The organism is Methanosarcina sp. UBA411 (assembly GCF_002495725.1).
Lineage (GTDB): Archaea > Halobacteriota > Methanosarcinia > Methanosarcinales > Methanosarcinaceae > Methanosarcina.
This window is the reverse complement of record NZ_DAGK01000034.1, coordinates 1-57,671: the sequence shown is the minus strand read 5'-3', so window position 1 is coordinate 57,671 and position 57,671 is coordinate 1. Positions and strand designations below refer to the sequence as shown.

Annotated in this window: 54 protein-coding genes and 4 pseudogenes (1 of these 58 running past the window's edge); 27 read left to right on the top strand and 31 right to left on the bottom strand. The window is 39.3% G+C overall.

Features of this window, described 5'->3' with window-relative positions; genetic code table 11:
• On the top strand, positions 1–1,095 hold the 3' portion of the coding sequence (locus tag BP861_RS13550; RefSeq protein ID WP_349681027.1) for an SUMF1/EgtB/PvdO family nonheme iron enzyme. Its footprint begins 756 nt before the window's first position; 1,095 of the gene's 1,851 nt are visible here — the last part of the coding sequence; its start codon lies off the left edge, out of view; it ends in the stop codon at positions 1,093–1,095.
• A gap of 194 nt (positions 1,096–1,289) precedes the next feature.
• Here the strand turns inward: BP861_RS13550 and BP861_RS13545 are convergent, their stop codons facing one another.
• The 11 genes from BP861_RS13545 to BP861_RS13495 all read right to left on the bottom strand — a co-directional run bounded on the left by BP861_RS13545 (position 1,290) and on the right by BP861_RS13495 (position 11,470).
• The gene (locus tag BP861_RS13545) at positions 1,290–2,282 is read right to left on the bottom strand and encodes a radical SAM protein (RefSeq protein WP_292376402.1); all 993 of its coding nucleotides are present in this window, start codon (positions 2,280–2,282) and stop codon (positions 1,290–1,292) included.
• 282 nt (positions 2,283–2,564) lie between these two features.
• Positions 2,565–3,251, bottom strand: coding sequence for a hypothetical protein (locus tag BP861_RS13540; protein WP_292376400.1), 687 nt, complete (start codon positions 3,249–3,251; stop codon positions 2,565–2,567).
• A 707-nt stretch (positions 3,252–3,958) separates the two neighbouring features.
• Entirely contained in the window at positions 3,959–4,273 is a 315-nt protein-coding gene (rpl12p, locus tag BP861_RS13535; protein ID WP_292376787.1) for a 50S ribosomal protein P1, read from the bottom strand.
• Between the two features lie 36 nt (positions 4,274–4,309).
• Positions 4,310–5,344 carry a 50S ribosomal protein L10 gene (locus BP861_RS13530; protein WP_292376398.1) on the bottom strand — a complete coding sequence of 345 codons (1,035 nt, stop codon included), beginning with the start codon at positions 5,342–5,344 and terminating at the stop codon, positions 4,310–4,312.
• Positions 5,345–5,986 carry a 50S ribosomal protein L1 gene (locus tag BP861_RS13525; RefSeq protein ID WP_292376396.1) on the bottom strand — a complete coding sequence of 214 codons (642 nt, stop codon included), beginning with the start codon at positions 5,984–5,986 and terminating at the stop codon, positions 5,345–5,347. It lies immediately after the preceding gene.
• Between the two features lie 243 nt (positions 5,987–6,229).
• Entirely contained in the window at positions 6,230–6,715 is a 486-nt protein-coding gene (locus BP861_RS13520; protein WP_292376394.1) for a 50S ribosomal protein L11, read from the bottom strand.
• A 120-nt stretch (positions 6,716–6,835) separates the two neighbouring features.
• On the bottom strand, positions 6,836–7,294 hold the full coding sequence (locus BP861_RS13515) for a transcription elongation factor Spt5 (protein WP_292376393.1): 459 nt from the start codon (positions 7,292–7,294) through the stop codon (positions 6,836–6,838).
• Positions 7,291–7,506 (bottom strand): protein translocase SEC61 complex subunit gamma, encoded by a 216-nt coding sequence (locus tag BP861_RS13510; protein ID WP_292376391.1) that lies wholly within the window; start codon positions 7,504–7,506, stop codon positions 7,291–7,293. Before BP861_RS13510 ends, BP861_RS13515 begins: the two co-directional genes overlap by 4 nt.
• 416 nt (positions 7,507–7,922) lie before the next feature.
• The gene (gene ftsZ / locus BP861_RS13505; RefSeq protein ID WP_292376389.1) at positions 7,923–9,050 is read right to left on the bottom strand and encodes a cell division protein FtsZ; all 1,128 of its coding nucleotides are present in this window, start codon (positions 9,048–9,050) and stop codon (positions 7,923–7,925) included.
• 349 nt (positions 9,051–9,399) lie between these two features.
• Positions 9,400–9,984 carry a DUF99 family protein gene (locus BP861_RS13500; protein WP_292376387.1) on the bottom strand — a complete coding sequence of 195 codons (585 nt, stop codon included), beginning with the start codon at positions 9,982–9,984 and terminating at the stop codon, positions 9,400–9,402.
• Between the two features lie 190 nt (positions 9,985–10,174).
• Positions 10,175–11,470, bottom strand: a complete 1,296-nt coding sequence (locus BP861_RS13495; protein WP_292376385.1) for a proteasome-activating nucleotidase — start codon at positions 11,468–11,470, stop codon at positions 10,175–10,177.
• Positions 11,471–11,527: 57 nt separating this feature from the next.
• Between BP861_RS13495 and BP861_RS13490 the strand changes: the two genes are divergently transcribed.
• Positions 11,528–12,013 (top strand): multiprotein bridging factor aMBF1, encoded by a 486-nt coding sequence (locus tag BP861_RS13490; RefSeq protein WP_292376383.1) that lies wholly within the window; start codon positions 11,528–11,530, stop codon positions 12,011–12,013.
• A gap of 327 nt (positions 12,014–12,340) precedes the next feature.
• On the opposite strand, the gene BP861_RS13485 is transcribed toward BP861_RS13490, so the two are convergent.
• Entirely contained in the window at positions 12,341–13,183 is an 843-nt protein-coding gene (locus tag BP861_RS13485; RefSeq protein WP_292376381.1) for a TatD family hydrolase, read from the bottom strand.
• A gap of 385 nt (positions 13,184–13,568) precedes the next feature.
• Between BP861_RS13485 and BP861_RS13480 the strand changes: the two genes are divergently transcribed.
• Complete coding sequence (locus BP861_RS13480; protein WP_292376379.1) at positions 13,569–14,597, top strand: isocitrate/isopropylmalate dehydrogenase family protein; 1,029 nt, start codon at positions 13,569–13,571, stop codon at positions 14,595–14,597.
• A gap of 24 nt (positions 14,598–14,621) precedes the next feature.
• On the opposite strand, the gene BP861_RS13475 is transcribed toward BP861_RS13480, so the two are convergent.
• Complete coding sequence (locus BP861_RS13475; RefSeq protein ID WP_292376786.1) at positions 14,622–15,950, bottom strand: homocitrate synthase/isopropylmalate synthase family protein; 1,329 nt, start codon at positions 15,948–15,950, stop codon at positions 14,622–14,624.
• Positions 15,951–16,711: 761 nt separating this feature from the next.
• On the opposite strand from BP861_RS13475, the gene cbiT reads away from it, so the two are divergent.
• From cbiT to BP861_RS13430, 9 genes are all read left to right on the top strand, one after another.
• Positions 16,712–17,266 (top strand): precorrin-6Y C5,15-methyltransferase (decarboxylating) subunit CbiT, encoded by a 555-nt coding sequence (gene cbiT, locus BP861_RS13470; protein WP_292376377.1) that lies wholly within the window; start codon positions 16,712–16,714, stop codon positions 17,264–17,266.
• A 60-nt stretch (positions 17,267–17,326) separates the two neighbouring features.
• Positions 17,327–17,935 (top strand): cobalt-factor II C(20)-methyltransferase, encoded by a 609-nt coding sequence (locus BP861_RS13465; RefSeq protein ID WP_292376376.1) that lies wholly within the window; start codon positions 17,327–17,329, stop codon positions 17,933–17,935.
• A 74-nt stretch (positions 17,936–18,009) separates the two neighbouring features.
• The gene (locus BP861_RS13460) at positions 18,010–18,738 is read left to right on the top strand and encodes a cobalt-precorrin-4/precorrin-4 C(11)-methyltransferase (RefSeq protein WP_292376374.1); all 729 of its coding nucleotides are present in this window, start codon (positions 18,010–18,012) and stop codon (positions 18,736–18,738) included.
• Between the two features lie 47 nt (positions 18,739–18,785).
• Positions 18,786–19,280 (top strand): cobalamin biosynthesis protein CbiG, encoded by a 495-nt coding sequence (locus BP861_RS13455; RefSeq protein ID WP_292376372.1) that lies wholly within the window; start codon positions 18,786–18,788, stop codon positions 19,278–19,280.
• A gap of 78 nt (positions 19,281–19,358) precedes the next feature.
• Positions 19,359–19,712 carry a cobalamin biosynthesis protein gene (locus BP861_RS13450; RefSeq protein ID WP_292376369.1) on the top strand — a complete coding sequence of 118 codons (354 nt, stop codon included), beginning with the start codon at positions 19,359–19,361 and terminating at the stop codon, positions 19,710–19,712.
• Complete coding sequence (gene cobJ / locus BP861_RS13445) at positions 19,681–20,481, top strand: precorrin-3B C(17)-methyltransferase (RefSeq protein WP_292376368.1); 801 nt, start codon at positions 19,681–19,683, stop codon at positions 20,479–20,481. The genes BP861_RS13450 and cobJ overlap by 32 nt, the downstream gene beginning before the upstream one ends.
• Positions 20,471–21,196, top strand: a complete 726-nt coding sequence (locus BP861_RS13440; RefSeq protein ID WP_292376366.1) for a precorrin-8X methylmutase — start codon at positions 20,471–20,473, stop codon at positions 21,194–21,196. The genes cobJ and BP861_RS13440 overlap by 11 nt, the downstream gene beginning before the upstream one ends.
• Before the next feature lie 291 nt (positions 21,197–21,487).
• The gene (locus tag BP861_RS13435) at positions 21,488–22,060 is read left to right on the top strand and encodes a hypothetical protein (protein WP_292376364.1); all 573 of its coding nucleotides are present in this window, start codon (positions 21,488–21,490) and stop codon (positions 22,058–22,060) included.
• 707 nt (positions 22,061–22,767) lie between these two features.
• Complete coding sequence (locus BP861_RS13430; RefSeq protein ID WP_292376362.1) at positions 22,768–23,385, top strand: methyltransferase family protein; 618 nt, start codon at positions 22,768–22,770, stop codon at positions 23,383–23,385.
• A 91-nt stretch (positions 23,386–23,476) separates the two neighbouring features.
• Here BP861_RS13430 and BP861_RS13425 read toward each other — a convergent pair whose 3' ends face one another.
• From BP861_RS13425 to BP861_RS13410, 4 genes are all read right to left on the bottom strand, one after another.
• Positions 23,477–24,127 (bottom strand): cytochrome c biogenesis CcdA family protein, encoded by a 651-nt coding sequence (locus BP861_RS13425; RefSeq protein WP_292376360.1) that lies wholly within the window; start codon positions 24,125–24,127, stop codon positions 23,477–23,479.
• A gap of 118 nt (positions 24,128–24,245) precedes the next feature.
• Positions 24,246–24,815, bottom strand: coding sequence for a thioredoxin domain-containing protein (locus BP861_RS13420; RefSeq protein ID WP_292376358.1), 570 nt, complete (start codon positions 24,813–24,815; stop codon positions 24,246–24,248).
• 449 nt (positions 24,816–25,264) lie between these two features.
• Positions 25,265–26,107 carry an Mrp/NBP35 family ATP-binding protein gene (locus BP861_RS13415; protein ID WP_292376356.1) on the bottom strand — a complete coding sequence of 281 codons (843 nt, stop codon included), beginning with the start codon at positions 26,105–26,107 and terminating at the stop codon, positions 25,265–25,267.
• A 55-nt stretch (positions 26,108–26,162) separates the two neighbouring features.
• Positions 26,163–26,501, bottom strand: coding sequence for a DUF134 domain-containing protein (locus BP861_RS13410; RefSeq protein ID WP_292376354.1), 339 nt, complete (start codon positions 26,499–26,501; stop codon positions 26,163–26,165).
• Positions 26,502–26,738: 237 nt separating this feature from the next.
• On the opposite strand from BP861_RS13410, the gene BP861_RS13405 reads away from it, so the two are divergent.
• Positions 26,739–27,272, top strand: coding sequence for a DUF1847 domain-containing protein (locus BP861_RS13405; RefSeq protein ID WP_292376352.1), 534 nt, complete (start codon positions 26,739–26,741; stop codon positions 27,270–27,272).
• A gap of 38 nt (positions 27,273–27,310) precedes the next feature.
• Positions 27,311–27,760 (top strand): DUF1284 domain-containing protein, encoded by a 450-nt coding sequence (locus BP861_RS13400; RefSeq protein WP_292376350.1) that lies wholly within the window; start codon positions 27,311–27,313, stop codon positions 27,758–27,760.
• 117 nt (positions 27,761–27,877) lie between these two features.
• Here BP861_RS13400 and hdrB read toward each other — a convergent pair whose 3' ends face one another.
• The 4 genes from hdrB to BP861_RS13380 form a co-directional block, all read right to left on the bottom strand.
• Positions 27,878–28,780, bottom strand: coding sequence for a CoB--CoM heterodisulfide reductase subunit B (gene hdrB / locus BP861_RS13395; RefSeq protein WP_292376348.1), 903 nt, complete (start codon positions 28,778–28,780; stop codon positions 27,878–27,880).
• A gap of 11 nt (positions 28,781–28,791) precedes the next feature.
• On the bottom strand, positions 28,792–29,277 hold the full coding sequence (gene hdrC, locus BP861_RS13390) for a CoB--CoM heterodisulfide reductase subunit C (RefSeq protein ID WP_292376345.1): 486 nt from the start codon (positions 29,275–29,277) through the stop codon (positions 28,792–28,794).
• A 493-nt stretch (positions 29,278–29,770) separates the two neighbouring features.
• Positions 29,771–30,478, bottom strand: coding sequence for an NADPH-dependent F420 reductase (gene npdG / locus BP861_RS13385; protein ID WP_292376344.1), 708 nt, complete (start codon positions 30,476–30,478; stop codon positions 29,771–29,773).
• Between the two features lie 313 nt (positions 30,479–30,791).
• Positions 30,792–31,331: a DUF2284 domain-containing protein gene (locus BP861_RS13380; RefSeq protein ID WP_292376342.1), complete on the bottom strand. Its 540-nt coding sequence runs from the start codon at positions 31,329–31,331 to the stop codon at positions 30,792–30,794.
• A 389-nt stretch (positions 31,332–31,720) separates the two neighbouring features.
• Here BP861_RS13380 and BP861_RS13375 point away from each other — a divergent pair, with 389 nt between their 5' ends.
• Positions 31,721–32,083 (top strand): aminopeptidase P family N-terminal domain-containing protein, encoded by a 363-nt coding sequence (locus tag BP861_RS13375; protein ID WP_292376339.1) that lies wholly within the window; start codon positions 31,721–31,723, stop codon positions 32,081–32,083.
• 6 nt (positions 32,084–32,089) lie between these two features.
• Positions 32,090–32,851: pseudogene (locus tag BP861_RS13370) on the top strand (M24 family metallopeptidase).
• Between the two features lie 179 nt (positions 32,852–33,030).
• On the opposite strand, the gene BP861_RS13365 reads toward BP861_RS13370, so the two are convergent.
• Entirely contained in the window at positions 33,031–33,780 is a 750-nt protein-coding gene (locus BP861_RS13365) for a winged helix-turn-helix transcriptional regulator (RefSeq protein WP_292376338.1), read from the bottom strand.
• A 246-nt stretch (positions 33,781–34,026) separates the two neighbouring features.
• A complete protein-coding gene (locus BP861_RS13360; protein ID WP_292376336.1) occupies positions 34,027–35,787 on the bottom strand; it encodes a M28 family metallopeptidase in 1,761 nt (586 codons plus the stop codon).
• 333 nt (positions 35,788–36,120) lie between these two features.
• On the opposite strand from BP861_RS13360, the gene BP861_RS13355 reads away from it, so the two are divergent.
• The 4 genes and pseudogenes from BP861_RS13355 (at position 36,121) to BP861_RS13345 (ending at position 39,538) form a co-directional block, all read left to right on the top strand.
• Positions 36,121–37,335: a C39 family peptidase gene (locus tag BP861_RS13355; RefSeq protein ID WP_292376334.1), complete on the top strand. Its 1,215-nt coding sequence runs from the start codon at positions 36,121–36,123 to the stop codon at positions 37,333–37,335.
• Positions 37,336–37,365: 30 nt separating this feature from the next.
• Positions 37,366–37,989, top strand: a pseudogene (locus BP861_RS16065) (UPF0228 family protein); the annotation flags it as partial.
• Between the two features lie 69 nt (positions 37,990–38,058).
• Positions 38,059–38,436 (top strand): UPF0228 family protein, encoded by a 378-nt coding sequence (locus BP861_RS16060; RefSeq protein WP_349681030.1) that lies wholly within the window; start codon positions 38,059–38,061, stop codon positions 38,434–38,436.
• Between the two features lie 295 nt (positions 38,437–38,731).
• Positions 38,732–39,538 carry a M24 family metallopeptidase gene (locus tag BP861_RS13345; RefSeq protein ID WP_349681029.1) on the top strand — a complete coding sequence of 269 codons (807 nt, stop codon included), beginning with the start codon at positions 38,732–38,734 and terminating at the stop codon, positions 39,536–39,538.
• Between the two features lie 241 nt (positions 39,539–39,779).
• Here BP861_RS13345 and BP861_RS13340 read toward each other — a convergent pair whose 3' ends face one another.
• Positions 39,780–40,481, bottom strand: coding sequence for a winged helix-turn-helix transcriptional regulator (locus BP861_RS13340; RefSeq protein WP_292376330.1), 702 nt, complete (start codon positions 40,479–40,481; stop codon positions 39,780–39,782).
• A 63-nt stretch (positions 40,482–40,544) separates the two neighbouring features.
• Positions 40,545–41,033 (bottom strand): peptidase domain-containing protein, encoded by a 489-nt coding sequence (locus BP861_RS13335; protein WP_292376328.1) that lies wholly within the window; start codon positions 41,031–41,033, stop codon positions 40,545–40,547.
• 300 nt (positions 41,034–41,333) lie between these two features.
• Here BP861_RS13335 and BP861_RS13330 point away from each other — a divergent pair, with 300 nt between their 5' ends.
• On the top strand, positions 41,334–42,113 hold the full coding sequence (locus tag BP861_RS13330) for a hypothetical protein (RefSeq protein ID WP_292376326.1): 780 nt from the start codon (positions 41,334–41,336) through the stop codon (positions 42,111–42,113).
• A 564-nt stretch (positions 42,114–42,677) separates the two neighbouring features.
• On the opposite strand, the gene BP861_RS13325 is transcribed toward BP861_RS13330, so the two are convergent.
• The 5 genes from BP861_RS13325 to glnA all read right to left on the bottom strand — a co-directional run bounded on the left by BP861_RS13325 (position 42,678) and on the right by glnA (position 49,144).
• Positions 42,678–43,712, bottom strand: coding sequence for a Coenzyme F420 hydrogenase/dehydrogenase, beta subunit C-terminal domain (locus BP861_RS13325; RefSeq protein WP_292376323.1), 1,035 nt, complete (start codon positions 43,710–43,712; stop codon positions 42,678–42,680).
• A 6-nt stretch (positions 43,713–43,718) separates the two neighbouring features.
• Positions 43,719–44,462, bottom strand: a complete 744-nt coding sequence (locus BP861_RS13320) for a hypothetical protein (protein WP_292376322.1) — start codon at positions 44,460–44,462, stop codon at positions 43,719–43,721.
• Positions 44,463–44,467: 5 nt separating this feature from the next.
• Positions 44,468–45,979, bottom strand: a complete 1,512-nt coding sequence (locus tag BP861_RS13315; RefSeq protein WP_292376320.1) for a glutamate synthase-related protein — start codon at positions 45,977–45,979, stop codon at positions 44,468–44,470.
• Positions 45,976–47,028: a class II glutamine amidotransferase gene (locus BP861_RS13310; protein WP_292376319.1), complete on the bottom strand. Its 1,053-nt coding sequence runs from the start codon at positions 47,026–47,028 to the stop codon at positions 45,976–45,978. The genes BP861_RS13315 and BP861_RS13310 overlap by 4 nt, the downstream gene beginning before the upstream one ends.
• 772 nt (positions 47,029–47,800) lie before the next feature.
• The gene (gene glnA, locus BP861_RS13305; protein ID WP_292376317.1) at positions 47,801–49,144 is read right to left on the bottom strand and encodes a type I glutamate--ammonia ligase; all 1,344 of its coding nucleotides are present in this window, start codon (positions 49,142–49,144) and stop codon (positions 47,801–47,803) included.
• Between the two features lie 490 nt (positions 49,145–49,634).
• On the opposite strand from glnA, the pseudogene BP861_RS13300 reads away from it, so the two are divergent.
• Positions 49,635–49,883 (top strand): annotated as a pseudogene (locus tag BP861_RS13300) (TspO/MBR family protein); the annotation flags it as partial.
• Between the two features lie 38 nt (positions 49,884–49,921).
• Entirely contained in the window at positions 49,922–50,005 is an 84-nt protein-coding gene (locus BP861_RS13295) for a hypothetical protein (RefSeq protein WP_292376784.1), read from the top strand.
• Positions 50,006–50,223: 218 nt separating this feature from the next.
• Here BP861_RS13295 and BP861_RS13290 read toward each other — a convergent pair whose 3' ends face one another.
• Positions 50,224–50,433, bottom strand: coding sequence for a DUF1059 domain-containing protein (locus BP861_RS13290; protein ID WP_292376315.1), 210 nt, complete (start codon positions 50,431–50,433; stop codon positions 50,224–50,226).
• Between the two features lie 834 nt (positions 50,434–51,267).
• Here BP861_RS13290 and BP861_RS13285 point away from each other — a divergent pair.
• The 4 genes and pseudogenes from BP861_RS13285 to BP861_RS13270 all read left to right on the top strand — a co-directional run.
• Complete coding sequence (locus tag BP861_RS13285; RefSeq protein WP_292376314.1) at positions 51,268–52,257, top strand: ATP-binding cassette domain-containing protein; 990 nt, start codon at positions 51,268–51,270, stop codon at positions 52,255–52,257.
• Positions 52,254–53,087 (top strand): ABC transporter permease, encoded by an 834-nt coding sequence (locus tag BP861_RS13280; RefSeq protein ID WP_292376312.1) that lies wholly within the window; start codon positions 52,254–52,256, stop codon positions 53,085–53,087. Before BP861_RS13285 ends, BP861_RS13280 begins: the two co-directional genes overlap by 4 nt.
• Positions 53,088–56,704: 3,617 nt before the next feature.
• Entirely contained in the window at positions 56,705–57,271 is a 567-nt protein-coding gene (locus BP861_RS13275) for an ATP-binding cassette domain-containing protein (RefSeq protein ID WP_292376310.1), read from the top strand.
• A 152-nt stretch (positions 57,272–57,423) separates the two neighbouring features.
• Positions 57,424–57,671: pseudogene (locus BP861_RS13270) on the top strand (hypothetical protein); the annotation flags it as partial.

The following is a 57,671-nucleotide window of genomic DNA, read 5'->3' as shown; positions in this document are numbered from 1 at the left end:
CAAAGAACTATAGGAAAAAGAATTGGTCTCTTTTCTTATGATGAGAGTACAGATCCCAAATATATGTGGAATTGTAAAAAAGTTGCTAAATTTGTGGCAATAAGCATAAATTGGCCTTCTCTGATTTCTGATCTGGGTACAAATATAACGCTTCTTGAACAGTTACAGAAATGTGCTTTGAAGCCGAAAAAAGAACTCAAAAATTCGGAAGGAGAAAACGAGACGATTGAAGAATACAAAAACTTGGAAAGATGGACTAAAGACGAAAAGTTGATGAAGCTATTGAGGCACGGCTGTGTGGAAGGAGGGACTATATCTAAAGAGGAAGCCGAATATACCCTTTCAGGCCTTAATTTCAGCAAATTATTGGAGATTTCGCCTGAAGTTACATCTTCTATTTCTTTGCATGACGTTATGATGAATATGGAATTTGCCTTGATCCCCGCGGGAGAATTTATGATGGGCTCTCCTGACGATGAGGTTGATATATATCATACCGAATGTCCTCAACATAAAGTAACGATTAAAAATCCTTTCTATCTTGGTAAATATCCTATTACTCAGAAGGAGTGGATTGCTGTAATGGGTAATAATCCTTCCAGTTTCAAAGGTGATGACCTACCTGTAGAATCTGTTTCCTGGGACGATGTTCAGGAGTTCATCAAAAAACTGAATAAAATGGAGGGCACTGATAAGTACTGCCTTCCCTCCGAAGCTGAGTGGGAGTATGCGTGTCGTGCCGGAACAACTACGAGATATTCTTTTGACGATGAGTCAAAGCTTAATGAATATGCATGGTATGGTAATAATTCCGGTTCTGAAACTCATCCAGTTGGCAAGAAAGTCCCTAACTCCTGGGGCTTGTATGATATGCATGGGAATGTCTGGGAATGGGTTGAGGACAAATGGCATGAAGGTTACAATGATGCTCCTATTGACGGTAGTGCTTGGGAAGATGAGAATAGCTCTGATCATGTGCTCCGGGGCGGTGGCTGGTACGGCGGTGCCCGTTACTGCCGGTCGGCGAGCCGCGACGGGCTCGGCGCCGGCTACCACTCCGACTTTGTTGGCTTCCGCCTTTTGAAGAAATTGTAACCACTTTTTACTTTACCACTTTACACTGTTGTAGGAGTAGGTAATTCTTCGGCGAAGCCGCCGGGCTTGAGGCGATAGGCACTCTAAACTAAAAATAGTTTCTCTTGGTCCTGAATCAGCCCTCTTGAGCGAACGAAGTGAGCGAAAAGGGCACCGTCCTCCCGAGACGGGACTCGGGTGACGAAACTCGGGGTTTACATCCACTCGTAATGCATCAGAACTTCGGGATTAAAGCTCTGCATTAAACTGTTTTCCGTATATCCAAAAAAGAGACATCCCTGACAATTTTTGACAATTTCCTTCCTATGTTCTTCCGAGTTTTCCCAGACGCTCTGAAAGCCGTCCCAGATAACGTTTCCAAGGGGTTCATTCTGCACACGACAGGTTTCAAGGGTGCCGTCATGCGTCACATTCATAATAATCCCGCTGGCTCTGCACCTGTAGTCCATTTCCTCATCCCTGACCATTTTGAGGTACGTTATTGAATTAATTATCGGGTATCGTTGCTTCTTAAGCTCGATTATTCGGTCAACGGTATTGCGGAATTTTTCCATATCACGGATTCCGATTTCGTTCCAGATCTCCTCACTGATTCCTGGAAACTCGTGGACAGGCTCGAAGGAAACCTTTACACGTAGTTTTTTTGCAAGCAAAATAAGGGTCTCGATATCATCCAGGTTTTTCCCTGTAAGTACGCAGTTCATCAGGATTGGGTTCTTCTTTTTCTGGAGTTTTCTAACCTCTATAGCTCTTTTTAAACCCTTCAGCAGGGTTTCGAAGTCCATCTTGCGGATTTCTTTATAACTCTCTACCCCGTCCACGGAAACTGAAAGATAGTCCACATCTCTTAGTTCTTCTGCCCTCTCGTAGAGCAGTTTTCCATTTGTGACCATAGAAGTGATTAGTCCGATTTTTTTGGCATGTGCCATAATCTGGGGCAGATCTTTCCGAAGGAGTGGCTCTACGGTCCAGGCATTATAAACTCCGATTCCGAATTCTCTCGCATCATCTAATAATTTGAAAATCTCTTCTCTAGTTGGTTCTTCTCCGGTTTTCTTCCAGTACTCACAGAATTTGCAGCGCATATTGCAGCGGGCATTTACACCGTGGGAGAGAACAAAAGGACGCTTTCTTACTCGGATCTGCCAGAGCGCTCTCGAAGCCAGGATGGGGTCAAATCGGGACATAGAAATCTCTTATCTATTTTTTTGCAGAAGACTGCTTATTATTCATTATCTTTTCTATTATAACCTTTTTTTGGAGAGATAGTTTGTAACACATTTTTTCAACTCCATTTAGCTTACTGACTTATGAGCCAAAGCTCGCGGATAATTTGTAAACCATTTAATACCTAGAGAGTGATCAGATATGATATCAAAGTAAGCTAAGTCAAAGTTATTTGCCAAGAATCGTGTGAAAAATTCCTTGTAAATAAATAGAAACTGCGTTAATTGCTAATCTATTCATAACTAATTTTGAGTGGGCTTAACAGTTACCGGACTTAAAACATTTCCAGGATTCCTGTACGTTATTGCTCTAACTAAAAAACATATTCCTATAACCGGCATCACAAAGCACCAATAAAATGCCTGAAAAGCGACAACAGCATCAAAAGTCGGCCCTCCTCTTGAAAGTGAATGTGAAAGTCCACTGAGCGTAAAGAAAAGGAGTAACATCGAAAGCATACTTTCTACATATGAAACTGCAAGATATGCATTCATCGAGTCAGGATGTCTATCCATAGATAAGAAGACCAGTGCCGAGAACGGAGATAGTAACGCCATAAATAGCATCACGAGTGTTTCTGCGATGCCGATCTGGTCACTAAGAAGTTCTCTACCACTATAAATAATCCAAAGATTTACGATAACCAGTATAAATAGAGAAATACATAATGGGACTGCCAGATACCATCTGGGTAGTACTTTTCTTGTTTCCACCAAAAAAAGAACGGAACCCAAAAATGAAATAATGCTCATTAAATTTATAAAACCAATAAAAGACAGATTTAATGTTGTTATCAATAAGTAGCGTATATAGCTTATTAACATTAGAGCCCAGTACATCATAAAGATAGCAGACATCAATGCCAGTGCGATTTTTATCCTCATTAAATCATCGCCATAAAATATAAAAATCGGGTGAAAATTGTTCACCCTATCAGGTCATAGAATTCGGGTATCGATCCTTCGTCTCCTGCTGCACTATCTACAACCCTCAGCCGCCAGTTGTGCACATTTTGGAGGCCTTTCACGTGTACTGTAAGCTGGAGGTTACTTCCTCCCTGATGGTCCCATATCTTCTTTTCTAAGTACGTGGATGATGATGGGTCCCACCGGCCTATCCATACTTCTTTAAAAAAATTATTAATTTCAAAAGTTTCCCAAAGTATACGTAAATCTTACATATACTTGAGACAGTATTAACTTCAGAATATAAATTTTTTTCTACTGCCTGGGTTCAATTCAATAAATAAAAATAACAGGTTAGTTTCAAAATTTAAGCTTATAATCTTTTGAAAAGCATACCTTATTAGCTCTTTATTAGTTTCTTTGAATATTGGATTTTAGAAAATCAATCTTATTTTAATTAGGAAAATGACTCAAAAAATTTTAATGATTTGTAATAATATGAGTTTTGGTATCGATTCTCTAATGGCTCTATTATCGCTTTTAGCCTGAGCAGATTGTGTTTTTATAATCCAAACAAATTGGACATTATAACAGAGAATTGACTAGAAAAGATAAAGAATTCTATATTAAAATCAGCTAATTCTACGTTATTAAACTACTGCTAAAGTTTCTATTGAAAAAAAGAATGCTCGCCGTAGGGCGAGCTGTAGGTATCAAAGTTTTATTTGTGTTTATCCGAAGAGAGCACCGAGGCCGGCCATTCCGTCTTCTTCAGAGTGGTCCTCTTCCTCTTCTTTCTCTTCTTCAGCAGGAGCTTCTTCTGCTGCTGGGGCTGCGGCTGCTGGGGCTGCTGCGGCTGCTGGAGCTGCGAATGCTGCCTTTGCAATTGCTTCTTCGATGTCTACGCCTTCAAGGGCTGCGACAAGGGCCTTTACTCTAGCTTCGTTAACTTCGATACCTGCTGCCTGGAGAACGGCAGTGATTGCTTCTTCGGTAATTGCTTTACCAGCGTTGTGCAATAAGAGAGCTGCATATATATATTCCATCATTAATCACCTAAGTTTCAATTATCGTAAATTTGTTTATCCGAAAAGGGCACCGAGACCAGCCATTCCATCTTCTTCGGAGTGGTCTTCTTCCTCTTCTTCCTCTTCTTCCTTTACTTCTTCTTTCTTCTCGGGTGCCTTGGCTGCTGCGGCTGCTGCGCTTGCGGCTCCGAGAACTTCCCTCAGTTGGTCATCCACGGCATTTGCATCTTTGTCTGCGGCTTTGGATGCAACGGATGTCATCTGGACATGAGCTTTTGCCAGCAGGGTATCCATGACTCCGGAATCAAACACGACAGCATTGACACCAAGGTTCTTTGATTCTGCAAAGGCTTTTGCCAGCAGAGTGCCAATTGTTGCGCTTGTCGGGTATGCTGTGTTGACTGAGAGGTTGAAAGCGTTCTGAGCTGCCCTGATAATGTCAGAGAAGTACTTGCTTTCGTCAACTGCAAGGAGTTCCGGCTCGTAAATTGTCCCATCGTCATAGGCGGCTCTTAAGTCCAGCCCTACAATGAGAGGGTATATCTCCAGCTTTGAAAGCATGGTTGCGAGCTTTTGCGGGACTACCTCACCTGCTTTACAGACAACCTTCGTTTCCCTTACTGCAACTTTCCCTGCTTCTATTGCAGCGGGAATTCCTGCACTCTGGAGTTCTCCGAGAATCGGACCAGGTGGGAAACTTGTAGGTCCCTTCTGAACAATTATATCCACAGGAGCTATTGCGCCTCCTTTAATTGGAGAAGGGGTTTTTGTCTGTTCTAGCACTTTGTAAAGCTTGAAGGGACTTTCGTTAGTAAATACCAGAGCAGTCTGCTTGTCAAGGTATTTATTCATCTCGGGAATGCTTTCTCCAAGCTGGTTTAAAGCCCGCTCAGTAAGGGTGTTCCTTGAGACCTTGAGCACTGCAACGTCTTTAAGGTCCCGGCGAATTTTCTGGATCTTGGTTGCAAGAATGCCTTCAATCGCAACCATTCCGAAGACCTTATGGGACCGGATGAGCTCTTTTATATTCTCTATCTCATCCTTTTTCCACTCTGGGACGTGCTCCGTGTGATGTTTCTCCGCTGACATTTACACCACCCTTTCGGATTTTCCCATAGTTGTCGTGACATAGACTGTTCTCAGGTTGTGCCTGCCCTTGTCCAGAACACGCTCCAGTCTGGACACTATAGTCTCAATGTTTTCGGCAAGGTCATCGGGATTCATATTCCTTCGGCCTACAGGCACGTGGAAAGTGAGCTTGTCTTTTGACCTCAACCTAACCGCATTTTGTTTGCTCTGGATAAGTTCGCCTATGTCTTTGTTAGGTAAAAGCGGAATAGGCATTTTCCCTCTTGGTCCAAGAACAATACCCAGATTCTTACCAATTATTGGCATAAACTGGGTTTCTGCGATAAAAAGGTCATATTCGTTTGCAAGAGTCCTGGCCTGGTTTTTGTCAGCCGCCAGTTCATCGAGCTCAACATCAGAAATAACATACGCAGCACCGGCAGCCTTTGCTCTCAGGCCCACATCACCTTTTGCAAAAACACCGATCTTCAGTTCTTTTCCGAGCCCGTGAGGAAGAATTACTTCTTCATCGACTCTGTTCTTTGGTTGGTTCATGTCAAGATTCTTTAAGTTAATCGCCAAGTCTACGCTTTCCGAAAAATTGCGCTTTGGTGATTCTTCAAGTACTTTCTTGACAGCTTCCAGTATACTTTTTTCTGCCATCTTGTTCCTCCCCGTAGTGTTTGAACTTACATGTCCAAGCAGCCTTTTCGGCTTACTACGGTTGGTCTTAGGGCTTTCCCATTAATCCGAATTCTGTTATTCTTAATAATAAGCCACTAATAACTGTCTTTTTTTATTTATTGCAATGATATATACAAGGTTCTTGAGCTATTAGTCCTATCCAATTTAAAACTATTGGTGATAAGAAAAATCTCGGATTAATCAGTAAAGGGATGAGAAGGTTTACCACTCCTCACCGGCAAGCACATCATCAAACTTGCCCTGATCGAGTGCCTTCTGGCTGTCTTTAGCCTTAACCCCCTCTACGGTCACGCCCATAGGGACACAGGTGCCCATTACTTCTTTCATTGTTGCCTTGAGATCATAGGAAAGTACATCTTCCTTTTTCATGCGGGCAATCTTTGCAACTTGCGAAACGTTGAGGTTTCCAACAACTTCGCTTCCTGCATTTCCTGACCCTTTTTGAATCCCCAACTCTTTCATGATCAGGGACGCGGTAGGTGGAGTGCCTACTTCGATCTCGACATTTTTCTTGTCGTCAACAATTACTTTTACAGGAACCTGCATACCGTTATAGTCCCTGGTTTTTTCATTGATCTTTTCGACTACTTCTTTTATGTTGACCCCAAGCGGACCAAGCGCAGGACCTAAAGGTGGTCCCGGATTTGCTTTTCCTCCGGGGACAAGTGCTTCAACAATACTTGTCATCTGAGTCTCACCGGTTTAATAAGTATAATGTTTGCAGATCTGTTTAGATCCACTTTGAGTACTGGTGATTGTATTTATTAATAAGCTGGAATTTTCGGTATTTTCCATCTCGCTGTGACTTCACTCATTCTCTTTTTTCAGTATCCTTACAGTATCGCCACGAATCGTGATGGGAATCGGAACCACAGCATCAAACAGCTCTACAGTAATTTCCTCATGACTTTCATCAACCCTTTTAACCCGGGCTTTCTCGCCTTTAAAGGGTCCCGAAGTGACTTCAATTATTGCTCCTTCCTTGATCCCTGTCACTGTTGGTTTGGGTTTAAGGAAATGCTCTATTTCAGCAATTGAAGAGCTCCCTTTCACAAGAGCTCTCGCATGGGGAATAGTCTGGATTGCCAGTTCTACGATTCCGGATTTAGGAGCTTCGACTAGGACATATCCTTTTAGCTCATCAGGAGCCAGAATTGCCCTTATATCCAGCTTCTCTTTTTTCGAAACCCTGGCAAGGGCTGTTGCAACCGATCTTTCTTGGTTTGCCGTGGTTTTGATTACAAATATCTGGGAATCCTCACTCATTGGGCCACCCACTGGGGCAACATTGTCAACAGTACATATACTATAAATCCTATTGCTCCCACAGCCAGAATGCCAATACCTGCAACTTTGGCAATGGTCAAGAACTCTTCCCTGGACGGTTTTTTAGTAAGTTTCAGGACTCTCAGGTGTGCCCGGATTACCTGACCAACGCTTTCTGCAGTTATTTTCGGTTCAAACGTGGATTCTACCATCAATTCACATCCAGGTTTTCTTTATTTTATTCATCTTTCTTTAATTTTTGCCTAGAGTTCTTCCTATGGGTTTTCCATTTCCGAAATTCAAATTTCTTAATCATAGAATTTCCGGATTTATATTAAGGAAGGAACGGGCGGTTTATATTATTAATTCCTATTATATGAAGATATCACTGACACGACTTTTAAAACGTAAAAAGATTTCGATGCTGAATTTCTATTTGCTCCAAAGCTTTAATCGCGTCAGTAGAAATATTTCTTTTTTGATGCCGAATTGTATCGGCACCATACGGCATTTACCATAAAAATAGTTTTCGATTGGTTTTTATTCCTATCCCTTTTTTTATTTTAAAGAGAGAAAAACAGTACTTTTCTCCAATCGATGATTTTAATCCCTTTTGTCTCTGGTATGATCACTCTACAAAATCAATTCCATATTTATAGGTAATATCTTTGTCATTTCCATGACCATAAATCTGGGCAGATGTTACTCCTGTAACCACGATCATGGTACGTACGGTCTGTTCGAGGTCAGGGTCAACCTGTGCGCCCCAGATCAGGCGGGCGTTTGCATCTATCCGGCTGTAAACTTCCTGAACAACAGACTCAGCTTCAGAAATTGTCATGTCAGGGCCTCCAACTACATTAACAAGGGCAGAGGTCGCACCTGATATATCCACATCAAGAAGAGGGCTGCGCAGTGCTTTTTGTACGGATTCGACAGCTTTGTTTTCTCCGTCGGACTCTCCAAGCCCTATCATTGCAACGCCTCCGTTCTGCATAACAGTTCGAATATCTGCAAAGTCGAGGTTTACAAGGCCGGGTTTTGTTATCAGTTCAGTTATACCCTTTACGGCTCTCATAAGAACTTCATCTGAGACTTTAAAGGCGGCCTGGAGTGGGAGTCTCGGAACTACTTCTATCAACTTATCGTTGGGAACTACTATTACTGTGTCTGCGACATCTCTCAGGCGTTCAAGTCCGGCTTCTGCATTGGTTCTGCGTACATGACCTTCCACACTGAAGGGTAGGGTGACGACTGCAATTGTAAGGGCTCCTGCATCTCTAGCGGCCTCAGCGACTATAGGTGCTGATCCCGTGCCTGTTCCTCCTCCGAGGCCTGCGGTAATAAAGACCATGTCAGAGCCTTCGACAACTTTATTAATTTCGTCGATACTCTCGACTGCAGCATCTTCTCCGATCTGGGGGAGACTGCCGGCTCCAAGTCCACGGGTTTTCTTTTTACCGATAAGAATCTTTTTGCCGGAGCGGATATGAAGAAGGTGCTGGGCATCGGTATTCAAGGCAACGAGGTCCGCTCCCTGTATTCCTTCACCCATCATGCGCTGGATGCTGTTTGAGCCACCGCCTCCGCAACCTACCACTTTGATAGTTGTTTTAAGGCTTCTGAGGATCTCTTCGAGTTCAGAATCAACATCTGAATCTATTACGTTAGAGTAATCTAAATTTGAGTACTCTCTCTGCCCGGCGCGTCCTTCCAGGGCAGATCGAGCAAGGGCTTCTTCCACAATGGATCTCATGCTACTGTTTTCCTCCATTCTATGGGGTAATTTTTATGACTAGTAGTAAAGAATAAATGTATTTTTAGAGGGAACACATGTATTTTAACCATCACATATACAGTTTTCAATTTAATAGTTTTCCTGTTCCAGTCTTTAAACTTATACTGTATTTATTTAATAATTTTATCAAATTTTTCTATTTTTCCTACTTAGCCTTAGGTTTTCTATAGATAATTATGATCCGGTTTTATTACTATACTTATTCTTTATCTTTTTTATTTTCTTTAACTAAAATGTTTATTTTTTTATTATTTTATTTTTCTGAAGCCGTCTCTGTATTTTTACCTTTCTCTTTATTAGAGCACAATTATGCTTTTCCTTTAGACTCTCCCAGGGTAATACCTGTCGCAATTAGATGCGCAACCCTCAAAGGTTCAGGAATATTGCTTCTGATCGATGTGAGCCGGATAATCTTTTTTACAGTCTCCAGGCCTATGCCTACTCTCTGGACATAAATGGGACTTTTTTCACCTGAGATTTTTTCTACTTTCCCTGCTCTCTTTATTATTGCCCAGCGCTCTTCTCCATCCGGAAAATATTTAAGGGCGGATTTGATTTTCTCAAAATCCGGATAGGTCCGCATAACTACAACTACAGGGATTCCGGTTTCCCTGTAAAGCATCTGTATATTGACGACGTTAAAGCCTCCATAGGTGATTCCGTTGAGAATAACTACTCTTATTTGGCCGTAATGTTTACTTTTCTTTATCATTTTGCAGATAACATCAGTAGCATCAAGCCCGTCTTTTGTAATCTCTGAACGAAGGACACCGTCAATCCAGTCTCCTCCTCGAAAAACAGTCCCTACTATCATCACCTTTTCACTGAGGAGCGCAGAATCATCTATACCTAGAATTCGAATTTCTGGCTTGATATGAAAATCTGAATCCACGGTACTTTTTACGTCTGGATTACAAAAATAGTTTGTCGGGTTTACCTTACAGGCTTTCCAATGAAAGCCCCTTTCCCAAAAAATCCTCAATTTTCCTGCAAAAAACTTGAGCTCTCAAGTCAAAGTAAAAAAAGCCGAAGATAAAAATGAGCCCCTGAAGGGCTTTTCATTAGGTTTAACAGTGATTTTTTTACACAAACATAGTTTCAGGAAGACTGGCAGGCATCATCTTCTGTGTATCTGCAGCTATAGATACCTTCTCGACCGCCTCGAGGAAATCTTCCATCTCAACCAGTTCCTTGTCTTTCCTCACCGCAAACATACCTGCTTCAGTGGCGATTGCCTTCAGGTCTGCTCCACTCATTCCTTCGGTAGCTTTTGCAAGCCTTTTAAAGTCGATGTCTCCTGCAAGAGTCATTCTCTCACAGTGGATTTTGAAAATCTTTCCTCTGGCTTCTACCCCGGGCATTGGGACATGGACAAGCCTGTCAAAACGACCTGGTCTCAGAATTGCCGGATCAAGGACATCAGGACGGTTTGTTGCTGCAATAATCCTGATATTTCTTCTTTTATCAAAGCCATCCATCTCTGCCAGCAACTGCATGAGCGTCCTCTGAACCTCACGGTCTGCTCCAGTCGTTTCATTCAAACGCCTTGCAGCAATCGAGTCCAACTCATCAATGAAAATAATACTCGGAGCTTTTTTCCGGGCCATCTCGAAGATTTCTCTTACGAGTTTGGAACCGTCCCCAATATATTTCTGCACGAGCTCAGAACCTACAACTCTAATAAAGGTTGCATTAGTTCTGTGAGCCACAGCTTTCGCAAGCAGAGTTTTTCCTGTTCCCGGAAGCCCATAAAGAAGCACTCCCTTCGGAGGCTCAATACCTATCCGGGCAAATCTTTCCGGCTCGATGAGAGGAAGCTCGACTGCTTCCTGAAGTTCCTGAATCTGCTCATCGAGACCGCCTATCTGGTCATAGTCCACTTCTACGCTTTCGAGGACTTCCATTGCAGCAACAAAAGGCTCTTCTGTTGAAGGAATAACCTCGGCAATGGCAAGCGTATGCTGGTTAAGGGCAACCTTTGCCCCTGGCAGCAGTTTTTTCTCATCAATATATTGTGAGACGTTAACCAAAAACTGAGGTCCGTTGCTGCTCCGGACAATTATTCTATCATTCTTAATCACGTCAATGACCGTACCAATGATGAGCGGAGAGGTCTTCATCCGATCGAGTTCAGACTGCAGCTTTCTTATTTCCCGTTCATATTTTATCTTCTGATTTTCCAGATAGCGTTTTTCGGATTCAATCTGGCTGCACTGCTCTTCCAGATAACTGTTTCGGCTTTCAAGTTGCCTCATTCGGTCCTGGACGCTTTCAGTTACTTCCCCCAGCTCTCCAGGCTCGATTCCGTCATACACAGGTCCGGGCTTACCAAGGTGACTGCGCATGCTTTCATCCTTACTTCTGGTACTTTCCGTCATGGAGCTCCGAATAATATTTAAGTTCATACCGTATATAGCGTTTTCGAAGTGATCAATATGCAGTGCGAAATATGTGGTGCAGAGATCCGCGGAAAGCCTATATGCATTACAATTGATAACAGCGAGCTCCAAGTTTGCCAAAAATGTGCCTCTTACGGTAAACCCGTTGATAAACGGACTCCCGTATCAAGAAAAGTCTCTCCGGTGGTTCGGACGGTAACGCGAGCCGAAAATAGGCCAAAAAAGGATTTTTTCGATATTTTGAAAGACGAACTCCTGGATAACTATGATCAGATTATCCGGGATGCCAGAGAAGCCAAAGGCTGGTCACAGGAAGACCTAGCTGAAGGTATTAAAGAAAAAGTATCTTTGATCAAAAAGATTGAACGCAGCGAAATCGTACCAGAGGAATCCGTCCGAAAGAAACTCGAACATGCTCTTAACATCAAACTTACTGAACGTGTGGAGGTCTCAGGACAGGAAGTTTCTCATCTTAAGAAAGATACTACCCTTGGAGATATAGTGAAAATAAAAAGAAAGTAAATTTCAAAGTAGATGCCGAGAAAGTAGATTTCAAAGCAGATATAGCGAAGTAAATTTCAAAGTAGAATACGAAAAGGTGAATTTTAACTGCAGGTTATGTTCCGGCAGTAACATCTGGTTTCTGGCAGTTCTCTCCTTCTGGAAACGACAGAGGGTTTAATTCGAAGGTGTCTTCTTAATTCCTTCACCCTCTACTTTTACGTGCTTTTTTTCCGGCTTTAGATCTTTTTTTTAAGCCTTCTCTTTGTTTTAAATCTTTTTTCAGTTATTATTTTTTAAACACATACTATTTCTTTTCATCTGATTTATTTTCCCCGAAAGGCGCCTTTAAATATCAATTTCGACTTCATATACCTTTTCAGGATTCTCCTTATGAATTATCCAAAAAGGCTCTTCACCGTACGTTTCCATCAGCTTTGTGGTTCTTCTGGGAATTGTTTTCGGGCCGAGTACTGCGCCTGGTCTGTCAGGATCATCGATGTAATCTGTTTCCATCATAAACCGTGTACCTTCCTCAAGCGCTTGTTCGATTGCTCCTTTGGCCGATATCACTCCCGGAAAAAGTCCAAGTTCTTCACAGGTTTTTACCAGAGGTGGAGAGTAATGTTTGACAACTTTGTACATTTTAATTCCTGTTTTTCTCGCTCTCTCTGCTATGTCCTGGAGTTCAGGCTCTCCTACGCTTTCGGTATGAAGCTGGACCGCACAATCCTGTTCTTTTCCCAGGGAAAAAGCGTACTCCATTATCTCATTCGAAGCTTCCCAGACTTCCATAGACACAGGGTAATGAGGGCGTCCTGACTTTATTCCTACGGCGAGCCCTTTTTCCACATAACCTGAAGCAAGTTCGAGACCTGTCTTCATGATCTCTGTAGCTTTCTGCAGATCCATATACTCGGTAAGCCTTGAGATCTCTGCCGGATGGACTCCAAGTACAGGAAAAGCTCCAACTCCCAGTTCTCTGATTTTTGACGCGATTTCTATGGTTTCATCAAAAACCTTAAGGTAATCTTCAGGTTTTTTGACCGTTATTCCAAGCGACCAACTGGGTTTGGTGACCAAAATTATATGAGTCCCTCCGGAGTTCTTGAAATCCTTTACTGCTTCAAGTCCTCTAGCTCTAAGGTCTATATGCATATGATTATCAGTAATCGGAATTTTGGCAGGCATTTTCACTCCTCAAAGGTTAAAGTTCCGGGTTTGATCAAAGCTCACATTCTTTGAAGTGTCTTCGGTTTTGGCTCAGATTTGCATTTTTTATTGAAAGTTCCGGGTAAGTATGGAATGATACTTTTGGAATAGCATTTTTTGAATGATACTTCCTGAAAATGGAATCCAATTTTTTATACATGTGTGCAGGCATCTGTGTCTTATACCCAACCTCGCGTTAGAATTGCTCGGCATAGTATTAATTACCCAAAACTTGAAATATATAGCCTTACGTTGAGTACGCTGGAAGATCCAGTTATTCTTACCGAATTTTCGAAAAGTTCCCCTTTTATATTTTCAGTCGCTACGGTTCTTTAAATACGAACCCTAAGATCTGGTGATAATTATGAGCAAAACCGCAGCAGTAATCAAAGGTGACGGGGTAGGCCCCGAGCTTGTAGACGCAATGCTTAAAGTTACAGAAGCCGCTGGCACAGATGTCGAATTTGTTATGTGTGAGGCAGGAGCCGGCTGGTGGGAAAAGCATGGAGGAAATTCCCTTGTTCCGAATGAAACCTGGGAAATCCTTGACAGTTCAGATGCCTGCTTTAAAGGGCCGACAACCACGCCCGGAGGAATAGGCTCTCCAAGAAGTGTGGCCGTATCTATAAGAACAAAATATGATCTTTATGCAAATGTCAGGCCAATCAAGACTTTCCCTAACACAAGTGCCCCTCTCGGAGATGTGGAAATGGTTTGTGTGCGCGAGGGTACAGAAGGCCTCTACATTGGAGAGGAAATCCAGCTCACAGACGATGTCTCAATTGCAATCCGTAAAATTACACGCACTGCATCCAGCAAGATTGCCAGCTATGCTTTTGAGGAAGCAAAAAGAAGAGGCTATGACGCTGTTGTGCCAATCCATAAGAGCAATATTCTGAAACTGACCTGTGGTTCTTTCTTAGAAGAAGTAGAAAAGGTTGGGCAGAACTATCCAGACATTGAGATCTGGCCCTATCACATTGACAATATTGCCCAGCAGCTAATTAAGAACCCACAGATTTTCAATAAAAAGGTTCTCCTTTCTACAAACCTCTTTATGGATGTAATCAGTGAGGAATGCTCGGCACTCGTAGGCAGCATTGGGTTAATCTACTCTGCCAATATAGGTGATTCCTTCGCAATGTTTGAGCCTGCTCACGGTTCAGCTCCAAAGTATGCAGGCCAGGACAAGGTTAATCCTGTCGCAACCGTACTTGCAGGAGCATGGATGCTTGATTATCTTGGCGAAAAGGAAAAGTCCGAAGCGATATTTAAGGCTACAAACCGCGTAATCTCTGAAGGTAAGTATGTAACTTATGATCTCGGAGGCAATGCAAAACTCAGTCAGATGGCTGGTGAGATTGCAAAGTATACGGCAGAAATTCTAAAATAAGAACGTATTGAAGGAAATCCTTTTTCATTCCTTCAATTTTTCTTCCTCGGAATCGGCTATTTTTCCTTTATTTTTCAGTTTTCCTCTACCTGCATGTGTTAGGTTGCAGATTGGCTGGTAAAGGAAATACTTTTCTACATAAGCAAGGAGTTCTTCATCCGATATACAGGAAACTCTTTCTTCATTATCGTAGAGTTTCTGGATTTCATTCTGGATTTGCAGAAGCCTATGGTCATCTTTTTCCACAATAGTTTCAACATCAAGAAGGTCATTTAAGGTCTCTTGAACTTTATAGCGGATAACCTCCAGACCTGAAGAGTCACCTATGAGCAGGAACCGCTTTCCTCCTACTAGTTCTGGAGGATAAGGTTCATAGTTAAAGGGATTTTTGAGGACGCCTGCGGCGTGTATTCCTGATTCATGGGCAAAAATATTCTTCCCTACAACAGCTTTGTTTCTCGGAACCCGTAGGCCAAGTTCTTTTTCCATGAATGCTGCAAAACGTGTAACCGGTTCAAGGTTATACTTATTAAAGCCTTCTATTCTATCTTCCAGGAAAAGCAGGATTTTTTCCATCTCGCTATTTCCTGCACGCTCTCCTATACCCAGGAAAGTTACACTTGTCCAATTAGCTCCATGCCAAAAACCTGCAATGGAACTTGCTGACCCAAATCCATAGTCATCATGAATGTGAGTTTCTATATTTTTTACCCCGATTCCTTTTTTGAGGTGCTGCACAATTTTCGGTATTCCATAAGGCTCATCTATACTAATGAAGGGCATCCCGTATCCAACAGTGTCGCAGACCCGGATAATACAATCAGGATCAATTTCCATAATTTTTTCAACTAGAGGGAAAACAAAACCATAATTATCTGCTCTTGTCATATCCTCAAGATGAGCCCGTGTGCGAAGTCCATGATCCACTGCATACTGTAGAGCGTCCAGGTATTTCTCTTCAGCTTCTGCTCTGCCTGAAAGCTTCATTTTAGAATAAATATGCGTGTCCGATACAGACATCAGAATACCGGTTTCTTTAATTCCGTCTACTTCGAGAACTTTGTCTATATCGGTTCTTGAAGCTCTTGCCCAACCTGTGACTTCGGGAAACTCATACCCTATATCAAGCATTCGATCTACAGCATCTCTATCCCTTTTATTGAATACGAAGGCTTCAAGTTTTTCGATTCCTATCTCGTGCAGATACTCATAGATTTGAAGCTTGTGTTCTCTGCTCAGGACAATCCCAGGCATCTGGGAACCATCACGGATAGTGCTGTCACTTATGTATATATCATTTCCATATGGCAGCTTTAATTTGGGCAGATCTTCATATGATTCGTAAACTTTCATCATTTTTCCTCCTTTCTTTCAGGCGGCAGGGCCCTGCATCGAGAGAGCGGGCTTTCACTGCGGGGTTTCTATGTGAAAAAGATATCTTTCAGGTACACAGGTCAGAAAATAAGTTATACTTTACCTAAGAACTCTAAATTCTCGTTTAAAAACTCTCTTTTGGGGAGCACTTACGACTGTTCCTCAAGCGGCATCTTACATTCTATACTGAGAGTTGTATCTTACGTTATATGCCGATATTTAGGTTATTATATGTCGTTATAGTTAAAATCTCTTTCTTTCAAAATAGCCAATGTATCTTCTTATATATACAATGTATATAATACTCATTATGTGAGTTATTTATGCTATATGTATAATCTGTTATATTCTGTATCAAGAGTGACAGGACACATTGTTATCTTTTCCTTTTGTAAAATTCCTGGATACTTCCTAAAAAGGGTTTTTAAAATTAGTGTACGAAATTGGTCTAAGGTTTTCTTGTAGAAGTTTTACTTGCTTTTTTACAGTTTCATGAAAGTTTACTTTCCTATCCTGCCCTTCTTGCCGGTAATAAGGTATATCTACAACAAGTTATATTTATAATCGAGTTAATCTAAAAAATCTAATTTCAATTCTTTGTACATAACTTATTTAATGATATTTAATGACCCGTATCTTCTGGCCTTTTGTTAAAGCGGCCTAAATATAAAACTAAAATTATATCGGTGTATATTTAATTTAAATTGTTTATTTACCTTACTTTATTCGCGAGGAAAAACATGTCCGAAATAGTAAGTGTTAGCGGCGGTCCGACAAAACCCGAAATCATTGCCGTATCTCTTTCCAAACTCGGGCTGCGGGAAGGAGATCGATTTGCAGATGTAGGTTGCGGTACGGGATCAGTCTCGATTGAAGCAGCAAAGATTGCCCGAAACTTGACTATCTATGCTATAGATGCTCGAAACGAAGCTCTGAGAGCTACCGAAACAAATTTTAAAAATTTCAATATAGAAAATGCCACGATTTTAGCTGGAGAAGCCTCGGATATCCTAAATTCTGAAAATTTTACTGATTTTATTGATTGTGCTTTTGTCGGCGGAACAAAAAATATTGGTTCCATTCTTGAGGCTCTTGTCAAGAAAAAAGCTCGAAGTATCGTGGTAAATGCCGTCCGAATAGAAACGGTTGTCAGGACAATTGAGGCGATGAAAAAACTCGGAATTTTTGATGAAGTAGTTCATATTTCGGTTTCGAGAAGTGCACCAATTGCAGGAGAAACAATGTTCAAACCTGAAAACCCTGTATACATTATTGTCGGAAAAAAGCAAAAATGAAAATTATCTTATAATTTAAATCTGCTTTATATTTATTTTTATAATCTACGGAGCGATAGCATGTTAATTGGAGTAGGACTTGGTCCCGGAGACCCTGAACTTCTGACCCTCAAAGCAGTGAACGTTTTGAAAAACAGCGATAAGGTATATGTACCAGGCCGCCTGGCAAAAGATCTCGTGGCTCCTTACGCAGATGCCGAAATCCTTGAGTTTCCCATGATAAGAGATATTGAAGTTCTCAATTCTCTCTGGAAGGAAAATGCTGATAAAGTGGCGGAAGAAGCAAGAAAAGGAACTGTAGCTTTCGGGCTTATAGGTGATCCAAACTTTTTCTCTACGTTTTCTCATCTCAAAAAGGTTATGCGCAAACACTATCCGGACGTTGAGCTTGCAACCATTCCTGGTATAAGTTCGATCACTTCCTTTGCTGCCAGAACCGATGTTGCGGTTGAGAGTTCTTTTGAGGTCAGCGACGGTTCTGAGATCGGGTATAAGATTCACCTGAAGGCTACGCAACCGAAATCTATAGTTAAACAGCTTGAAACTGAAGGATATACGGAGTTTATCTTTGCAGAAAGGCTCTTTTCTGAAAACGAGCTTATAATCCGGAACAAAGACGAAATTCCGGAAAAGGGGAACTATTTCAGTATCATTTACGGAAAGAAGTAAAATTACTCTATGTAATATTTGCGGAACTCACTACATAATTTGGAATAAAACACGAAAGTAAAGGGAATGGTCAGATGGAAAGGAAAGTATATTTTGTGGGAGCAGGACCCGGAAACCCAAAACTAATTACTGTACTCGGGCGTGAAATGCTCGAAAAAGCCGACCTTGTGATGTATGCAGGCTCTTTGGTAAACCCTGAGGTTCTTAATTACACTAAGGGAGAAACAGTGGATAGCTATGGGTTAACTCTCGAAGAGACCACTAAAATAATTGCAGACGCTGTAGATGCAGGAAAATTCGTTGTTCGTCTCCACAGCGGAGATCCGTCTCTTTACGGCTCTGTCATAGAGCAGATGGAAGAACTTAGAAAGTACAATATTGAAGTCGAAAGAGTTGCTGGAGTTTCCTCGGTTTTTGCAAGCGCTGCCGCTCTCGGTACACAGTTGACTCTTAACGGTGTTTCAGACACTCTCATTATTACCCGTCCTGCCGGAAAAACCCTAGAAAAAGACCTTATCCCCGAGCTTTCTGCTTACAATACTACCATGGCAATTTTCCTTGGTACGCAGAAAATTAGGGAAATTATGGAAAAAGTTCGCTGCCCCAAGGATACGCCTGTTGCAGTAGTATTTCACGCATCTTGGGAAGATGAAGAAGTTATCACCGGAACTGTGGAAGATATCGCAGATAAGGTAAAAGACGCAGGAATTACGCGTTCAGCAATGATAATTATCGGCGGGGTTGTTGACCCTAAAAACTACAGGAGGTCCTACCTATACGGAGTAGCCCAGGAACCACTGTAATCACTTTTGAACGGAATCGGAAGATTGCAGCAAGGATAGCAGAGCATTTGAACGCAGACCTGCTTCTTTATGAAAAGGGCATATTCGAAAAGGCTTTTAAAAGCTATGAGGCAATAGTTGCGGTTTTTGCCACAGGCATTGTTGTAAGGGATATTGCTCCCCTTCTCGATAATAAGTGGTCTGACCCTGCTGTGGTCGTAGTTGATTCAAACCTGAATTTCGCAATCCCTCTGTTAGGGGGGCATCATGGCGCAAATGAAATTGCCCGAAAGCTTTCTGAACTCGGAGCGGTTCCTGTGCTTACTACGGCGACCGAGGTTCACGGTAAACCTTCAGTCGAGAGTATCGCTGACAGGTTAGGCTGCGAGATCTTCAACAAAGAATCCACTGTAGCCGTAAACTGTGCCCTCCTTGATAAGGAAATAGAGGTTCTTGAGGTTAAGGGGCCCAGGATTGTTGTTGTAGATGAAGATGTATCCGTACTGATAAGAAAATGTCAGGAAAATGTAGAAGTCAAAGGCAATAATGAAGGTAAACAGTAATTGAGCTTGAGTTGACTGGTCTGCACTTACGCGAATTTACTGGCAAGGAACTGCGTTAATAACCAGAGAAGATAACTGATGATTATAGGAATTGGGACTCGCAGGGGCGTTACAAAAGAAGAGGTTATTGAAGCCGTAAAACAGGCTCTCGATGAGTGCGGTCTGAGTTTGGAAGAAATTACGGCTTTAGCCTCTGCGAAACTTAAGGAAAATGAACAAGGGCTTCTGGAAGCGGGAAAAACACTCGGCATTCGGGTGAATTTTTTGCCAGACGAGATGCTAAACAGCTACAATCCTCCTTCAGCCTCTCAGGCTTCCCGCTTTGGGTTAAAAGGAGTTGCAGAACCTGCTGCTCTGGCCCTTTCTGAAGAAAAACAATTAATTTGCAGGAAGAAGATCTATGGCAGAGTCACAATCGCAATCGCAAGATAAGGCAACTAAGGGAAAACTTTACATCGTAGGGATCGGACCGGGGTCTGTAGAACAGATGACGATCAGAGCCAGGGATGTAATCCTTAACGCCGATTATGTGCTCGGAAACGGTACTTACCTGGACCAGATAGCAACCCTCCTCGGAACCCAGGAAGTAATCCGCAGCTATATGGGTAAAGAAGTAGACAGAGCAAGAAAGGCAGTAGAGCTTGCAAAAATTGCAAATGTTGCCATGGTCAGCGGCGGTGATACCAATGTCTACGGAATGGCAGGCATCGTGCTCGAGGTTGCTGAACATGAAGGGCTTGAAGTTGATATAGAGGTTCTTCCGGGAGTCACGGCAATTTTAGCTGGGGCAAGTATGCTCGGCGCGCCTGTTGTAACGGATTTTGCAGTTATCAGCCTGAGCGACCTCTTGACTCCCTGGGATGTCATTGAAAAACGGCTTAATCTTGCTGCAGAAGCCGATTTTGTTATGGCGCTCTACAACCCAAAGAGCCGTAAGAGACAGTCTAACTTTTCCAGAGCTATTGAAATTATCCGCCATTACAAGGCCGATTCCGTGCCTGTGGGACTTATAAAGAACGCTTTACGTGGGGAAGGTGAGGACAGGATCGTAACAACTCTTGGAAAAGTAATGGACTGCGAAGATTGGGTAGATATGAGCACCACGATCCTTATCGGAAACGGAGATTCCAGAATCTGGAGCTCTCAAAAGAAGGACTTCATAATCACTCCCAGGGGGTATCACAAAAAATATGACTACTGAACAGAGTGCTAATGAAAAGGCCGGAAAACTTGATAACCTTGAAGAGTTTACCGAGCTTACGGTTGAGGTAGATCCCGAACTTGTAAGCATTTGTAAGGATTCCGGGGCAAGAACTGAAGAAGCCAAAGCCATTTACATGAAAAGCCGGACAATGATCCAGGAACTCATCGGTAATAAAACTCCTGAAGATCGCTTCCGCCAGCGCTGTGTTATTGCTACTGGAGACCCTTCTGTGGCAGATATTATGCGTTTCATGCATGATCCCATTCCTGCAGGTGTGGAAGCGATTAAAAAGGGCGCCCCGATTTTTGTGGATATTAATATGGTAAAAGCCGGGATTACAAAGGCAGGGCATAAATCTGAAATTATTTGCGTGCTTGATGAAGACCCAAATGCCGAAATCGCTAATAAATATGGAATTACGCGTACATCAGCAGGTTTCCTCGCTGCCCGGGAACGGCTTGATGGGAGTATTATTGCAATTGGAAATGCGCCTTCTGCGCTTATTATGGTCTGCAAACTCATAGAAAAAGGTGTGAGGCCAGCTCTTATTATCGGGCTGCCAGTAGGTTTTGTAAATGCAGCTGAATCCAAGGAAATGGTACGAGATCTGAAAATTCCTGTACCTTCTATTAGCTGTGTCGGGACAAGAGGCGGAACTCCTATGGCGGTTGCATGCGTAAATGAGCTTGTTGCAATCGCAAGAGAAAGTTAAAAATAATACTTTCTCTCATTTTTTCATTTACATTTTTTTGCCTGATCTTTTATTTTGAGTTTTTCAGTTAACTGGTTTATTTTCCAATATCTTTTTCATCCTATACCTTTTCTATAAATTTCTTATTTCTCACTAACTTGTATTTCAAATTCTAAAAATAATTTCTTATGTGTTTTTGTACTTTAACATTATTTTTGTTATGAGTTTAAAAAGTCCAATTTGAACCTAAATAGTCAACTACTAATCAAAATTGACAATACGTGTAAATTAAATTAATTGTGGTGAGATTATATGAAAAAATTATTCTCAATGTTACTTACTCTTGTAGTCTTGCTATCAACGACTACGAGCGTAGAAGCTCTGGAATCTAAGACACTAGAAAGACATAATGGTGCGTCTGCATATGCAGAATGGTATGAGACACAAGACAATGCAACTACCTATACATACTTATCTGTAATTGAAACCAAGGATGGTACTGATATCTATGTATCAACTTACACTTACGGGCCAGACTATTGGTCCGAGAAATGGGGATACATGTTCACAAAGGATAACGTTTTCAAGATGGATAAAAAACTCAACTCTGCAAGCCTTTCTGAGGTAGAGATTGATGTCAATAACCGGTATACAGGTGAAACCGATACTTTGGCTGTCAAAGCTAACTGGACTGGTGTGGGCGATATCTCAGGAGGATCTTCTTCATACAGTTCAAGGAATGGAGACTATGTATGGAAAAGTAGTGACAGTTCAACTTCTAGGGAAGCTTCAGCTACAGCCAGTATAGACGGCTTGAGCCTTGAAACAAGTTCCTCTGCCAGTCTATCTAACTTCAAGTCTGCCTATATGAGTATGGAAAAATAAGTACATGATGATTATTATTAAAAAATTAAACTCTTTGGCTTTTACTTTTACTATCAATTTTTTTATATTTTTATTTCCATCTACAATTTTTTGTAATAATTTTATTTTAAAGTCATGGTCTGTTTATATATTTTTTAAAGTATTTCGAAAGCTCTGGGGATTAAGAAATTAACCTGCCGTCAAAAGTCTTCACGTTTAATGAATTGACTACTATGGGGCTAAAAATCCTTCACGCTTCCTTTTTTCATGAACATCAGTTGGCTATTAGTCTTCTTAGTTTGGTTTATTCTCCTTTCGGATGTCTAAACGATTAGTAAGTTCATTTGCAATCTCACGGCTATTTTCAAACAAAACAAAAATATTTATAAATTATGATGTAGTGTAAGCAAAGTAAGATAATGTCATCTACTTGCGCTCCTATAATTATGGCATACAAATACAAAGAAAGCAAATGGCATATGAAACGTTGACGTAAAAGGAAAAAGAGAGTAACACAAATGATATCAATGGTGTAAGCCGGAATACCTCTTTCTCCAGATGCAAATTCACTATTTTATGGGCTTCTGTTATCCAGAGTATTCTCAATACGACTTCTAATAAGGTATCTAAAAGGAGAGCCATGGTTTTAAAAAAAAGATAAACTTGACCTGTAAATTTCACTTCGAAAATGTTACTGCAGTCTTCTGAATATAAATAGAGGTGGAAAAATGGTAACAGAAAATGTCTGGTCCCATTTTGGAATGTGGTGGGCAGTTGGCCTGTGGATAATCATCTACGGGGTGTTTCTTTTATTTGTACCGTTCTATAAAAAGAGCCAGATAAAGCCTGCTGGGGTCTATGCAGCGTTTGTTGTCGCATTTGCGCTTGAAATGTTCGGTGTGCCTTTCAGCATGTTCGCGATAGGATGGCTCTTTGGCATTACGCTTCCCGAAGGTGTTTTATGGGGCCATACGCTTGTGCAGTATATAGGCTTCTGGGGAATGTACTTAGGAATACTCATATCACTGACCGGAGCTGCACTGGTCGTGTCAGGCTGGAACCAAATTCATAAGAATTACTGGAGTAAGGAAGAAGGACAGGGAAAGCTTGTTACAACTGGCATTTATAAATATATTCGCCATCCTCAATATACTGGATTTTTCATGATAACCCTGGGAATGATGTTGGAATGGGCGACTTTGCCTCTTATAATACTCTATTCTTTGCTTCTTGTCCTTTATTACAGGCTTGCAAAAAAAGAAGAAATTGACATAGAAAAAGAGTTCGGTAATGAATATCTAGAATATAAAAAGAAGACGAAGATGTTTATTCCTTATATTCTCTGATTCCAAATATAAATTAGCGTCTTTAGGGGCATAGATCAATACACTTTGGCATCTATGCCCTAATTTTCGAATCTTATGTATATGGACTTTTTTAAATAAACCACTGATAATGGTTCTGGTAAATCATCCATAATCCAACCAAGACGAGTACTATTCCAACTCCTTTTTTGAAAATAACATCCCACTTTGAAATAAGCCGGATTTTTGAGGAGGAAAAGTGCGCTGAGTACGCAAGCAAGAGCATTGGCACCGCAAATCCAAGCGAATAAATTGAAAGGGTAAGTGCTCCCGTAATAGTATTCCCTTCTAAAGCTACCATGGTCAAGATCGAGCCTAGCATTGGTCCTACACAAGGGATCCAGAGAACCCCTAGAGAAAGGCCGAGCAAGAAGCCTGAAACAGGTCCTTCATCATTCATTTTTCCTAAAAGGGGAAATTTTGAAAATGAATTGAATAGGCTTATGTCAAAGAGTAGTGCAAAGCCCATTATGAGAATCAAGATCTCTGCGAGAATCTTCAGTTGATCTGTATATGCATTGAATACTGCCCCAAAGGCAGAGGTTGCAACTCCCATTATGGTGAAGGATATTGAGACTCCAAGTACTATTGCAAGGGGTCTATACCTGTTTTTTCCTGCGGATGTTGCCAGGACAGCAGGCAGAAGGGGAAGGATGCAGGGGGACAGGACACTGATAATTCCTGCTCCGAATGCAGCCACAGGGGAAATAACTTCATAATACATGGTTTTCAATTTCTTTTTTTAGTTTATTTATTATAGTTTTTTCCCAGAACTCTGGGATTTACTGTAAATTTGAACTTTAATCTTAATGAGTTTAAAAGTTAGTTCTATCCATTAATCCTTAATTGGATGTTTTTTTCCCTTCCTGGAGAAGGGCAAGGTTTATACGATTTTCATACACCTCTTTTTCCATTTGTCCTTGAATTCTAGCCTGGAATCTATCCTTAGTGACTGTTCCGTTTTCTTGCAAGTATACATAATCACCATCTTCGATACCCACGACCAAAGAGGTGTCAGGGACGTATCCTATCTCAAAATAAGCTTCAAGATCAGGGCTCTCAGTTATATCTATAGACGTAATGGTGGCTCGTCCTGCGTATTCTGTTGCAAGTTCTTCAAGCATGGGCTTCATGGCCTGGCATGGTCCACAATGTTTAGACCCTATTTTCAAAAGAACCGGCCCCTGCGCGAGGGATGCGTTTATCTGTTCAAGGGAGATCACCTCAACCACATTACTTTCTTGCTGGGTTTCCTGGATGGTTGTGTTCTGCTCAGACTCATTTGCTTCGACAACGCTATAATTCTCCTGAACTGCCTGGGTATCTGTGAAATTTCCCTGGCTTTCTTCAGTACAGCCCGCAGCAAAGATTACAGCTGCAAGCAGAATCAATAGTATAACTAATTTCTTCATGTTCTCAACGTTAATTTTTTTGTTTTATAGTATCTTGCATATTATTTAGTAATTATGTTACGTGGCAATAATTTTCTTTTCTCACAAATAGCCTCTATTTTTACAGATAACCTTTGTTTTCTGTTGATTGTAAAATCCGAATTCTAAAGTAGAATTCCTTATAAACCTCAAATAATTAACTGTAAGAAAAGAAAATATGTATCTAGTTTAAGAGACTTTTGGTCTGTCAAAAATATATTATATATACTTAATGACCTGGTAATGAAAGTAAATACAGAGATAATAGAAAAATACATAAAACAAGAACAAATCTCAAAACAAGCAATTATTAATTACTAGGGTTAACTGATTGAAGAAAGGCTAGCCTCTAAACTGGCTAACCAATCAAGAAAAATTATACTCAAGGAAGCGTTTGAATTTTTCAAACCTTTTCTTCCTTTTATTTTTCCTTAATCCTCTCCCAGAGTTTTTTCTACTGCGGTAACAACAGCTTCGAAGTTCTTCTGCCATTCCGTACTGTGGTCAAGTAGGCCCTGGACAACAGTGCCTTTATCTTCCATTTCTGCGACTTTGGGCTCAATAGGAAGTCTGGCAAGAATCGGAATATTGAAGTCTTTTGAAGCTTTTTCCACGCCTCCAGTTCCGAATACCTCGATTGACTTGCCGCAGTGAGGGCAGACAAGCCCATGCATATTGTCAACAAGCCCTATTATAGGCACTTTGAGTTTTTCAGAGAATTTAATTGACTTTCGGACGCTAATCAGGGCTACGTCCTGGGGGGTTGTAACAAGTACTGAGCCGTCACAATTGGGAATCAGCTGGGCCACACTCAGGGGTTCGTCTCCTGTTCCCGGGGGCAAGTCTATAATCAGGAAATCAAGTGCTCCCCAACTAACTTCTTCCAAAAATTGTTTGATTGCTCCCATTTTGGCAGGGCCTCTCCAAATTATAGGAGAATCTTTGTCTCCAAGAAGAAAGCCAACAGACATCATAGAAAGGTTAGGAAGTACCGAGATTGGAAGAATGCCCTCTTCATTAACATCAGGTCTTTGAGACTCTATTCCGAAAATTGTAGGAATTGTCGGGCCGTGGATATCGCAGTCCAGAAGTCCAACTCTGTATCCGCGCAGAGCCAGCCCAGCAGCCAGATTTGCTGCGACTGTACTTTTCCCTACTCCTCCTTTCCCGCTCATTATCATGATCTTGCGTTTGATGCGCCTGAGATTGACTACTATTTTTGGCTCTTCTGGCTTTTTCGACAAGCTCTCAAGTGGTTGAACCTTATCTGTCATTTTTATCGCCTGTGTAAAATTTCCGTATTTTTTTCCCGATTTTCAAATTTCTTTTTTATGTGTCAGCATCTTCATTAATGTCAGGGATCTCAGCGCTGATATAGTTACCGCCCTTTATCTCTATCGCTTTTCCTGTGCTAAGGGCAAAAGCGATTTTCATTCTTGCAGCTTTCAGATCTTCCCAGAAAGCTCTCCTTGATATTCCTACCCTTATGGCTGCATCTTCCTGCTTGAGCCCTTCAACATCTACAAGTCTCAGGGCCTCAAGCTCTTCTACTGTGATGGACACAACCTCAAGATCAGCTAGCGGGACTCCTCTGGGCTTGAAATATGTGATATCGGGTGTTTGCTCAACACGCCTCGGGCACTTTGGTCTTCCTCTGCATTTTTTCATGGGTTACTTATGCACATTGCGGAATAAATATATAACAATTTCTCTTTCTGAACAGAAAGATATATATATTTATGTACAAATGAGTAAAACTGTCACTGTCTGTTAAGCCTTTTTTTAAAAAGGCTTGCTTCCTGAGGCGCAAGTCTCTTCAAAAATCCTCGTAGAATTATTTATACCTTCACAGCTTATCTGTGACTATAATTTCTTATTCATGTTAAAAACCCGGGAGAAAAAAGTGTGCAGTGCGCGTTATGCCGGATTAAGGAATGTACAAGAGGCAAAAACTGTTCTGTCATTAAATCTGGGCTTGAGTATACAGGCGACAATCTGAAATCAATCCAGACTTCTGCTTGGCTTGAATCCGATAATGTAAAAAGAACAAAACTAGAAGAGATAGCTATTTATGCAAAAAGGCTTGGGTATACAAAAATAGGCGTCGCTTTCTGTATTGAGTATGAGCGAGAAGCCAGGCTGGTTTATGATATTCTCTCTAGATACTTTGAGGTATTTTCGGTTTGCTGTAAAGTCTGCAGTTTTGAAAAAGCTAGTCTTGGAATTAAAAAATCCGAGAATCTGGAATTTGAAGCAGTCTGCAATCCTATAGGCCAGGCTCTTCTCCTGAATGATGACCTTACGAACCTCAACATCATGCTGGGGCTTAAAACAGGCTATGACATCCTCTTTGCAAAATACTCTGAAGCTCCTTCTATAGCACTGCCTGTTGAAGAATTACCACAGCTAGCTGATTCAAAAATCGATGTTATTGAATGAATTCTTTTGCTCTTTGAGTTCAAGTCTTGGAGAAATACATGCTCAAAAAATCGAACACCTCTGGGTCTCATGCTAAAACCGAATCTAAATGCCTGAAGATTAGAGCTCATCACCTTTGCTGCATACAGGGTTTTCAAGGATATGGATACAGCCCGGTTTTTGTGGCCAATCTGCGGGCCATAATTTCAGACATAAAGGCTTTTCCTTCAAGACTTCTGGAACTGGTATCTGAATGTGATGTAATCTGTGCTTCCTGCCCAGGCAAAAGAGAATGCGCTGCGCAGGAGTCAAATAGCTCTCGCGAGATCAGGAATATGGATCTTGTTGTTATGGAGAAATTAAAGATAAAAGAAGGAACAATTATGAAGGCATATGAAGCCTTCAGGTTAGTCAATTCGCTACTTAATAACACATCTGACATTGAAGATGTCTGTGGAACCTGCAAATGGAGACAGAAGTGTCTCTGGTATATGCAGGATAACAGATAAATTAATGATAGATATGTATCTTTAATTCCAGATTTATGAATAAGTAAATTCCTTTTTACTATTTTTATCTTTAATTTTTACTCGAGATTTTTTATTTCAGACTTTTTTACCTGACTTTTATCTTAAACCTGCGCTGATCTCGTATATCTTTGCAAGAAACTCAATGTTCTGAATTGCATTCTGTTCTATTCCCAGTTCGTATGGGGAAAAACCAAGAGCAAGGCCCAGTAGCTGAGAATAGTGAAGGACAGGGATCGAGTAATCTGTTCCAAATTTTTCATTGACTGCGAGCTGTCCTCTGTCAAATTGCAGGTGGCAGAAAGGACATGCATTAACAATACAGTCAACGCCTGCTTGCCTAATACAGGCTAGTTTATGCTCGAGCATCTTAAGGGACTCGACGGCATGGCCTGAGCGTACTCCTCCTCCTGCTCCGCAGCACATCATTTTGTCGGTATAGTCTACGCTTTTTGCACCTGTAGCTTCAACAAGTTCATCAAAAAAAACTGGAGCCTCTGTTTCTCCAAGTTTTCGATCTCTTGAAGGCTTAATTAGGTGACATCCGTAATGCAGTGCCACTTTAAGGTCAAGCGGAGTTGTGATATATTCCTTGAGTTCTTCAGGCCCAACTTCTTTATATAGGAATTCAATTATGTGTCTTACTTCGACAGTACCTTTGAACTCCATGCCGATCTCTTTAAGGCACCTGTTTGTGCACGCCATTAACTCAGGGTCCTTTTTCAGCTCCAAATTAGCATCTGCCAGGGAGCCATAGCAACCGTTGCAGACTGTGAGAATATCCCTTTCTAGTTTTTCCGAAAGAACTATGTTCCGACTGGCAAGGGCAAGCCAGGTTGCTTTATCAAAGGACTTGAAGACTCCTGGAGCAGGACAGCATGAAGCTTCTGGCAGGTCGGATACATCTATATCAAGCTTCTCCAGGCAGAATTTAGTTGCTTTTTCAATTCCTGGGTATCGGTTGGGTACAATGCATCCAAGAAATAGCGATAGTTTTTCCATATTCTGCCTCCTTATTTTTGAGCCACGATCTCGTCAAATTTACATGCTTTGAGAAGATTCCTTAGCTCTTGTAGGGCTTCAGGATACTTCTGGACAGTCTCAGGTATTGGGTCAAGCCCGAGTTCTTCCCTCTTTTGCTTTGTTTCTTTGTCTAGAGGGACTGCATGCCCGAACTCCACGACCATTTCCGATATTTTCCTGTGTTCTGGAAGCATGAAACCTTCTTTTATTGCAAGTCTCCTGAGCTCCAGGAGGGCCTCGGTAATTGGTATATTACGCGGACAGCGTTCTTGGCAGGTATAACAGGTAGTACAGAGCCAGAGGGCATCATCGGAGAGAATTGCTACCCTATTTTTGCGTGCATCTCTAAGAATTCTTCGCGTATTAAGCGCGGTCTGCCTTCCTGAAGGACAACTACCTGTGCATGTGCCACACTGCATGCAGGAAAGTATGTCAAGTCCCGCAGCCTTTAACACTTTTGGCAATTTTTCATTCATACAGGTTCACTGTCTGATTTAGTTGATCATCATTTTTAGAAAAGAAAGGTAACAAAAATAATGAAATCAAGAGAAAACTCTGCAATTGAAAGCGATTTTTGGATTTTACGATAAACAGGTATTTCCTGACAAATTCTCCCGTAATTAGTCCTTTTCTAGATTCTTCAATCAGCTTTTTTCTTCCAGATTTTTCTCATGTTGACTATTAATCTCATAATATTTAACATAAGCTAAATTTGCTAGAGTTCAATAGCAGGGGTAAAGAATTTGGATCCAGATAGGCAAGCATTAGTTCTCAGGTTTCTTTTTTTGCATTCAGGCAGAGATTCTTGTTTCACATTTTTCCTTAAAATCTGTGCCATCTGTGCTTACATATATTATTCCTACTATTATATAAAAATAAGTTTTCGAAAGGATATTCCTTTTCCCAAATTCCAAATCTTCCCTTCGCTGCTTCTTCTTTTATTTCTGTCGCTATTTTTACAAGGTTTTATCAGGAGAAGTTTATTCCGAGGTCTTTAAGTCCATTGAGTTTTGCAAGATTAATCAGTAGTGGTGTAAGTGATTCCATAGTACTTGCTTGTTTAAGGGAGCCTCCATCCAGGGGTTTAAGGCATCCCATATGCTCTGTAAGTTTAATTACCAGCTTCTTTGCTTCAGCATCATCACTGCACACCAGTGCATGGTGTACGGCCTTACACTTGACAACATCTCTCAATTTTCCTGCCGGGATATTGTGGAAGGCTGCAACAACTTTTGTAGAAGCCGGAACATTTTTCTGAATTGCAAGAGCGGCTGAACCTTCTTCCGGAGGTTTATATACAAAAAGGTCTCCTTCTTTTACCATCGGGACTACAGGAGTGATCAAAATCTTGTTTTCAAGAGCCTCACGAATATCGTTCAGCAGAGGTAAAACGTAGTCAAAACGAATTGTAGGAATTATTATTTCGGCTGCTTGTGCAGCTTCAAGGTTACTGTTTCCTGTAATGGTTATCCCAGATGTATCAAACCCGCAGTTCTCAAGCTCGGATAAAGCTTGTTTTGCGGCTTTTTTGGCAGTTTCCTTGGATCTGGAACCTATAATTACCTCGTTCTTTACACCTTCAGGCATAAGGTTTTGAAGGGCTAGTCTGAGCACCATTCCCTCCCCTATGTTTCCTGTTCCTCCAAGAACAGCTATTTTTAATTTTTGAGAATTCAATTTAAACAAAACCTCCAGTTTGCTATATCTTCCATAAAATCTGTCCAAGAGTTAATATAACTTCTGTCTTCAGCAATTAAATTAGGATAGCGAATTGAATGATAATAATAAACTAAATACGACAATTGGATTAAATATGATAATGCACTAGGTAACGATAAAGAATTAAATTGTGACATTACTTATGGCAGTCCGAAATTTCTATTCAGAATTATCACAATTACTTTGAATGTTTTCCCAAATTAAAAGGTAAAATTTTAATCGTTTTTCTTTTTTGATTTTGCTTTTTCATACCCGAACCCTTACGCGAATTTCATTCAAGAAGTAAAACTCCGATACATACAGTTTTCTCAGGATTGCAGAATTCAAGTACGAGTCCTGCCTTTTCCATTGCTTTCTGAAGGTTTATTCCTACAGCTTCAGGTGCAAAACGTCTCAACTCCGGCTTTATGCACTTTTCAAGATTACAAGTATCGCATTCGTTGCATGAGCCGGGTCTAAGGAGATGTGCAAAAGTGAAACCTTCTCTGAAAGCTTCCTGTTCAAGCTCTAACATCTTATGGAAAGAGTCCTTGCGAATTTCTCCCCAGGCTTCAAGGACATCCGACACCTGTGAAGTATCACGTTCATCGACAAGTAGAAGCGCACTATTATATTCTTCAATGATTTTTCTAAACTCCTCAACCGACATAACATTAGGCGGACAGCTCAATCTCTTTCCGTAACCCCTACAGCCATAAGCGCATTTTAGAGCAATCCTGTTCTCAACCGGAATATCTCCTGCATCCACAAAATAAGCCTTGAGCCCCATTCCTGATGCCTTTTCGATAAGATCCTCGAATTTTCCTAACATGATATCCCCTTTTCAAAAAGCCTTTTGTTTTTACTTTTTCCTTTTCAATTTGTTTCCTTTCTAATTATTTCTTCCTTTTTGAGATATGAACTTAGATTTCATTACTAAGAGTCACTTTTTATCTTTTTACAAAATCTCTGCAAAAAATATCGTTTTTTAACAAATCACTGCGAAAAATGTTATTTTCGTTGTGAAAAAATAAAATTATTATGTACGTTTACTATGTACATCTATTTATCATGTACATCTGTCCATAAATTCATGCCAAGTTTTCTATTATAGGTTACACTTCTATAATTGATAACAGATAACTTAGTAAAGGGATTCCCATGATCAAAAAAGTACCTTTAACTGAACTGAAAAACCGGATGAGAAACTTTAGGAAATGAATGGATATTTCGAGTCCCGAATGGGAAATGGCTGTTGTTTTCAGCAAAATTAATCTTTATTATTTTACGGGGACGATGCAGGATGGAATGCTGATCATCCCTAAACACGGAGAAACAACCCTCTGGGTACGCCGCAGCTATGAAAGAGCTTTGGATGAATCCTTATTTCCAAATATAGAATCTATGAACAGTTTTCGTGATGCCTCAAAGAGCATAAGCGGGCTTCCGGATACAGTATATCTGGAAACTGAGGTTGTTCCCCTGGCTTTATACCAGAGATTTCGAAAACACTTTCCTTTTCAAAGTTTCAAGCCGATAGATCCCCAATTTTGCGCGGTCCGAGCAATTAAAAGCGAATATTAGCTTTCACTGACAAGAGAAGCCGGCAGGATTCATCAGCATGTGCTGGAAGATCTTGTACCTGAAATGCTGCAGGAAGGAATGAGTGAGACAGACCTGGCAACCGAACTATTTTCAGTTATGGTCGAAGAAGGTCATGACGGATTATGTCGTTTCGGAATGTTCGATACCGAGATGTTCCTGGGAAATGTCTGTTTTGGTGAGAGCTCTATTTATCCTTCTTATTTTAACGGGCCAGGCGGAAATTATGGGATGAGCCCTGCGGTTCTCTTGATTGGAAGCCGGGACAGAAAGCTGAAGAAAGGAGATCTGGTATTCATTGACGTCGGAGGGGTTGAAGGTTATAACACGGATAAAACCACCACATATATGCTTGGCTCTTCCTTTCCACAATACGCCATAGATGCCCATAATAAATGCGTGGATATACAGAACGAAGCTGCTTCAATGTTAAAACTCGGAGCTATTCCCTAGGAAATCTATACTAACATAACGAATAAGCTCGATTCTGAATTCCTACAAAACTTCATGGGTTTTGGTAACCGTAAAGTAAAATTCCTGGGACATGGAGTCGGACTGCTAATTGATGAGCTGCCTGTGATTGCAGAAGGCTTTGATGAACCCCTTCAGGAAGGAATGGTATTTGTCCTCGAATATAAAAAAGAAATTGAAAATGTAGGAATAGTAGGAATTGAAAATACTTTTATAGTAACTTCTAAAGGCGGAGAGTGTATTACAGGAGATAATCCGGGATTGATTCCTGTGTTTTGATTATTAAAATACTGTATAAAGCCAAGGTTTAATTGATTCATAGAAAACTGACAAAATGAAGCGTCACACTCTTTACGAATAAACATGGACTAGATAATTAATGTATCCCTTGCAGCTATCTAGTTTTCTTTTTTTCAAACATTAAGAAAAGGCTGCTCAAAGTTTATATTTGAGCCGTTTCAGTACTTGAGCCATTTCAGCAACTCCGGCTCCACAGCTGGATTCACAAAACATTTTGTGAACTTGCCTTCTACTTCAGAGAAAATAACATTGTCTTCCCTTAATTTTTGTATATGCCAGTGAGTAGTGCTTTTGTCTAAGTTCAGCTTTTCTGAGATTTCCTGATTTGTAATATCAGGATTTTCCAGAATGTTAAGTAGTATCTGTTTTCTTGTACTGCCTTTAAGATGTGATATAATTATTTTATCGTTTTTTGTGAAGGCGTTGGAATTTTGAAAGGCTCTTGTGAACTTTCCTTCCCTCGTTAAGATCAATTTATCTTCAGCTTTGAGTGTTTTGATCTGATATCTTATAGATCCCAGGCTAATTTCCAGGTTTCTTGAAATTTCTGATGGAGTACACCCTGGATTATTCAGCACATAATTAATAATTCTCTTTTTGTTGACATTTTTACTTAGGCTCCTTATCTGACCAAGAATTATGGGAGCCAGTTTGAAAAAGGAAAAGAAAACAGTCAAATACCCGATTATGTAAGCGATTTTGATTGACAAAGGAAATTCCCAGAATGAGTACGTCACGTCAGCACCGCTCATGTCAACAGCGTCGCCCAGTTTTTCAAGTTCTTCATCGGATGGGCAGGGACCAACGGTATATTCTCCGGTGTCTGCACCGGTTATACCTGTGACAGTACTCAGGATCAAAACAAAAAATAAATTTATCTTCCACATAGCTGGCTCATACTTTGACAATTTTATTATAAGTTTAAATTCTAAAATCATATAAGCTTCTGTTCCAGTCACTCTGTACCCATAGACCTTCTTATAAGTCCAGATTTCCCATATAACCCGTTCGAATTTTGAATATACAGGTTAATCCATTAGTGTTTTAAGATAATATTTGAAGTAAGAGGACTTAAAAACATGATTTTGAGAATAAAAATATCATTATAAAAGTTGAATAAATAAAATTTTTTGGTATGAACGGAGCCTTTATTTTTATTCATCTTTAGAACCTTTTAGATTCAATAATTTTCTTTTTACCCGCTTCCCATAAAACGCAATAATAGTCAAACTTACAAATACACCTGAGATGAAGATAAGAGGATTTTTACGATCCATGAATGGGTTATCTATCTGGACTCGTTCAATGGAATATTTTCTAAAATCAGAAGTTTTATTCTCCATAAACACAGTTCCATTTTCATTTTCTGACCATATTTTTAGATTATGACTGCCGGGAGTAAGAATCAAAAGATTCCCTGGGTACAGAGGCCCGAAATTATCCAGATAATAATAAAGAGTCCTGTTTGAGTCCATGGAATTTTCTGGAGAATATCCAATTATATAATTTACCTCGTTCTCAGAGCTCTCTATTTCCTGATGATGAGGCTCAGAACTTCTGTTTTGATTTTCCTTATTTACAACATTTATGCTCTCAGTACCTCTATTCCCATAATGGTCGGTTGCCAGAACTTTGATGGTATGTTCTCCTTCCGGAAGCGAAAAGGTTCTGCCTGATCGGAGATTTCCCAGGCTCTGATTATCAAAAAAGACTTCCACAGTACTCTCGGGGTCGGAGACGCTATAGGTTAGTTCAAATGAAGCTTCTGAAACCTCCAGATTGGAAACATTAACGAGAGGAGCCTGACTCTCATCTGGATCTGCAAGATAAATAACACTTCTGGCAGCCAGAGTACTTGCATTCCTGATAACCGAAAAATCGATGTTGTCAACTGTATCACTCAATTTGTGGAAATTATCATGACCTTCGTAGTTATGATGGCATAGGACTACTGCAGGGATGTGGTTTTCCCAAAAGATTTCATGATCTCCTCTTTCTATAAGCGCAGATTGAATTTTGATTTCTGAGTTTTTTGCTTCGTTTTCAAAAATATCTTTAAGCCAGGCATACTGGGGGAGATAACACACGTAGAGAGGTTCGTTTCCCACGCAATCCACGTTAACAACCGCAATAATATCATCTTTCAACTCAGGATGGGCTTCTACCCAGGCCTGGCTGCCAAGAAGATTGTATTCTTCTCCAGAAAAAGCAATGAAATATATTGTTCTGTCAAATGATTCATTCTGCAAGACCCTTGCAAGTTCAAGCATGCAGGCAACCCCTCCGGCATTGTCATCCGCTCCGGTTCCGTTGGCCGATTCGCAAACATAGGTGTCGGACCAGACTGGCCAGAGATAGGGCTTTCTTATCTCAGAATCAAAAATATCCTTCAAACCTGACTCTGGAGGTACAATTATTCTTGAATCATAATGTGCGGTTACGAGAATAATCTCATCTTTAAGAGCTTTTCCTTCTTTAATTCCCACTACGTTTGTGCCGCTTACGTTCCAGTAATTGAAGTCCCGTGTACGTATCCTCGCGGAAAAATTGTCCAGAGAAACCTGCAGGCCTGCTTTTTCCATTTCATCTTTTATAAATAGGGAAGCTTCAGCAGCATTCTGACTTCCAATTTTTCGTTCTCCAAAAGAAGATATAGTTCGAGTTGAGTTTTCAAGTCTAGTTTGAGAAACATCAAAAGGTATAGATGTGTTGTTATATTGCATGTTGGAATCAAAACTGTAGGCTGCCAGAGCGTCTACATTCTTTTTAGCTAGTCCAATTTCAGTATCAAATGACGGTGTTACGGTATAGTTGCTTGATGTTTCTCCTTTGTCTATATTTTCAGTTGTTGCTGTCGTGAAGGAAGATAGAAAAAACAAAATTGTCAATATGATAAAAAGTGTCCTGATTGTCATTATTAATTCTCAATTAACACATATTAAAAGAGTCCACTTAAATTTTATGGCCAGATCATCCAACTATCAGAGTAATAGCTTTGTAAATCTTAAAACAATCTAAATTTAAATTTGCGTATACTTTCAGTTGGATGATTTGGTCACAAATTAATTATAAAAGTAAGTTCCTAACAAAATATGAACATTAAAATTAATGTTTGGTGGAGCTCAAATTCTCTCTGGAAGGTTTATTCGAACTCCACATTGCCCGGAGGCATGATTTAGTATTAGCTTTGTGAATATTTAAGGCTTGCCTGATCCTGCCTCCTGGGTAAAAATACACGAGGTAAAGGCATGAGAACAAGAAATGACTCAGGAATAGGTATGCTAATTTTAGCAATACTGCTGGTTGGTATGGTGTTAGTACCAACTGTTAACGCACAGGAAGAAAACAGTCAGAGCGTAACTGCAGAGGAAGCCTTTAAGCATGCAAATACGCGAATGGTAAGGTTTATAGCAACCGATACAGAAAAGTTTGGAAGCTGGAAAGGGGCATCTATTGATCCCAAACCACTGGAGCTTTATGATATAAATGGTCAAAAATTGTATTATCAATTTTCAGTACATGAAAATAATAAAACAATAGGTAAAATCGACGTTGGTGCCAATAAAACACTGGGGCAGCCAATCCAAGTTATCGAATTTAACCCGATACCCTTTAACATGACTGAAGTTATGGAAAAGTCAATAGAAACTGCTAAAAACAAATATCCAACTGGAGAAATCGAATCAACTAAAATGGTTGTATATAGCTATCCCAAAATAGGAGCAATGACTGTAGTAAAAAACAAGACTACAGGAGATGAATATAGGATATTTATAGATGCATATACTCTTAATGTGGTACCAGATGAACCTGCAACTGAAACAAAACCTGGAGTTTGCTCAATCTATGAACAGATTACGGAAAATGAAATAGACAAAAATTTAATAGAGTGGCAAAAAAGTAATGAGCTTACTAAATCTATAGAACAAGCAGCAACTAATAAGGGAGTTAATATTAATCTGCTAGTCACTGAAGAAGATATCAAGAAACTTAGTGACGACTTAACAGTAGTGGCAACAAGCACAAGTAAATATCTCGATACTACTTTGTATGGGCAAGAAAATGATCATTACTGCGCTCCAGCATGCGGTCAAATGATTGCTAAATACTATGGAGTAACTCATACCCAAGATTATATATATCAGAAGATGGGCCCAGGTTATACTACTGGCGGGAATGTCATTAATAATAACCAGTTAAATTATTATAAACCATCCAATGGATTAAATAAATCTAATTCAAAATATGTTACAATTTTTACGTTTGATCAAGCGGTTTCTGAAATTGATAATAATAGACCATTTGTAAGTATAAAAGATAGTCACTCTAGAGTTTGTAGTGGATATTTAAATGATTATCCGGATAGATATTTGGCAATCGATGATCCACTACCTGAGAATTATGGCTATTATTTTATGGAAGGTTTTGGTTCAGAAGATTATAGTATATATGTGAGGAGTTAAAAATCCTTATCTTTTTTAGAAGGTGGTAGTTTGAGTAAAATCAGCAAAGAAATTGCTGTTTTTATTGTATTTCTAGCTCTTGTCATACTCGTGGGATTATTTGTAGACGCATCATCTGATAATATGAAAACACCTGTTGATACAAAAATACCAGTTGACACAAAGGTACCGGTTGATGCAAAAACGCCATTCCAAGAAAAACAAGTAGCTGGCTTTTTTATCGAATTTGAAGAGGGGACTACTGAGCCTGAAGTTAAAGCCATTCTTGAAAACTACAACATGACTATAAACACCATAGATTACAATTCTGATATTATGCCAAGTAGGTACTACATGATTAGGTACTACATGATATTAGATAGAGATAAAACAATAGATATAGAGGAATTGGTAGATGATATAAACTTGACTAGCCCTGTAAGAAAAGGAAGTAATTATATATTGACTGTAACGGAACAAGCTATTCAGGATAAAAATTTCCTTGCAATACTGGAAAAAAACAATCTTCCAGTGAAAAAATCCGTCTATTGTTATATTGGTTTAGAAGATGAATCTAAGAGTGGTGGTATTCCAGAGAAAGATGCATACCAAATTGCAAATGAGCTTGAAAGGAATGAAAAGGTGCTGACTGCATCTCCAGATACGAAAGTATATCATTTATTGATTGAATTTGAAGATGGAACCACTGAGCCTGAAGTTAAAGCCATTCTTGAAAAATACAACATGACTATGAACACCATAGAATATAATTCTGACCTTCAGCCAGAAAGGTACTACCTAACGGTAGACGCAGATAAAAGAATGGATGTAAGAGATGAATTGAGAAAAGATGAAAATTGGACTGATCCTATATATTTTAACCATGATATCAAAAAAGGAAATAGTTATATAATTACGGTAACTGAACAAGCTATTCAGGATGAAAATTTCCTTGAAATACTGGAAAAAAATAATCTTCAAGTGAAAAACTCTGTCCTGTGTTGTATTACTCTTGGGGATGGATCTAAGAAGTGGATTTGGGAGAGCGATGAAAGAAGAATAGAAAACGAGGTTAAAAAGAATGAAAAGATATTGACCATAATATCTTCCGGTAGTACCTAATAAGAGCCTATCCGAAAAACATTGTAAACTGATACTTCGATTCTGATATATAGAAGACACATTTTTTAATACTACTGGAATAAACCTTTAACAAACGACCATGGTTTTAAAAATTAAAGCCTCGGTTTTGTGTGTTTAAGGTTAAGCGTATATTTTGGCATCAATAGAAGTTTATGTGCCTAAAAAATCTGAATTCAAGTTGTAATGTCTTATGATCTCAATTTTTTAATAGTATTCAATTTTTTAATAGTATATTAGTAGCTGGTTGATATTCTGTCTTTAGTGTTTTTGCTTAATTTGCGCGGTCCGAGCAATTAAAAGTGAATATGAGCTTTCGCTGACAAGAGAAGCTGGCAGGATTCATCAGCATGTGCTGGAAGATCTCGTACCTGAAATGCTGCGAGAAGGAATGAGTGAAACGGATCTGGCAATAGAACTATTTTCATTTATGGTCGAAGAAGGCCATTACGGATTGTGCCGCTTTGGCATGTTCGATACCGAGATGTTCCTGGAAAATATCTGCTTCGGTGAAAGCTCGATCTATCCTTCTTATTTTAACGGGCCTGGCGGAATTTACGGGATGAGCCCTGCGGTTCCCCTTATCGGAAGCCGTGACAGAAAACTGAAAAAAGGAGATCTGGTATTCATTGATATCGGATGCGGGGTTGAAGGTTATAACACGGATAAAACTACCACATATATGTTTGGTTCTTCGCTTCCACAATATGCCATAGATGCCCATAATAAATGTGTGGAAATACAAAACGAAGCTGTCTCAATGTTAAAACCCGGCGCGATCCCCTCGGAAATCTACACCACCATAATGAATAAGCTCGATTCGGAATTTCTTCAGAACTTCATGGGTTTTGGCAACCGCAAAGTTAAATTCATAGGCCATGCGGTTGGGTTACTAATCGATGAAACATCTGTGATTGCTGAAGGATTTGATGAGCCCCTCCAGGAAGGAATGGTATTTGCTCTCGAACCTAAAAAAGGAATTGAAAATATAGGAATGGTAGGTATTGAAAACACTTTTATAGTAACTTCTAAAGGCGGAGAGTGTATTACCGGTGACAATCCTGGCTTGATTCCTGTGTTTTGAATATTTAAACCTGTATAAAGCCAATGTTTAACCGTTATAGAAAACTGGCAAAGTGAGGGATCAAACTCTTTACGAATAAATATAGACTAGTGTCTTGTCAATCCTCAAAGATTTGACTAGTCTGAATAGATGAAATTGATTCTATACGATATTTTACTGTTGACGCGACACTAGATTAATGTATCCCTTGCAGCTACTAGTTTTCTTTTTCTTCAAACATTGAGAGAAGGCTGCTTAACGCTTATATCTTGAGCCATTTCAGCAACTCCGGCTCCACAGCTGGATTCACAAAATATTTAGTAAACTTGCCTTCTACTTCAGAGAAAATAACATCGTCTTCCCTTAATTTTTTTATATGCCAGTGAGTAGTGCTTTTGTCTAAGTTCAGCTTTTCTGAGATATCCTGATTCGTAATCTCAGGATTTTCCAGAATGTTAAGTAGTATCTGTTTTCTTGTACTACCTTTAAGATGTGATATTATTATTTTATCGTTTTTTGTGAAAGCATTGGAATTTTGAAAGGCTCTTGTGAACTTTCCTTCCTTCGTTAATGTCAATCTCTCTTCAGCTTTGAGTGTTTTGATCTGATATCTTATAGATCCCAGGCTAATCTCCAGGTTTCTTGAAATTTCGGATGGAGTACACCCTGGCTCATTCAGCACATAATTAATAATTTTCTTTTTATTGGCATCTTTATTTAGGCCCTTTATCTGACCAAGAATTATAGGAACTAATTTAAAAAAAGAAACGAAAGCAACCAGGTATCCTAATATATAAGCTATTTTGAATGACAATGGAAATTCCCAGAAAGTAAGAGTCCTGTCTGCCCCTCTAATATCAACAGCATCACCCAATTTTTTGAGCTCTTCATCGGGTGGGCAGGGACCAACGGTATATCCTCCGGTGTCTGCACTCGTAGTACCTACTGCGGTACTCAGTACCAAGATAAAAAGTAATTTCATCTTCCACATAGATGGTGCATAATTTGAGTAATTCCATGATCAAATTTAGATTGTATAATTTTCTGTTCCGGCGACTTTATACCCATATACCTGATACTTCCAATTCCCCGCTTCAATTCCATTTGAATTTTGAATATACAGGTGGATCCTACCGTCAGTTGTACCATCTGCATTATCATAGTAGGTACCCAATACATTGCCACTAGGGGTATATATTTTAAGCCGAAGAGAGTCAGTTGAATCTCCCCAGTTAAGATCCACAACTAGGAGATTTAAACCACTGCCAACTGTTTTCTCATGTATATTTATTTCTCCCTGACTGATGGTATCATAAACTGTCAGAATACCTATATCTTTGTCAATGACTCCAACTTCGATGCTAGGTGAAGGTGTTACGATATAGTTGCTTGAAGCTTTCACTTTTTCCACATTTTCAGCTGCTGTCGCTGTAGTGGCAGATAAAAAAGCAAGGTTGCCAATACAATAAATAATATCTTTCTTGACATTTTCACCTCTCCTGTTAACACGTATCAAAAGAGCTTACTTAAATTTTATGGTAAAACTGTCCAATTATGTAGCAAATAACTTCTTAAATTTTAAAAAACCCAAATTTAAATTGATTATACTTTCAGTTGGATGATTTGGTCACAAATTAATTATAAAAGTAAGTTCCTAGAAAAATATGAACATTTAAAAAGATGTTCAGTGGAGCTCAAATTCTCTCTGGAAGGTTTATTCGAACTCCACATTGCCCGGAGGCAGGAAAATATTAGTTTTAAGGGTGCTTAAGGCTTTTCTGTTTATGCCTCCTAGAAAATAAATAGGAGTGAAACAATGATAGTTAAGAAGTTAGGAATAGGAACATTGCTCTTGGTAATGTTTCTGGTGGGAATAGCTTTTGTGCCAGCTGTGAATGCGCAAGTAGATACGAATATTGAAATCACAAGTAATGAAGACTCGCCAAGGAAATTGTCTGATGAGGAGGCTGCAGTAGTTAAGCAAAAAATAATGAACAGACTCTTGGAAAAAGTGAAGCAAAATCCTGATAAAGTATATAGAGTTATGGTTCAGGTATGGGATAATAAGGCAATCGATAAATTACAAAATATAGATGTGATAGAAAGATCTAACAACAGATGTATTATCAACGCGGAAGGAAAAGTTTTGGAGGAAATTCTTAAAAATAAATTAGATGGAGAGCATAACAAAATAAACCTAATAGTTGAAGTGCCTGAAACTTCTGAAAACTCTATAAACAAAACCAATAAATCAGAAGATTTATCGCCAACGTCAACATATCGGACCTATAACTTTGCTGGTGGGATATCTCCTCCTAATGACTGTGATGATTGGTGGAGCTGGAGCATAAGATCTAATGAAGATAGAATAAAAATCGATTCCAATCTATATGATTGGGTTAACTGTGACGTAGACCTTACACTCTATGATCCTAACTTGAACTTCAAAGCCCAAGATACGTATGAATATAATGGACTTTATGTACAATCAAATACTAACGGAGTTAGTGGTAAATGGCAGTGGCAATATTGGGGAGAGTTCCTAGATAGTGATGGGACAGGTTATTCCGGTACAAATACTGCATACGATGATTAAAAGGAGAAGTGAGTAAATGATTTCATCTACTTCATTTCTTTACATTTTTAAAGAGATCATATCGTTTGTATTCCCAATCCTTAATATTATTTTGCTTTTCTATATTGCATTGATGTTAAAAAAGATTTATGATGTAATTAACGAAAAATGATGCCGACTGTCTACATTTATTTTCATAATGTAAGTGAAAAGAATATTTAAATGAAAATGATTATAAAATTTTTAATTTACTTTTCTTTTGTAATTTTAGCAATAGGTCTGATTTCCTTCTTAATGATTCATCAACCTGGTGTATGTTCATGCAAATAAACTTCAGACCCTCCAGAGAAATACGTTGAATTCAGTTTAGCAAATATCGAGAAATATCCCTACGTCAAAAAAGCAATAAAATTGGATATGTTATTACTCTGCTGATTAGTGACTCCAAATGAAATAACGCAGAGTTAAATTCATGTTCAGAAGAATATTTAATAAGTTGGGACTAAATAGTCCTCAAACCACACTTAACAAAAAAGAATAAATAAAGATGAAACTCGGGTTTCATCCTTTAAATTCCTATCGGACTTATTCCTGCTTTCTTGCCATCTTCTTCTTTGCAAGCTTTTCAATAATCCCAAGGCTGACCTCCCCGCCTACGCTCAGTTTCCCGTTGGCAACCGCGCTTTCAAGAAGGTGCTGTCCAACAAGGGTACGGATGACAAGGGTTGTGTATCCGTCTGGGCTTCCGACCGAACCTGCCGAGATATCGGCTTTGAGGGCGGTAAAGTCCGTACAGACACCACAGCCCGGACGGATAGTATCCTCAAGTTCGGTAAGGGGAATTATGTACTGCGTTCCGTCATTGAGGGTGATTTCTAGCTTGCCCTTAACATCAATGCGGCAAACTTTCATGGGTTCGAGGGCGTATTCGCTTTTTAGCTTGCCTGCGATAAGTTTTTCGTAGTCAAAGCTTTCCGTACAGAAAAGGCCTAAAACGAAACGAATAGACTTCTTGTATGGCTGCACAAGCTGGTGGTCGGTTTCAAGCATTTTGCGAACTGCCTGAACTACGCAAGGAACTCCAACGACTGCAATGTTCCTGTACTTCCTGTTTACAACTGCTTCCTTAAGAGAAGAAACAAGAGGGACCCACCAGTTGTAACGGCTTCCTGCCTGGCCTATAAGGGCTTCACTTTTGGTTATTACCATTGAATGTGGCTTAAGGGTCCAGGGATCTTCCGTAACCGTAACTACAGCATCTACAAGGCCTGTATCAAGGGCGTTTGCAAGAATCGCTGTGACTGCTCCTCCACTCTGCTTTCTAGGAATCTCAAACTCGGCTTTCCCAGCAGTAATCTCCAGGTAGTCTCCTAGCAGGCTTGAGGATTGTTCGTCAAGTCTCGGGCAAACCTCATAACAGGCTCCGCAGGGCACATCATCAACAGCGGCTTTACAGTAATTATTGCTTTTCGGGTGTGTGGAATCGCCGCCGGTTTCGAAGTACAGGGCATCAGCAGGGCAGACTGCAATGCAGGCCCCGCAGCCTGAGCAAAGGCCTTCGTCCCAGACTTTTGACTTAAGGTCAAGGTAACTTTTGCTGATTGGTTTCTGTTCTGCCATTTCTGATCACTCCCAGACGTATTTGCTTGCGAAAGGCCGGCTGCTTGCAGGTCCGATCTTTGTGTAGTTGGTGTTCAGGAAATCTGTGGCGTCATACCCAAACTGCTCGCAGAAGCTCTTTATAATTGGAGCAATGCGTTCAAGATCACTTTCAGTAAACTTGAATTTCTTGGCTCCTATTCCAAGTAGGTAATCATCCACTTCCCCACGGATGATAATTTCTCCACCATGGATTCCGCTTCCTATACCCCTGTCTGTCATGGCTTTATCTTTGCCGATACCGAACACGAGTACGAGACCACCTGCCATATATTCTCCAAGGAAGGAATGGGCTGTGCCTCCCACAACGAGTATAGGTCTGGCTTCCACTTCATACTGTTTCATGTGGATGCCGCCCCGATAACCAATGTTATTCTTTACAAAGACTTTTCCTCCACGCATGCTGTGGGCAACGGCATCTCCTGCGCTTCCGTGAATTACGAGCATTCCTCTGTCCATTGTATTGCCCGGAGCATGTTCGGCATTTCCGTGTACAATGCAGGTTGGCCCGCTCATGAACATTCCCAGATCTCCTCCGGGAACCCCATTGATTATAATGCGGACATTGCCTCTTAATCCGTCTCCTATAAAGCGCTGTCCGAGTATGTTGTCGAGTACGATTTCCTCTGCTCCGTCCGCAACCGCAGCCCTGATTTTCTGGTTTAAGGGTGTGTAGTGCATACCTCTTGCATCAATTCTTACCGTCTTCATCTCAATCAGGCTCCTGCTGGCAGTACATCCAGGATTTTAAGCATTCCTTCATCCAGCATATATCCACGCAGGCGGTCTCTATTGCCACGCAGACTTTCTATACTATTGATTCCCGCAGCACCCATAAGTTCACTGAGTTCGTAAGTCCAGCCCTTAATAAGATTTGAGACCTGAACTGCTCCTCTCTCAGGATCAAGCCTGCTCACAAGATCTGGACGCTGGGTAGCAATACCCCACGGGCAAAGGTTTCTGTAGCAATTGCCGCAGACTCTACAGCCCAGAGCAACAAGGGCAGCAGTCCCGATATTAACAGCATCTGCTCCGAGAGCAATTGACTTGGCAAGGTCTGCACTGTTCCTTATTCCGCCACTTGCAATAATTGATATTTCATTTCTTACGCCCTGTTCTCTGAGTTTCTGATCAACGCTTGCGATTGCAACTTCAATCGGAATTCCCACATTGTCCCTAAAGACCTTGGGAGCTGCGCCAGTCCCGCCGCGGAATCCATCAATCACTACCGCATCTGCAGAAGAGCGGGCAATACCAGCAGCAATTGGAGCCACGTTATGCACGGCTGCAATCTTAACGAAGACCGGTTTCTTCCATTCGGTTGCTTCTTTCAGGCTTCTAATGAGCTGAACAAGGTCTTCAATACTGTAAATATCATGATGAGGCGCTGGACTAATCGCATCACTGCCAACAGGGATCATGCGAGTCTTTGAGACTTCTTCACTTACTTTCTCTCCAGGCAGATGTCCACCTATACCTGGTTTTGCCCCCTGGCCAATCTTGATTTCAATGGCAGCGCCTCTTTCAAGATAATCAATGTTTACACCAAACCGGCCTGATGCAACCTGGACAATCATGTGGTCCTGATAAGGATAAAGAGCTTCATGGAGCCCTCCCTCTCCTGTTCCCATATAAGTTCCGAGTTCTGTTACGGCCTTTGCCATACTGAGTTGGGCGTTGAGGCTAATAGCTCCGAAACTCATATGCCCAATCATTATCGGAGTATTAAGCTTGAGGTTTGGAGCGAGTTTTGTTTCCAGTTCTACGTCTCCACTCTCAGTCTTCTTGAATTTGAGCTTGGATGGCTTCTTTCCTATGTAAGTCCTGAGTTCCATAGGTTCTCTCAGGGGGTCAATGCTTGGGTTTGTGACCTGACAGGCGTCAAGAAGAAGGTGGTCATAGACAACTGGCAAATCCCTGGCGTTTCCCATTCCTGAAAGGATAATTTTTCCACTGCGGGCCTGTTTAATAATATCCTCTCTTGCCTCTCTGGTCCAGAGAGGGTGGCTACGGTAATCTACAGGTTTTTCCGTAAGCATGATTGCGTCCCTGGGACACATGGAAACACAGCGAAGGCAGCCTGTACATTTCCTTGATTCTATGAGGATTTTGTTGCCTTCCCTTCTGTACACACCGTAGGAACAGTTTTCAATACAGCGTCCGCAGTCCATACACTGGTAGCGATCGATATCGACCTTAAATTTTGGGGGCACACTTCCAAGCGTCATTCAATAAACCTCCCTATAATTGGTTCTCCTGCCCTAGGGGTGTATATGGTCTTGACTTCGGGGTCATATACTCTTATTGCGGCTTCTTCGCTGGATATGTAGAGCCGGTTCCCGTTCTCACCAACTACCAGAGGACGAAGTTTAATCCTGTCAGTAAAGCCAACAATACCATTCTCTGTCCCGACTACAATTGCAAAGGGTCCATTCATTAGAGCGGGTCCGTAGGTAAGGCGAACTGCCTTGTTCAACTCTGCTTCTTTTGCAGGCATCCTGTCTATTTCATCCCAGAAAGGCGGAGCAAGAGCCTTGACAACCATTTCATGCGAAAGTCCATGCTGTCTACCAAGTAAGTCAAACAAATAGGCTACAACCTCGGTATCAGTGAACAGGGAGCAATTGTATCCGTATCCTTCGACATAACGCTGGTTTGTACCATATGAGGTTATTTCTCCATTATGTACTACTGACCAGTTAAGCAGGTTGAAAGGATGAGCGCCTCCCCACCAACCCGGAGTATTTGTGGGATAACGGTTGTGACCAAGCCAGATGTATCCCTTGTAATCTTCAATTCTGTAGAAGTTTGCCACATCTTCGGGCCAGCCAGAAGCTTTGAAGACTCCCATATTTTTCCCGGAAGAAAAGATTGTAGCCCCTTTTACATTGGCATTTACTTCCATGACTATGTAAGTGACAACATCGTTTTCAGAAGCCATTCTTCCTGCCATCAGGTCTTCCGAAGGCTTAAAGAAATATCTCCATGGGATGTGTACTTTCTTTATGCCAGGCTGCGGGGTTGTGGGGATTTCTTCCTGGTGAACAATTTCTCCCATTTGTTGGAGAAGTTCATCAACCTTCTTTTTTGGTTCACCTAGATTGTCAAAGAAAACATGAAGAGCATAGTAATCTGCATACTCTGGATAAATTCCGTATGCAGCATAGCCTGCCCCGTCTCCACTACCTCTTTCATTCATGAGGCTGAGGGCGGCTTTTATGCTCGACCCGTCCATTCTGGACTTTGTTCGGTCTATAAAGCCTATTATTCCACACATTTTGATCACTCTAAAAACGGATAGGAATGAATGTAATATAATTTAATCAGTAATTTCCTGTATCCATCGGTATTTTCTGGATTACTTCCGTGGCTCATTTTTGAGAATTAGGTCAAAAAACTTGCCAGCTGATAGACTGGATTTAAGGGGTAATTTTTATCAATTTCTATAATTTAAGAATCTTTATCCGAATTTGTCTCATCTATATTATCTAATTAATGTGAGTGAATAGCAACGCTTCCATACATGGTTTTATTTTATTTACATACATTGAGAGGGTCGTCACTAAGGGAAATAAGTAATTTAGTACCTATTTGACAATATATATACGTTTCTTTTATCCGGTTAAGAGTTCTTTAGATAATTTTTCTAAACATGACGTTTTAACCTTTTAATTTTTTCTCTTTTCTTCTACATTTTTTGACATTAACTTTTAACAGATTACTCCTTTGTCCCCTTCAGGCCTTCTTTGATATTTCCTTGCAATATCTATCCAGTTAATCCTTTTGAAAAAAAGTAATGCTATTGAATATTGGAATTGACAAGGAAAGTATTTTTATATCAATAATTTTTAGGCGTCAATTTTGAGAAAAAATAAAGAAATTTCTACGGAATTAATAGCTTGAATCAGAAAGTTCTTATTTAATTTACTGGATTCTTTTTCTAAAATCTGGACACACCTCAGGAAAAGGTGTGTCTTCTGAACGAATCTACTTCTTAATTCTGTCAGAGTAGATTTTTCCATTGTGTAGGTTTTAAGATTTTTGTATGCTTACAGCATATGCAGATACTTCTCAAGTTCCCACGGATGAACAATTGCTTTGTATTCGTTCCATTCCATCTCTTTGGCACAGAGGTAATGATTAAATACGTGTTCTCCAAGCACTTCTTTTACGAATTTGCTGCCTCTCATTTCATCAATTGCCGCTTTAAGGTCTGCGGGCAAGGAATGAATACCTTTTTCTTCTCGCTCTTTTTCCGTAAGATGGAATATGTTCATGTTAGTCGGCCCTCCAGGGTCAATCTTGTTCTTTATCCCATCAAGTCCAGCTCTGAGCATCAGGGCAAAGGCAAGATAAGGGTTACATGCCGGGTCTGGGCATCTTAGTTCAACTCTTGTCCCATTACCACGGGTTGCAGGAATGCGGATCAATGAACTTCTGTTCTTTGCAGACCATGTGAGGTAAACTGGTGCCTCATACCCTGGTACAATTCTTTTATAGGAGTTAACAACCGGATTTGTGATAGCTGCAAATTCCTTAATATGTTTCAACAGGCCACCAATATAGTACATTGCTTCTTGAGAAAGCTGATTTGTAGTATCTGGATCATAGAACGCATTCTTGCCATCCTTGAAAAGAGACTGATTTGTATGCATGCCTGAGCCGTTTACCCCGAAGAGAGGTTTTGGCATAAAGGTGGCATAATATCCTTTGTGATATGCAATTGATTTTACCACATATTTGAAAGTTATAACATTGTCTGCGGTACTCAGTACATCCCCGAATCTAAAGTCAATCTCATGCTGAGAAGGTGCGACCTCATGGTGAGAGGCTTCTATCTGGAATCCCATATGCTCGAGAGCATAGTCAATATCTCTACGTACATCCTGGGCACGGTCAAGGGGTGAGAAATCGAAGTATCCTCCCTGATCCGTAAGTTCTGTGGTCGGATTTCCGTTTGCGTCAAGTTTGAAGAGGAAAAATTCTAGTTCCGGACCTACATTCATTGAGTACCCCATTTTTTCGGCCTCTCTGATTGCGCTCTTAAGAACGTATCTGGGGTCTCCTTCAAACGGCCGGCCGTCTGGAAGATACACGTCTCCAAGGATCCTGGCTACTGCACCGGCTGCAGGTCTCCAGGGAAGAATCCTGAAAGTAGACGGGTCAAGTACAAGTTTCATGTCCGATTCTTCAATCTTTGTAAAGCCTTGGATCGAAGATCCGTCAAACATTACCCCACTTTCGAAAGCTTCTTCCAACTGTTCAACAGGAATTGCCCAACTTTTGATGATGCCTAGTGTATCCGTAAACTGAGTCCGGATAAACTTTACGTCTCTCTCATTTACAGTTTCTATTACATCTTCTTTGGTTATACACTTCTTTATCTGCACCATTTGATTCCCATCCTATCGAGCACTAGGTATCCTTTTACCTACTTAATATTATATATAGCTTCGCAAACAGTATGTACATTCTGAAAATTGTTCTTTAAAAAATGTTAATTAATCTAGTAAATTGCACCAACTTTATAAATATTTTGGGCCCATTCCCCAGTTGTTGAGTATATTTCTAATCTCATGCATATAAAGCTCATTAGCTAATTCCAAAAGGAGTAGATTTGTTAACACAATTTGAGTCTTTTCTTTCCGGCAGTGTGTATATGCAAAAATGTTATAAAATATAGGAATAAAGATTTTAAGTTTTTTCAACCTTAATATTAATACTTAAAATTAATAACAATTGGAGTACAGGATAATTTTCTGGGTCTGTGGTATGATTCAAAGAGTTAATCTGTTCAAGCTCCTGGTTTCTGTATTGCTCTGCTAGTTTGCAGGGGAAATAGGTTCGATATTTACAGTATCGTCTCTTAAGGACTGGTATCTTTTGCTGGAAAAGCCGGTCTTTAACCCTTCCTCTCAGGTTTTCTTTCCGGTCTGGTTTATACTTTAGACACTTATGGGAATCTCATTTTATCTGGTCTGGGTGAAAGGGCTGCAAGAACAGGAAGTCAAAGTAGGGATGCTTATTTTCGGAATTCAGTTAGTCCTTAATGCTCTTTGGTCTTCTCTCTTCTTTGAGCTAAAATCTCCTTATTATGCTTTTATCGAAATCGTTTTTCTCTGGCTTGCGATCTTCCTGACAATCTTGAAATTCAAGAAAAAATTTCAAAAGTGGCTTCTTATCTACTATTTCTTTATACCCTGTGGGTCAGCTTCGCTGCGCTGCTTAATTACTATATCTGGATTTTGAATTAATGACACAAGATTTGAAATTAATTCATTATTGAATCTTTGAACTATTCAAAACTGATTTATTCAAACTGTTTTGTCTCAATCAATTTCTATTTCACTCTTTCTAATTAACTCTCTTTAGAGTAAAATTCTTAATTGATAAAAAAGCTGTAAAGAAAGTTTACCTAGAGACCACGGATAAACTTCCGTTTTTCGAAGTATAATCTCGTGTGTTATTCGTATTACAGAGCTCCACAACCACAACTTCTTCCCAGAAGAGTTGATATTCGATGTTTCAGATGACGAATGTCATCTTCAGACATACTCTGAAACTCTTTTTTATGTTCTTTTTCTATATGATCGAATATAGCATTTTCAACTTCTTCTAGTTCATTTCCAGCAGCCATAAAGTTACACTTAAACCCCAGATCGCCGCATTTTATTATCTTCATAGTATCTCCTTTGCGCAAAAAATCTCAATAAAAATAGTCTTTATTTATTTAAATAAACTATAATAAAGATTAATAGGATATAAATTTAAGTTTTTCAGAATTATTTTGCGGTAAATCATTTTTCTATCTGTTATTAATTAAAATCTCAATCGAAAATATTTGAGGTAGAAATATTTATGTGAAAAAATGCTATTAGCCCTTAAAATGGACAAATAATTCCTATAATGAGAAATCTTCTCCTTAAAGAAACGACATCAACCAAGAGTTTTATATCTTTTCTACTAGGTCTAGTTTTAGTTTAATTTACGATTATTTCAAAGTAAATACCATAATATAAAGATATCTTTTTTATATTCTTTTATCTTTTATTCTCTATGTAATAAAAAGTTATTATTATAACTGCAAAAGAAAGAGAAGCTATTGGGGATATATTCAATAATCGAGACCGGGGCATGTACATGAGCTATTGATCAATTCTGAAAAAGCAAGTACATCCTTCTTATTCGAGGAAAATATAGAAAAAGTATGTGTATATTTTTTCAATAATTCCCACTCATTATTCAAGATTAAATTGTACAATTTGTCAAGCATTTTAAATATCTTTAAACTAAAAATAAAGAGTTCTCATAGGTTAGTTTAGAAACTTTATTTCCTATTTATATAAAGCATCTGAGGCATAACTACTTGTGTAAAACTATCAAGATATTTATCCAAACTTAATAGTTTTCAACATATTACTTACTAAATCCATACTCTTTCAATATAGGGGTTTAATATTGGGATCTAGTACATGGGAGTGATCCGATACGGTAGAGGAGAGGGGTTGATTTACGAATGACCGGAAACGTCATAGAAGTAAATAATCTTGAGCATTCATATGGTTCTATAAAAGCTGTTGACAATATCAGTTTTACTGTAAAACAGGGAGAAATTTTCTCATTTCTTGGCCCAAATGGAGCTGGGAAGAGTACTGTAATTAATATTCTTACTACACTGAAGAAGATACAGAGAGGCGAAGCCAGAGTTAATGGATATGATGTCGCAAAAGAATCAGATTCCGTAAGAAGATCAATAGGTATTGTTTTCCAGATGCTTTGTATTGATCATGAAATGACCGTATCCGAAAATCTGGAGTATCATGGTAAAATATATTCCATGTCAAAAAAAGAAAGAAAAGAACGAATCAATGAACTCTTAAAACTGACAGATCTGGAAAGTAAAAGGGATACTCTGGTAAAAAATCTGAGCGGTGGTATGAAGCGAAGACTTGAGCTTGCAAGAGGATTGATGACAAAACCAGCTGTCCTCTTCCTTGATGAGCCAACTGTAGGATTCGATATTCAGACGAGAATGAGAATGTGGGAGTACCTTAGAGAGATTAAGAGAGAAGGCACTACTATATTTCTGACAACACACTATATGGAAGAAGCAGACCAATTGAGTGACAGAATAAGCATAATTGATCATGGAAAAATAATCGTAACTGGAAACTCGGATGAATTAAAGAATAAACTTGGTAAAGACCTTATTTATCTGGAAACTAGTGACAATAAGCTTGCTGCGGAGGTTTTAAAGTCACTCAGCTCGGTAAAAAGCATCACAGAAGATACAAAGTCCTTGAGAGTCATGATTAATGAAGATGTCACTCACGTACTTCCTCAAATTATGGAGATAATTCGAAGAGAGGGAATAGAAATTATAATCGTAAATATTAAAAAACCATCTATGGATGACGTTTTTGTTCATTACACCGGGCATGGGTTAAGAGAAGGAGATGAAATCGAAAAAGAAAAAGAAGTGGAATTAGAGGTGGTCTCGAAATGAACTTCGAGTTTCGTGCAATATACTGGAGAGAGATGGTTAAATTCTTTAGATTCAAATCTGTTCTCTTCACTTCACTAGTCCAACCTATTATGTGGCTAGCATTTTTCGGGCTTGCTATGTCAGACAGTTTTGATCAACTAACTTCACTTATTCCAAACGTATCTGGTGTCCCTGTAGTCAACTACTTCTCTTATATGGGTGCGGGAATAATTGCAATGGATGTGCTATTCAGCAGTCTGTTTGGGGGCACTACCCTTATGTTTGATAAAAAATTCAGCTTATTGAGGGAAACTCTTGCAAGTCCGGTTCCCAGGTTTCATATCATTCTTGGGATTGGACTTTCAGCTGTGACTAAGGCTTTTATTCAAACTTTTATAATAATCGGGTTCGGAAAACTTCTAGGAATGGATTTCTTCAATGGATATACTCTTACTCAAACTCTTTTCTCAATAGTGGGCATCATGCTACTGGTAGCAACCTTTACTCTTGGCTTCCTTTTTCTATCAGGCTCTATTGCAATTACCATTGAAAATCCTGAAGGAATGCAGTCGATTCTTACCTTGCTTAGTATGCCCATTTTCTTTATAAGTAGTGCCCTTTATCCTATCAACTCTTTCCCTTCCATCCTCAGGTTTCTCTCAATGTTTAACCCGCTGACCCTGCTAGCAAATGGTATTCGCTATTTTGCTTTAGGGACTGATTTCTCTGTAATGGGAATTCATTATATTTACACAACGGCCGACATAGGTTTCTGTTTCTTGGGTCTAACTATCTTCGCCCTTGCAATGCTATCTACTGCGTTGTGGAGGTTTAATAAAGTGGATATATAAGCACGCTCAGTTTTGCTTATTTCTTTTTAATTTTTGTCCTGTAATTACTATGATCGTCTGTCTAACAGGTAAATTTCCTATTACAGGCAAATTTCCTATTTTTTTAACTTCTATTTTTGTAAATATAAAAAAGCTTGAAATATTTATGCTTGAATTTCAATTTTAAAAAGTCTTCTGGCTTATAGTCTTGGTTTTTTATGAGCTCACTCCTCGATTAATACTCTATTAAATATATTATATTCTACGTGAATAACGGTTTTCTATGTATGGAGCTTTGAATCTTATTTTTCAACTTATATAGTGGAAATATGATGTAAGCCTTAGCCACCTACCATGGACTTAAGACTCCTTTTATCCTTGTTTTGTTTTTATAAGTCATTAACTCCCCCTTCCTTCTAAATAGGAGTAAAAAGCTTTTGGTTATAGTTATTCATTTTTCAAAACTATAGCTCTAGTTCAAACCAGAATTCTTTTACTTATACGTCAAAAGACAGATAAATCACTGGGGACATGGAAAACTCGGAAAAAGGAGGAAGACAGTAGTTTTTGGCCTAAACCTTTTCTTTTTTAGAGATTATATTGATCTTTTCTATGCCTTTGTTGTTGTAAAAGCATGAAGTAATCTGGAAACATCTATAGACAGAAAAAATGAAAGAGTGTATGGGTAAGATATCCGTGTATTCAGCATTTCCCGCGGTTAGATAGCCGCGATATTTAGATAGCCACGAGTTGTTTTTTCAGCCTGCTGATTATCTACACAATCTTCTAGAAGCAGTAATTTTCTTTTATTAAAATCTTAAAATTCTTTTTATTTCAAAAAATTAACTTTTTTCATTTGAAAACTTAACCTTTTTCATTTCAGAGATTTGAGCCTCTTTCTCCTAGAAATTCAAGTTTTTCCATATTCTTTATAACTCATTATCCCTTTAAATATTCATAAAGTTCTGTTCTTCCGGCGTTATCTCTTTTATTGTATATCAGATAAAAGAGATAAGTTGACGTATAAAGGAGTTATTAGGCGGAAATTCTATACTTGTATGATTAATCTTTGTAGTAGTTTCTCTAGAAATAGCATGAGTCAAGCCACTTTTGCTAGCAAAAAAATATACAGGTTCACTGCTGCCTAAGCATGCAGTCTGACCTGTATAAATATATCACTCAAAATGCTGGCCTACTAGTTAATATATAACATTTATTTCAATAGAACCTTCTAAAGCCGTCAAAACCCTGGCCGCTAATATATATCAGCTTAAACTTTATTATTTGTATAAATATAGTGATTTTTGTATAACTTAAATAGTAATACATTGTAAGTCCCTCCACTTCTCTACTTCTACTTTCAAAATTTTTATTATTTAATTCCTATTTCTTAAATTCAAATTGATGTAGTCTCTACAATTAAAGTTGGTTTACGGATTACTCCGAATATTATGTGCTTTCGCCAAACCCCCTGCGATATCCTTTCTTATATCATACTCCCAAGTTATACTCTCAGAGATTTATCTTTGGAACTGCAGGTAAGTGTAAACAATATTGAAGATTTCCAGCTAAAAGATTTAGGAATATTAAAGATTTTAAATCAGACCACTGGAATATTTATACTCACATAGGACTATATTACACTATCTACCAACATATACAACAACACGTTCCAACGCTAAGTCTTACAGGAGTATCAATATTAACTTATATTATGAATTTACAAATAATGTAAAGAACGACAACTCCTTACAAATAATAGTTTTTTAGTATTTTGAAGTAGTATCTTTCGCTGCAACATCTTATGAGATGTTCAAACATCTCGTTTCTTAATTTCCACTTTAATTTATATGGAGTAAATATCCTTTCAGAGAATTCATAATGCTTAAAAAATATTATATTATCTCAACTTTGGGCTTTTTAGATCTAATTTTTAATTTTACGCAGTTCCTTTCCTCATATTTCAAAAAGTATATTTAAAATTATAAAACTCTTCAACATAATAAACATAAAGAAAATAAAAAAGGAAGTAGAAAAGTGAATATTTTGTATTTATTTTGTAAAGAGGAAGTTGCCTGAATTTCAGGCAACTTCGTATGTTATTGTTAACTTTTCATCAGCATTACTGCTTAATCGCAGTAGTAGAAGAATTTGAAGCACTCAGCCGCATAGTATTTGCAGACTTTTTCGTAGAAAATGCTGTAGAACATATCATTTCCTCCATTCTTTTTCTGAGTTTATTCATCCCCCGTTATACCCCGGTCTTCTGTAGTTGGGAAATATAAGGCCTTATGGCCAGTTCCCTACAGAAACCTTTTACTTACACTTAATTAGCAGTAGTAGAAGAATTTGAAGCATTCGGCCACATAGTAACTGCAGACCTTTTCGTAGAAAATGCTGTAGAACATATCGTTTCCCCCATTCTTTTTCTGAGTTTATTCGTCTTCCTTTATACCTCGGCTTTCAGCAGTCGGGAAATATAAGGCCTTATGGCCAATTCCCTACAGAAACCTTTTACTTACACTTAATTAGCAGTAGAAGAAGAATTTGAAGCATTCGGCCGCATAGTAACTGCAGACCTTTGAGTAGTAAATGCTGTAGAACATATCGTTTCCCCCATTCTTTTTCTGAGTTTATTCGTCTTCCGTTATACCCCGGTCTTCTGCAATCGGGAAATATAGAAATTATAATCATTTCCTGCAGAAACCTCTTGCACTTCTACTTTAGAATACTCATTTACCATAATCTGAATGAGAAGCAGATGTTATTCATGAATGTGAACATCTGACCAAAGTTGAATGTAAAGCCTATGTTGGGAAAGCTCATGTTTATTTCCTCCATATTTTATAATTTTTCAACCAATTTTTTCTTATGTATGTGGTACATTTTTCACTATCCCTGTCAGCCACTTCATAAGATTAATATATCGTGTTTTTCTTATTTCGAGATCTACCGTTTGAAATTTTAGCTAACAGTGACTGTATATACCTATATATACCAAATTATATAAGCTCAATAGAATTTCATATCCTTATGAATAATAGTCCCTAAATGTTTAGAGTAAGGATTTCGTAAACAGATGTATATTTTTTAGACTTGCATTCCGTGTGAAAGTTCAAAACTTGTTTTAACTATAATATCAATATTCAAAAGTAGATCCCTATTTAATTTAAAAATTTTTGAAAATGATTAATACATCTATTTTAAGTCTACCATTAGCTTTCATGAAAATTTGTATATAGAAAACAGTATACATTTATGAAGATAAATCCCGGAGTGAGATTATAAATTTTCTGAAAAATGGCTTTTCTCTCATAAAATTACTATAGCTATCTGTTTTTACTGCCTATATTTTAGTGGACTATATTTACAGTAATTTTTGGAAAAGAATGACTTTCTATAAGTAGTAAATCCATAGAAGAGTTGAAAACAGTGTGTAGAGCGTCAACTCCGAAAATTGAATTTCAAATACCTACTCCAAAATCAGGAATCAATAATTATATGCCCTCAAATTGGATCTTTTGTCGAAAATTAACAAAGCATAAGTTAAAATGGACTGTCTTACATAATGATAAAAACATTAGGATTATTCAATGTAATCCTTCTATCACATTTCATTAACTTTGGGAAAGGGGGATATGGATATTAACAAAAATAGTTTACCTGAGGACAGATTTCCTATTATAGAGTTTTTCAATGTCAGGAAAAGCTATGTATCTAAGAGTCTGGGAATTCCCGTTCTCTCAGATGTCAACTTTAAAATTGATAGCGGGGAATTTCTTGCTGCTATGGGTTCACTAGATTCTGGAAAAAATACTCTTGTGAACCTTATAGGCTTACTTGGCGGGATAACTGAAGGGCAGATTCTTGTAAGGAGAATGGATCGCAATAGAATGTCAGATCAAGAGCTTGTCTGCCTTCGGGGACTTGAAATACGTTTTGTTTTTCAGACTTTTTATCACTTTTCTCACCTAACTGACGTTGAGAATTTTTTGCTCCCAACCTTCGCTAGTTCAAGAATCAGTATTGATCCAAGGAGGCATGTAAGTGAACTTCTTGAGATAATGAGACTTCATAACTGCATGTGTTACAAACCTAGTGAACTTTTAGGAGTCCAGTCCAAGAGGTTCTCAATCGCGTGTACACTTATTAATGACTTTGAGATCCTTCTTGTGGATGGGCCAACCAGAAACCTTGCTGCTTAACAGGAAATGAAATCTTTCGAATGCTTTTTAATTTGAATATAGACGGAAGAATGGTAGTAATCGTTACGCACGATCTTGAAATTGCGAAATATGCTGGTAGAGTTGTCCCAGTAAAAGATGAAATAATTCAATACAATTGAAGGTGGAAGTATATGCAAATAATTAAGAGGAATAATATCACAATTCTTTTTTCCTTACTTTTTGTTTCCTTGATTTTTGTAACTCCTGCTTCAGCATCTGTTGGAGGTGCCAATCTGAAAGTTACAATAGTCGAAACAAATCCTTACCCTGCAAAAATAGGAGAATATCTAACTCTGACTGTTCAGGTGGAAAACATCGGAGGGGATAAAGCTGACAATGTCGACATCCAAATTGCGCCTCAATATCCCTTCTCTCTTGA

What these genes read in the sequence shown, in the direction of transcription:
- BP861_RS13545 (WP_292376402.1), bottom strand. Translation starts at nt 2,282, where the DNA reads ATGTCCCGATTTGACCCCATCCTGGCTTCGAGAGCGCTCTGGCAGATC.
- rpl12p (WP_292376787.1), bottom strand. Translation starts at nt 4,273, where the DNA reads ATGGAATATATATATGCAGCTCTCTTATTGCACAACGCTGGTAAAGCA.
- BP861_RS13530 (WP_292376398.1), bottom strand. Translation starts at nt 5,344, where the DNA reads ATGTCAGCGGAGAAACATCACACGGAGCACGTCCCAGAGTGGAAAAAG.
- BP861_RS13525 (WP_292376396.1), bottom strand. Translation starts at nt 5,986, where the DNA reads ATGGCAGAAAAAAGTATACTGGAAGCTGTCAAGAAAGTACTTGAAGAA.
- BP861_RS13520 (WP_292376394.1), bottom strand. Translation starts at nt 6,715, where the DNA reads ATGACAAGTATTGTTGAAGCACTTGTCCCCGGAGGAAAAGCAAATCCG.
- BP861_RS13515 (WP_292376393.1), bottom strand. Translation starts at nt 7,294, where the DNA reads ATGAGTGAGGATTCCCAGATATTTGTAATCAAAACCACGGCAAACCAA.
- BP861_RS13510 (WP_292376391.1), bottom strand. Translation starts at nt 7,506, where the DNA reads ATGGTAGAATCCACGTTTGAACCGAAAATAACTGCAGAAAGCGTTGGT.
- ftsZ (WP_292376389.1), bottom strand. Translation starts at nt 9,050, where the DNA reads ATGAGATCCATTGTGGAAGAAGCCCTTGCTCGATCTGCCCTGGAAGGA.
- BP861_RS13495 (WP_292376385.1), bottom strand. Translation starts at nt 11,470, where the DNA reads ATGACGGAAAGTACCAGAAGTAAGGATGAAAGCATGCGCAGTCACCTT.
- BP861_RS13490 (WP_292376383.1), top strand. Translation starts at nt 11,528, where the DNA reads ATGCAGTGCGAAATATGTGGTGCAGAGATCCGCGGAAAGCCTATATGC.
- BP861_RS13485 (WP_292376381.1), bottom strand. Translation starts at nt 13,183, where the DNA reads ATGCCTGCCAAAATTCCGATTACTGATAATCATATGCATATAGACCTT.
- BP861_RS13480 (WP_292376379.1), top strand. Translation starts at nt 13,569, where the DNA reads ATGAGCAAAACCGCAGCAGTAATCAAAGGTGACGGGGTAGGCCCCGAG.
- BP861_RS13475 (WP_292376786.1), bottom strand. Translation starts at nt 15,950, where the DNA reads ATGAAAGTTTACGAATCATATGAAGATCTGCCCAAATTAAAGCTGCCA.
- cbiT (WP_292376377.1), top strand. Translation starts at nt 16,712, where the DNA reads ATGTCCGAAATAGTAAGTGTTAGCGGCGGTCCGACAAAACCCGAAATC.
- BP861_RS13465 (WP_292376376.1), top strand. Translation starts at nt 17,327, where the DNA reads ATGTTAATTGGAGTAGGACTTGGTCCCGGAGACCCTGAACTTCTGACC.
- BP861_RS13460 (WP_292376374.1), top strand. Translation starts at nt 18,010, where the DNA reads ATGGAAAGGAAAGTATATTTTGTGGGAGCAGGACCCGGAAACCCAAAA.
- BP861_RS13450 (WP_292376369.1), top strand. Translation starts at nt 19,359, where the DNA reads ATGATTATAGGAATTGGGACTCGCAGGGGCGTTACAAAAGAAGAGGTT.
- cobJ (WP_292376368.1), top strand. Translation starts at nt 19,681, where the DNA reads ATGGCAGAGTCACAATCGCAATCGCAAGATAAGGCAACTAAGGGAAAA.
- BP861_RS13440 (WP_292376366.1), top strand. Translation starts at nt 20,471, where the DNA reads ATGACTACTGAACAGAGTGCTAATGAAAAGGCCGGAAAACTTGATAAC.
- BP861_RS13435 (WP_292376364.1), top strand. Translation starts at nt 21,488, where the DNA reads ATGAAAAAATTATTCTCAATGTTACTTACTCTTGTAGTCTTGCTATCA.
- BP861_RS13430 (WP_292376362.1), top strand. Translation starts at nt 22,768, where the DNA reads ATGGTAACAGAAAATGTCTGGTCCCATTTTGGAATGTGGTGGGCAGTT.
- BP861_RS13425 (WP_292376360.1), bottom strand. Translation starts at nt 24,127, where the DNA reads ATGTATTATGAAGTTATTTCCCCTGTGGCTGCATTCGGAGCAGGAATT.
- BP861_RS13420 (WP_292376358.1), bottom strand. Translation starts at nt 24,815, where the DNA reads ATGAAGAAATTAGTTATACTATTGATTCTGCTTGCAGCTGTAATCTTT.
- BP861_RS13415 (WP_292376356.1), bottom strand. Translation starts at nt 26,107, where the DNA reads ATGACAGATAAGGTTCAACCACTTGAGAGCTTGTCGAAAAAGCCAGAA.
- BP861_RS13410 (WP_292376354.1), bottom strand. Translation starts at nt 26,501, where the DNA reads ATGAAAAAATGCAGAGGAAGACCAAAGTGCCCGAGGCGTGTTGAGCAA.
- BP861_RS13400 (WP_292376350.1), top strand. Translation starts at nt 27,311, where the DNA reads ATGCTCAAAAAATCGAACACCTCTGGGTCTCATGCTAAAACCGAATCT.
- hdrB (WP_292376348.1), bottom strand. Translation starts at nt 28,780, where the DNA reads ATGGAAAAACTATCGCTATTTCTTGGATGCATTGTACCCAACCGATAC.
- hdrC (WP_292376345.1), bottom strand. Translation starts at nt 29,277, where the DNA reads ATGAATGAAAAATTGCCAAAAGTGTTAAAGGCTGCGGGACTTGACATA.
- BP861_RS13380 (WP_292376342.1), bottom strand. Translation starts at nt 31,331, where the DNA reads ATGTTAGGAAAATTCGAGGATCTTATCGAAAAGGCATCAGGAATGGGG.
- BP861_RS13375 (WP_292376339.1), top strand. Translation starts at nt 31,721, where the DNA reads ATGGATATTTCGAGTCCCGAATGGGAAATGGCTGTTGTTTTCAGCAAA.
- BP861_RS13360 (WP_292376336.1), bottom strand. Translation starts at nt 35,787, where the DNA reads ATGACAATCAGGACACTTTTTATCATATTGACAATTTTGTTTTTTCTA.
- BP861_RS13355 (WP_292376334.1), top strand. Translation starts at nt 36,121, where the DNA reads ATGAGAACAAGAAATGACTCAGGAATAGGTATGCTAATTTTAGCAATA.
- BP861_RS16060 (WP_349681030.1), top strand. Translation starts at nt 38,059, where the DNA reads ATGACTATGAACACCATAGAATATAATTCTGACCTTCAGCCAGAAAGG.
- BP861_RS13330 (WP_292376326.1), top strand. Translation starts at nt 41,334, where the DNA reads ATGATAGTTAAGAAGTTAGGAATAGGAACATTGCTCTTGGTAATGTTT.
- BP861_RS13325 (WP_292376323.1), bottom strand. Translation starts at nt 43,712, where the DNA reads ATGGCAGAACAGAAACCAATCAGCAAAAGTTACCTTGACCTTAAGTCA.
- BP861_RS13320 (WP_292376322.1), bottom strand. Translation starts at nt 44,462, where the DNA reads ATGAAGACGGTAAGAATTGATGCAAGAGGTATGCACTACACACCCTTA.
- BP861_RS13315 (WP_292376320.1), bottom strand. Translation starts at nt 45,979, where the DNA reads ATGACGCTTGGAAGTGTGCCCCCAAAATTTAAGGTCGATATCGATCGC.
- BP861_RS13310 (WP_292376319.1), bottom strand. Translation starts at nt 47,028, where the DNA reads ATGTGTGGAATAATAGGCTTTATAGACCGAACAAAGTCCAGAATGGAC.
- glnA (WP_292376317.1), bottom strand. Translation starts at nt 49,144, where the DNA reads ATGGTGCAGATAAAGAAGTGTATAACCAAAGAAGATGTAATAGAAACT.
- BP861_RS13290 (WP_292376315.1), bottom strand. Translation starts at nt 50,433, where the DNA reads ATGAAGATAATAAAATGCGGCGATCTGGGGTTTAAGTGTAACTTTATG.
- BP861_RS13285 (WP_292376314.1), top strand. Translation starts at nt 51,268, where the DNA reads ATGACCGGAAACGTCATAGAAGTAAATAATCTTGAGCATTCATATGGT.
- BP861_RS13280 (WP_292376312.1), top strand. Translation starts at nt 52,254, where the DNA reads ATGAACTTCGAGTTTCGTGCAATATACTGGAGAGAGATGGTTAAATTC.
- BP861_RS13275 (WP_292376310.1), top strand. Translation starts at nt 56,705, where the DNA reads ATGGATATTAACAAAAATAGTTTACCTGAGGACAGATTTCCTATTATA.